Below are 51,250 nucleotides of genomic sequence, written 5' to 3'. Positions count from 1 at the left end.
CGGCGCCACAGCAGGACCAATCCGGCAGCTCAGCCAGCTCGATACCCATGGCTTCCATTACCGCCTTACTGGCCTCAATATACTCGATGGCGGTAGAGTGATTCGTGCAACCCGGATAGTAGGAATATTTCATAATACTTTTTATATTATTAGGTTATCTGCTACTTGATACCTGATCGTTCAAATATTTCTTTAATCTTACTGATATTCTTAGATTTTTTTGGCAAAATTGGAATTTTACCTTTTAGAAACAGCTTCAGACCAACGCCGACATCGCTGGTAAAATCTCTGGTTTTCAATTTATAGTTCATCAACATCGTGGCCTCATGGATACGCCCGAAAGTCCGAATACTGGAGGTAAAGGCCCGATGGAAATCCACCGTCACCTGATCAGCCGGTTCCACCCCCTCGGCCAGACAGGCAGCCCGCAGGGAGTCCATTACCGGGGCTATCTTAATTTCATTGGGGCAACGGGTACCACAGGTTTCACAGGAAACACACATCCAGATAGCCTTACTGCGCAACAGCTCAGCCTTCATTCCCAGCTGCACCATTCGCATAACCATATTGGGTGGAAAATCAAATTCATCCACCATCGGACAGCCGGCACTGCATTTGCGGCACTGGTAGCACAGGTTAACCGGCTGACCGCTTTCTTCCATTACCTGTTGCAAAAAATTATCGGCCATAATCACCTTGATCATCCTGGCATTGCATAAGTTTCTTCATCGGAACCTTTGCCTGACGGCAAAGAACCCGTGAAGCACTTAATAAAATTAAACCACCTGGGCCTTACGGGCAAAATCATCAATCACGCGGATAAACTGCCTCGAGGTTGAGTTGATCAGCTCACAGGCTTTATTGGGACAGGCAGCGATACAAGCGCCACAACCCTGGCAGACAGCCTGGTTCACCGTAGATATCCGCTTGAAATCATCCATGATCCGAGCCCCGTAAGGACAGATATCGACACAAATCCCGCAACCGCTGCAGACATCTTCTTTCACTTCGGCAACCAGGGGATCAGCAAGCAGAGTTTCATTGGAAAACATGGTCTGAATCTTCCCGGCGGTAGCCAATGCCTGGGAAACAGTATCGGTAATATCCTTGGGGGACTGTCCGCAACCGGCCAGGTACACTCCCTTAGTTGAGCTTTCGACCGGATACAGTTTAATATGAGTTTCCGAAAGAAAACCATCACCATCAATAGTTACATTCATTTTTTTGGCCAGTTCACGAACACCTTCTTTCGGTTCCATAGCCATGGCCAGCACCACCAGATCGGCCTCTATTTCCAGTTGCCGACCACTCAAGGTATCAGCGGTATAAACCTTGAGAACACTACCTTCAGCAAAAACCTTGGCTACCCGGCCACGGATATAAACCAGGTTTTCTTCTTCCATTCCCTGCTGGACAAACTCTTCAAAATCACGGCTGTCCGAACGGATATCCATATAGGAGACATAAGCCGTTCCACCATCAACCTGCTGTTTGTACAGCCTGGCCTGCTTGGCCGTATACATGCAGCAGGCCCGGGAACAATAAGCCTTATGCCGTTCAGGATCACGGGAGCCGGCACATTGGATAAAGACAACACTTTTCGGCACCCGGCCGTCAGAAGGCCGGAGAATCTTCCCACTGGTAGGTCCTTTTGGATCAAGCAGCCGCTCAAAGGCCAGGCCATCGATAACATCGGCAAGCTGACCGCCACCATATTCCGGCAGCTTGGCAGGACTATACAGATCATAACCGGTCGCCATGACAATGGCACCGACCAATTCTTCCTGCAAAGATGGAGTCACCCCCAGATCAATGGCATTTTCCGGGCAACTCTCAACACAAAACCGGCATTTTTCTCCAGTTTCCGGCTCTTCCTGGCTGAAATGGAGACAATCCGCCTGATTGATAACTGGCAACTGACTCTCATCACCCTGATTATAGCGAAAAATCGCTGCCCGCTGAGTCAAGCCACGATTAAACTCATCAGAAATGGATACCGGACAGGCTTCCAGACATTTTCCACAGTTGTTGCAGGACTGGTGGTCAACAAAAGCCGGCCGGGTTCGAATAGTAACCTTAAAATTACCCACATATCCTTCCAGCTCGTCAACTTCCGCATTAAGATATAAAGTTATGCGGGGATGGGCTTCAACCTCGGCAATCTTTTTTTGCAGCAATTCGGGAACATTCTGAAAATAGGGAAAGGTTGTAGTTATCTGGGAAACATGGCCACCGATGGCAGGTTCCTTTTCAATAATCACTACCTCATAACCGGCATCAGCCAGGTCCAGCGCCGACATAATCCCGGCAATCCCACCGCCAACCACACAAACACGTTTGGTTAAATCAATGGTAATAGTTTCCAGGGGCAGATTCTGTTTGACCTTGTCGAGGGCTCCCTCAATAATGCTGATGGCCTTGGCGGTAGCCACCGGTTTATTGTTGGCATGCACCCAGCTGCATTGTTCACGAATGTTGGCAATTTCCAGCAGATATGAATTCAAGCCTACGGTACCTGCCGCCTTACGAAAAGTATTTTCATGCATGCGCGGAGAACAACAGGCGACCACCACTCCATCCAGATTTTTCTCCTGAATGGCATCCTTTACTATCTGTTGTCCCGGATCGGAACACATGTACATGTAATTTTCAGCGTGAACCACCCCGTCAAGCTTTGCAGCTCCGGCAACCGCCTGGTCAACATCAACACTGCTGGCGATATTGGAACCACACCAGCAGACAAACACACCTAACTTTTTCATGGATTACCCTGGGAAATTAAACCACATTCTGTTTCTGCCGCCTGATTGACGAAAGAAAAACTTGAACCTTGCTGGAAGCCGCACTGCCCTGGGCAGCAGTATCCGCAATATCTTTAATGCCCTGACAACAGCCGGCAATATAGATCCCCTGTTGACCTGTATCTATCGATGAAAGTTTATAATCTTCCTCGACAAAAAAACCATCTTTATTACAAGTCAAGCCAAATATTTCGGCCAGTTCCAAAGCCTCTTCATTGGGAACCAAAGCCGCTGCCACCACTACCAGATCCGCGGCAATCTCTATTTTTCTGCCAGTAAGAGTATCTGCCCCCTGAACCATTATCTTGCCGTTTTCTTCATAGAGCTTTGCTGCCCGACCACGGATATAGATGATTTCTTCTTCGGAAACCGACTGTTGAATAAACTGCTCATACCCTTTACCGGTGGAACGAATATCAATATAAAATATATAAACCTGACCATCATGAACCTTATGCTTATACAACCGGGCATGCTTGGCTGTATACATGCAGCAGACCCGGGAGCAGTAAGATTTATGGAACTCCGGGTTGCGTGAACCAACACATTGGATAAAAACGATCTCTTTCGGTTCTTCTCCATCCGAAGGACGAACCATAGCCCCGGCACTTGGCCCGGAAGCTGAAAGATAGCGCTCAAAAGTCAGACCATCAATAACATCCGGGATTTTTCCACCTCCCAGTTCCGGCATTTTATTTTTCCAGTCATAAACATCAAAACCGGTTGCCACGATGATTGCGCCAACGTTAACCTCAAAGAAACTTTCCTTTTGTTCATAGTCAATGGCCTCTACCGGACAGACTTTGGCGCAAACACCACACTTGCCTTTGGTCAGATAGCGGCAACGATCCGCGTCAATAACCGGTTTATTGGGAACTGCCTGGGGTGACAGGGTATAAATGGCCGGCATGACCCCGGCATCACGCTCAAACATGGCCACACTCTTTGTCGGACATTTCTGGATGCAGGTACCGCAGCCGGTACATTTATTCCAGTCCACATAGGTAATTTTCTGCCGTACCAGGACTTTAAAATCACCCGGCTCGCCATCAAGTTTTTCAATTTCACAATTAGTTTTCAAAGTTACTTTTGGATGCTGACCAGTTTCTACCGTCCTCGGGGTCAGAGTGCACTGGGCACAGTCAAGGGTCGGAAAGGTTTCGGACAACTGCAGCATCCGGCCACCTATTGAAGGCAGACGTTCCACCATAACCACCTGGTAGCCGCCATTGCCAAGGTCAATAGCAGCAGTAATCCCGCAGATGCCACCGCCGATTACCATGACTCTCCGGTCAAGGGGAACACTTTCAAATTCATCCAGATTGCCGAAGACACAAGGGCCGATTACCGGCTCACCGGCAATCGCTATATCAGCACTTTCATTATCATTCAAATTCACGACATCGCCCATTATGGTTCCCTCAAATATCAATCACTGATGACGCCTTTAGCTCGTAGAACCGGCAAGGGATCAATCAGATTACGCTCAAAACCTAAGTCAGCGGCGGACATTTCCAACGCCAGAGCCAACAGCTGGGTAAAATAAACCACTGGAATTGTGGCAAAATCAGATTCACTTTTCTGAATTTCCGGCTGGCGGTCATCCAGGTTGAACTGACACAAGGGACAGGTTGTGGTCACCAGATCAGCACCATTATTCCTGGCACTGTTCAAGATATCCCGGGAACAACGGGTGGCTACATCCATGGAATGAACAGTCTGAAAAGCGCCACAACATTCAATTTTGAAGGGAAATTCAACCGGTTCAGCCCCCAGAGCGCGGATAAAATCCTCAAAAATGCTCGGATTTTCCATGTTATCCAAGCCGATTTCCTTCACCGGCCGCAGGAGCAGGCAACCATAATAACAGGCAACTTTCAGCCCTTCCAGGGGTTTACCCACCTTTTCCTTTAAGGTATCGAAGCCAATTTCATCACGCAGGACCTGGAGATAATGCAGGACTTCCGTCTCACCATGGTAGTCACGCTCAATAAAATCGGTAATTTTGTCCCGGCGTTCCTCATCCGTACGCATAACATGGTTGGTACGTTTGAGGACGTTAAAGCACACCGAGCAGAGAGTCACCAGCTTATCGCCTCCCTGGTCTTTGGTATCAGCCAGAATACGGGTAGGCCCGGACATGGCTATATGATAATCGTTGACCAGCGGAAAGGTGGCACCACAACAGGTCCAGTCCGGCAGTTCATCAAGCTCAAAACCCAGACGGAGGCTACATTCCCGACCGGCATCATCCAGTTTTTTCGCCTTGGTATAAAGGGTACATCCGGGGAAATAAGGATATTTCATTTCCATTTCCTTCTAGTTCTAAAGAGGGAGAAATTTTCGATAACCACTGATCATGGCAATCTGAGGTGCCCGCTCCAGGTAATCATCAGAGAAATCGGTCACATCAATGTAAGCTTCGGCATCGACTTCCCGTAACCGTAAAACCCGGAGGGCTTCCATGATCTTTGAAATATCAACACCTTTAGGACAACGGGCATGGCACATCAAACAGGCGGCACAAACCCACATGGATTTACAGTTTTTCACTTCATCGGCCAATCCCAGCTGCAGGTAACGAACCACCTGGCTGGGTAGCAGATCCATTTCGTTCACCGAGGGACAGCCGGCGGAGCAATTGCCACACTGGTAGCAGTTGAAAAAGTTCTCACCACTGATCTCAGCCACTTTTTTGACAAAATCTCCCTGCACCTGGTCGCGTGAAACAACAGTTTTCATAACAATCAATCTCTCCTGTAGGCAGCCACACCCTGTTCATACAGATCATTTCCATCGATATCATTAACCACCACCACTGGAAAATCTTCTACTTCCAGCCGGCGAATAGCTTCGGGCCCCAGATCTTCATAAGCAACAATCTCAGCCTTTTTGATCCGTTGAGCCAATAGCGCCCCGGCACCACCAACGGCGGCAAAATAGATGCCATGATATTTTTTTATGGCCGCTTTCACTTCAGAACTGCGACCACCCTTGCCTATCATCCCTTTCAAGCCCTCAGCCAGCAGACGGGGAGAATAAGGATCCATCCGGTAGCTGGTAGTAGGACCGGCTGAACCAATGGCATGTCCTGGTTTGGCCGGTGCCGGGCCAACAAAATAAATCACCTGCCCGGCAATGGGAATCGGCAGCTTTTCCCCCTTATCAAGAAGATCGACAAGACGTTTATGGGCGGCGTCGCGGCCGGTATAAATAGTGCCGCTGATCAAAACCCGATCGCCGGCTTTCAGAGATTTCACCTGCTCATCATCCAATGGCGGTTGCAAACGAATAACTTTTTCCATAATCACAGCACCGCTTCCTTATGCCTGGCGGCATGACATTGAATATTGATCGCCAAAGGCAGACTGGCAATATGACAAGGCAACATTTTAACGTGAACAGCAAAACTGGTCACCCGTCCGCCAAGACCCTGGGGACCAACCCCAAGATTATTAATTTCCTCCAGCAATTCTTTCTCCAGCTGGTTAAGTTCAGGATCAGGGTTACTGCTCCCCACCTCACGCAGCAATGATTCTTTTGCCAGCAGGGCAGCACGTTCAAAAGTACCGCCAATCCCGACGCCGACAATGGTCGGCGGACAGGGGTTGCCACCAGCCTGTTCGACCCACTCAACCATCTGTTTTTTGATCCCGGCAATGCCATCGGCAGGTTTCAGCATCACCACCTTGGACATATTTTCACTGCCGCCGCCTTTAGGAGCTATGGTTATTTTCAGCTGTTCGCCCGGAACTACCCGGCAATGGACAATTGCCGGAGTATTATCGCCGATATTTTTCCGGGTAAATGGATGACATGATGATTTACGCAGATAACCTTCCTCATATCCCCGGCGGACCCCTTCATTAATGGCTGCTTCGAGATCACCACCGATGACATGCAGATCCTGCCCCAATTCCAGAAAAACTACCGCCAATCCGGTATCCTGACAAATAGGCACCTGATCGTCAGCCGCAATGGTAGCATTTTCCTGCAACTGCTCTAAAATAGTCCGCCCGGTTGGCGATTCCTCAACCAAAACAGCCTTTTCCAAAATTGCCAACATATCATCACCGAGATAATAATTGGCTTCCATACAAAGGTCAGCAACGGTCCTGGTAATTTGTTCAACATTTACTTCACGCATGGGAAATCCCTACCTGAATAATTCAACTTGCAAATCAGCTCACAACAGATTGAATAGATTGTATACTGTATACTAATATCTCTTTAAGCTGTCAAGTAATTTATAGAAAAATTTCTCCCCTGAAAATTGATATAATCATACTTTCAAAGTTTACATTATTCACCCCATCAATTGGCGACTGTATACAAGCCAACAATGGTTGTCAAGAATTTTATCTTTAAGGAAATATCTGGTTTAGCCAAGTAATCTAAAAAGTATTTTAGCAAATAAAAGGGGGCAGCCCGGTTGATTGAACTAGACCATATTCTCCCCTTTTTGCGAGGGAGTTTTGCGGTAAAAAAGGGCTGTCAGCAGAGGTGAAAAACGCAGGATCGACCCCCGGCTGTTGTTGCAAAGAAAAAAAAGCAAAAACAACAGCCGGGGAGAAGATAAAACTTATTACTCATACCGCTATGAGCCAAGCCCGAACATCCTGTTAATATGTCATTGGCAATCAAGTCAGAAAGTTGAGACTTATTATTTAAGACCGGAAATTTCCGGTGGCACAACAGCCTCTGCCGGCCAGCCCTCGGGGATCAGCTGTCCTGGTTTTTCACCGTTCTTTTCTTTCGTAATCGGCAGTTTCGGCCGCTTGAAATCTGTACGTACTTCCTTGGGAATCCGACCGTTGAGGATAGCTTCGGAACGCAGGCGGCGACCGATAGTTTTCTCCATCATGGTGCCCAGTTCAAGTATACGGTCGATATTGATGCCGGTATCAATACCCATTTCATCCATCATCACCAGCATATCTTCCAGAACTGACAGTCCCACCACATTGGGGTCTTTATAGTAGTATTGCCCGGTACCCAGACCCGGCACGCCATCGACAAAATTAGCCGGCTGACCGCCGGTGCCGCCGATAGTCGCTTCAAAATTGGTAATTCCAGCCTGCAGAGCCGCCAGAACATTGGCGTTACCCCAGCCCCGGGTAACATGAAAATGAGCCACATGAAGATCAGTGTTGGGCAGAGCATCGAGAATCATGGAAAAATAGCGATACACTTTATCCGGCGGCGCCGAACCGTCGTGATCAGCATGCTCAATATCATCAGCACCGATGCTCAGCCACCTTTTGGTAAACTCCACCGCGTCCTCAAACCTGGTGGGGCCGGAGATGGGACTGCCCCAGATGGTGCTGACGGTACCACACATCTTTATACCGGCATCATGGCATTTTTTGATGCAGCGCTCCGCTTCCTTCCAATAAGCCGGCAATGTGCTGCCGGAGTTGGCAAAATGGTGCTGTTCATCGGTGGAAACCATCATCAGAATCCGGTCGGGGCCATAGCCCTTTTCTTTGAGTTCAATGGCCCGATCCACGGCGCTCTCACGAATGGTAATACAGGTCCATTCGATTTCACTGTGATCAATGCCCCGTTTCGCCAATCGTTTCTTGAAAATATCACTGTGCACACTTTTCAGCAGTTCTTCAGCGTCGTTGAACTGGGGCATATTCCGGGGATTGCCAAGGTTGGTAACCTCCATCTTCTTCACCCCGGCAAAAGCCAGTTCGTGCAGGTAGAAGGCTTTGGCTCGCGTGGGGATAAAATGCTCCTCATGCTGAAAACCATCACGAATGGTAATATCGCCAATATTAACTCTTTTGGGCATTCTTTCAAAGATTTCAAACAGATCATGTTTTGCCATGGTCGTTATTCTCCTGTTTTTAAGTTTTTGTGTTTATCCTGCGTATTTTCACTTATTTTACTCTGGTGGAGCGATCAACCTGGATGTACGGGTCTGGCTCATAGCGGTATTGGCCGCCGAACGAATCACACGAGGTGATTCGCTCGGCGGACGCCTTGGAGCCTGCCATGGACGGCCGGCGAGAATGAGCGAGAGCCATGCCGGTACATCCTCAAGAACAATTATTTATTTCAAACATCTCATTCTCCGGTATAGACCGGTTTTCTCTTTTCCCGGAAAGCCAGCAATCCTTCCTGACGATCTTTGGTGGGAATAGTTACCGCATAACAGTTTGATTCCAACGCCAAGCCGGAACCAAGGTCAATTTCACTACCATAATTAATCGCATACTTAGCCATTTCCAAGGCAACAGGAGCATTCTGCTTGATCCTGGCCGCCATTTCCATGGCTTCATCAAGCAGCTTGCCTTCGGCTGCCACCCGGTTTACCAGACCGATCTCCATGGCCTCCGTTGCTTTCAGCCGCTGGGCAAGGAAAACCAGTTCCTTGGCCTTTCCCTTGCCCACCAGACGGGCCAATCTCTGGGTCCCTCCAGCTCCGGGAATAATTCCCAGGCTGGTTTCAGTAAGCCCCATTATTGCTGTCGGGGAGACAATCCTGATGTCTGATGCCATCGCCAGTTCCGTTCCCCCGCCAAAAGCAAAACCATTGACAGCAGCAATAACCGGTTTAGGCAGATTTTCAACCATGGTAAAGGTGTTTCTGATGTTAAAAATATACTGCTTCACCTCAACCGGGGTCATGGTGGCCCGCTCTCTCAAATCAGCGCCGGAACAAAATGCCTTTTCTCCGGCGCCGGTAATAACCACCACCCGCACGGCAGGATCAAAAGCAATCGCCTTCACCTCTTCAGCCAGGGAAGCCAACAACTCCCGATTCAGCGAGTTCATGCTTTGGGGTCGATTTAAAGTTAACAACAACACACCGTCTCGATTTTCAGTCAAAATCAACTCTGACATAAGCTCATCCTTCCATGTTGATAATTTTATCCTGTTATCACAATATCTTACATCTACTAATTAAACCGTTTGATGATTAAAAAATGCTACAGGCTACATCATTCAAGCCGTCAGGATGATTGACAACCCCGAAAAAAAGGTATCATGTGACTGGCCAGATGATGGACGTTTTTCTCTAACATATTAGCAGCCCGAAGCAATAAATCCTGAGATATCCCGGTTTTCACACCCATTTCCTCCAGGCAGAAAACCAAGTCTTCCGTAGCCAGATTACCGGCTGCACCCGGGGCAAAAGGACAACCGCCCAATCCACCTAAGGCAGTGTCAAAACGGGTTATCCCCCACTGCAACCCGGCAATCACCCCAGCCAGAGCTCGGCCACTGCTGTCATGCAGATGGAGACCAAAATCACTTTTGATATCCTGATCATCAAGGTATTTCAATAAGGAAAAAATCTCCCCGGGGGTTGCCACCCCCCAAGTATCACATAAGGTTATTTCTTCAACTCCCCAGGCAATGATTTTTTTGAGCAGATCGGCTACCTGGTTAACGGGAACATTGCCCTCATAGGGACAGCCAAAAACATTGGAAATCGAAACCCTGACCCCCAGTGAGGCCGGAACCTTCTGCAACATCGCTTCAATATCTGCCGTTGTTTCAGCGATACTCTGGCCGATATTCTCCCGATTATGGGTTTCACTGGCCGAGATAAAAAACGCCACTTTATCAACCCCGGCAGTGAGTGCCTGTTTCAAGCCCCGCTGGTTGGGAACCAGGGCCGAGTAGACCGTTCCCGGTACCCGGTCGATAGCGGCAAAAACCTGATCGGCATCCCGCAGTTGAGGGATGGCCCGCGGACTGACAAAAGAGCTTACTTCAATTTCGGCAAAACCACAGGCAGACAGTGCATTAATCAGGACAATTTTCTGCTCAGTGGGAATAAATTCCGACAAATTCTGCCAACCATCCCGGGGACCGACTTCAACGATGGTAACCGCCTCCGGCAGGCCTTCATAGGGATTTACCATTATTGCAATAATCGTGAAATAACAATTCGCTGGACCTCGGATGTTCCCTCACCAATATCCAGCAGTTTCTGATCCCGATAGAATCTTTCAACATCATATTCTTTCATCAAGCCGTAACCACCATGAATCTGAACCGCGTGATTAACCACCCTACCCATGGTTTCCGAGCAATAAAGCTTGCCCATGGCGGCCTCCTTGGAAAACGGCCGATCATGATCCCGCAACCAGCAGGCTTTATAAAGCAGATTCCTAGCCAGCTCAATTTCCATCGCCATATCCGCCAGCTTAAACTGGGTTATCTGAAAATCTATCAGCGGCCGGCCAAACTGCTGCCGTTCATTGGCATAACGCAAAGCTTTTTCAAACGCCCCCTGAGCACCACCCAGGCCCATGGCGCCAATACTGAGACGCCCACCATCCAGAGTCGACAGCATCATATGAAAACCAGCACCCTGCTTACCGAGAAGGTTTTCTTTTGGCACCCGGCAGTCATCAAAATATATCTCCGTGGTATTGGATGACCGCCACATCATTTTTTTGTGCATAACCCGGCAATCCAACCCGGAAGCATCGGCAGGAACCAGGATACAACTCATCTCCGGCCGACCATCAGGCCTGGTACCGGTAACAGCCTGAACCACAATAACCCCGGTAATCGGGGTGGAAGCATTGGTAATAAAGATTTTCGAACCGTTAATAACCCATTCATTGCCATCCAATACGGCATTGGTCTTTGAATTCCCGGCATCGGAACCGGCATTGGCCTCGGTTAAACCAAAAGCTGCCAGCATCTTCCCGGAACATAAAGGCGGCAGCCATTTTTTCTTCTGCTCTTCGGAACCAAAGTAATTGATCGGCCCAATCCCCAGAGAGTTTCCCGCGGCTACAGTAGCAGCCTGCGAACCATCAACCCGGGCAATTTCCTCAACGGCGATAATATAAGATACATAATCAAGACCGGAACCGCCGTACTCAGGCGATACAAACATGCCAAACAAGCCGAGATCCGCCATTTTCCCGGTCAATTCCAGGGAAAACTCTTCCGCTTCATCTAATTCCTGCGCTACCGGCGCAATCTCCTTTTCCGCAAAAGAGCGCACACTTTTACGCAGAATTTCCTGTTCTTCCGCCAAATCAAAACACAAAGCCATCTTCCAGCCCCTTTCCTAATTAACACTTTACGTTAACTGTTAAGATGTGGATAAAAAAATGTAAGTAGAACTGGGTTTCGATATATTATTTCAGCTACCATGTCAATCAAAAAGGTGGATTTCAGCTCAAATTGCAGCTTGATTATTGGTAAAGCAGTATGTTAGATTTACTTAAGAATTCACAAATTTCACGGAGGTTATCATGTGTCAATCGAATGCTTTTCTGGTAAAAGAAAATGGAACTGAAGAAATGGTGATGGAGGATGTTTCTCTCATCACCCCCATGGAAGATGGCTCCCTGGAACTAACCGGCCTTTTTGGAGACAGTTTAACCCTCAATGCCTCCATCAAAGAGATGGATTTATTGAAGCATAAAATCCTCATCCAGGGAAACTGATCACGCTGATGGTACTGGCCGTTCTATTTCTGCCAGCCATTTTTTGCGCATCCGGTTAACATACTGGTGAGCCTGGCGGGTAACTTCCGGCAAGCGATAGCGGGTAGAAAGTTTCAGCACCATCATGGCTGCCCGCTTTACACTTATAAGGTGACCCGGCGAAACAAAAACCGGCTTAACCCGCTCCCGAGTCCGGACTACCATGCCGAAAAGCTCCCCGGTCGTTTTCCGCAATGGACTCATTGCTCCCTTTTCCAACCCTGGCAGTTTATATTCTCCCACCAGTTTGGTTTTGGCACAACCGATGGTTGGCAGGTCAAAAAGAACGCCCAGATGTGCAGCCAGCCCTAAACCACGAGGGTGAGCTATACCCTGGCCATCACAGACCAGCAGATCCGGCAGGCGGGGACAGCGATGCAGAATTTCAGCCAGCAATGGCCCCTCACGAAAGGTCAACAGTCCGGGAATATAAGGAAAAGAAGCCACGGCTGATTGCTGTTCCACCGCCATCAGGGTTAAATCCGGATAAGAAAATATCAGAACCGCAGCGAAGAGCATATTGTGGCGCCGGTCATAAGAGATATCGGCCCCAGCCACAGTTTCCGGCGGCCAGTTATCCTGGTCGGCGACAATGACCCGTTCCCGCAGCTGCCGCTGCAGCACCACCGCTTCCCCGTAAAACAGCTGCCATGGATGATTTATAACTTGTTTGCCCATACTCCCACCTTGAAGTTTTTGTAAAAACTCACAACCATTAAATAAAAAGAAATGCCGTTCAGCACTTACCTGTCATGCATTTTGCGCCTTGTCAAGAAAAGTGAAACCTGCTATAGCCCGTCATGAAATGACTATTTTTATCAAGGAGTAAATACATCATGGAAAAATTAAGTATATCCCGCAACTCAACGAAAAAACCGATTCCAACTGCTGACAAACTGGGTTTCGGCCAGCTTTTTTCCGACCACATGCTGGTCATGGATTACAACCAGGAACAAGGATGGCACCATCCACGCATTGAACCCTATGCTCCTTTCTGTGTTGAACCGGCAATGATGGTTTTTCATTATGGCCAGGCTATTTTTGAAGGCATGAAGGCCTTTAGCCTGGAAGACGGCAATATCGGCATTTTCCGCCCCCAGACCCATTTTGCCCGGCTTAACCGATCCGCCGGGCGATTGTGTATCCCCCAGATCGATCCGGATTTTATCCTTGAAATACTAAAACAATTGCTTAAAATTGATCATCAGTGGGTTCCCAATGAGAAAGGAACTGCTCTTTATATCAGGCCGTTTATCATCGCCACCGATAATTTTCTTGGCGTCCGGCCTTCCCATACCTACAAGTTTTTCATCATCTTATCACCGGTGGGGGCCTATTATGCTGAAGGATTCAACCCGGTAAAGATCCTGGTGGAAGATGAATTTGTGCGGGCGTCACAAGGAGGCATTGGCCACATTAAAACACCGGGAAATTATGCTGCCAGCCTGTTGGCGGCTTTAAAAGCGCAGGAAAAGGGCTATACTCAGGTTCTCTGGCTTGATGCCAAGGAGTTGAAACTCCTGGAAGAAGTGGGGACTATGAATATCATGCTGAAGATTGACGGAGAAGTTATCACTCCTCCTTTAGGCGGCAGCATTTTACCGGGAACTACCCGCGATTCTGTCCTGGCGATTCTCAAAGAATGGGGAATCCCCTGCGCTGAACGCCCCATCAGCATCGATGAGGTCATGACGGCAGCAAGTAACGGAAAACTGGAAGAAATGTTTGGAACCGGCACGGCAGCGGTTATCTCACCAGTGGGTGAGCTGAGATATCAACAGCAGGCATTCAAGATCAATGACGGCAAAGTCGGCGCCTTATCCCAACGTCTTTTCGACCATATTGCCGGGATTCAATATGGCCTCTTGCCTGACACCTATGGATGGCTGGAAAAAGTAACCGTTAGCGGATGATTCAACTGCCGAAGACCGCGGTTATCACCCTGGGCTGTCCGAAAAATCAGGTGGATGCCGAGCAGTTGCTGTCCCTGCTGGCCGGCGATGGATTTCCCCTTGTGGGCCAGATAGATGAAGCTGAAACAATCATTGTTAATACCTGTGCCTTTATCCAGCCGGCGGTGGAAGAATCACTGGATACTATCCTGGAGATTGCCGGGCGTAAGCAGGATGGATATTGCCGCTACCTGGTAGTCATGGGCTGCCTGCCCCAACGTTATGGGCAGGAATTGCTCAAACAGATTCCCGAAATTGATCTGGCCCTCGGCACCTCAGCCTTTTTGAAACTTCCAGCACTTTTACTAAAACTTTTCCAGGGCAAATCACCGGCCAAACTTCATGTATCGCCGCCAGACTACCAGAATACCTGTGGTCTGCCGCAAATCACCAGCCAACCACATACCGCCTATCTCAAAATTGCTGAAGGATGTGACAATCACTGCAGCTACTGTATAATTCCCCAACTCAAGGGGAAACAGGCCAGTTTCCCCCCGGCCGAACTGACTCGCAAAGCGATTGAACTTGCCGCCGCCGGCGTCAAAGAACTGAATGTAATCGCCCAGGATATAACCGCTTACGGGCAGAAACTTCCGGGCCGGCCTGACCTTGTTCAGTTGCTGAAAAAACTGAATAAGATTGATGGGCTGGAGTGGATTCGCCTCTTATACGCCTACCCGGAAAAGGTCAGTGATGAGCTTATAAATTTGCTGGGAGAGCAAACGAAAATCTGTCCCTATCTCGACCTGCCTGTTCAGCATATAAGCGATTCCGTCCTTAAACGCATGAACCGCCATGGCCGCTCTCAAACCATCAAAGAAACCATTTATAAATTGGGCGCACTGCAACGAACTATTCATCTGCGGAGCACGGTGATTGTCGGCTTCCCGGGTGAAACTGACCGTGACTTCCAACTCCTGTTGGATTTCATCGGCGAAGGGCATTTCACCTATCTTGGCTGTTTCTCTTACTGGCCGGAAACCGGTACCAAAGCCGCCATGATGGAAGCCCAAATTGAAGCGTCCGTTAAAGAAGAGCGATGCCGGGCCATAATGGATTGTCAGCGCCGGATTACCAGCCGACACCTGCAGGAATATATCGGCAAAAGTATACCTCTATTGATGGAAGGCGAAAGCCTCGAGTCCGAATTTCTGCTCCAGGCAAGAACAGCTTTTCAGGCCCCTGATATTGATGGAATTACCTATGTCACCGAGGGTTTTGCCCAGCCAGGTAAAATTGCTGCCAGCAGAATCAATCAGGTGCATGAATACGATCTCTTTGCGGCGCTGAATCTTTCATCTACACAAACCTCCACATAAACCATGTCGCCCATGGCCAATTTCAGCTATACCAGAGAGATTTCAACCACCACAGCCAGTTTTGGTCGGGATGAATACCGCCATTTCATCACCGTACTGCGAAAAAAAACAGGTGACCTGATTCATTTTCTTGACGGTCAAGGCGGCAAGTATACTGGCAGAATAGTTACCATTGATGCAACTGCCAATTCATTTCAGGCTGAAGTGGAAAGCCACCACCACTACCGACCAAACTTCCCCTCTATCACCCTGGCCCTGGCCCTCCCCAAGGGGAAAAAATTTACTTTCATCATCCAGAAGGCGGTCGAGCTGGGCATCAGGAAGATTATCCCGCTGGAAAGCCGCTATTCAGTCAAACAACTGCCGGCAAGCCGGGATAAAGAACGTAAGCTTATCCAATGGCAGAAAACAGCCCTTGAAGCAATCAAACAGTGTGGCAATCCATATCTGCCTGAGATCAAACATCCTATTCCCTTGACATCCTTGAACTTGCCAAGCGGAAAAAACTTTGTTAAGCTTCTCTTCCATGGACCGGCTGCAGAAGGAATTTCAACTCAGGCCACGGCCCTGGCCCGTACCCGGGAAGTACTCATGATTATTGGTCCGGAAGGCGGATTTTCCCCGGAAGAAACCGAATTTTTAAGCGGACACGGCTGCCGGACAATAAGCCTCGGCTCCACCACTTTACGCCTTGAAACCGCTACCATTGCCGCTATTGCCATTGTCCAATACCTTGCTCAAGTTTGACGACTTCGTATCGAATACACCTCCTTGCAACTCTGTGCCTATGTTAGAAAAAACAATCCGGCAGCCCAAACTGCAAAAAAGAGTACGTTTTTCTTGAATATTACATCACAGTTGGTTATTATTAAAGTTAGTCGAACATTTACCCAGACGGTTCACTAAACTATTAGAATTACTTGCTCAAACGCTGTCAAACATAAACAATGAAGGAGGATATCATGCCTAGAGGTGATGGAATGGGACCGCCGCAAGGCGGCCAACGAAGAAAAGGACAAATGGGCGGCTCCCAGGCTGCCGGTCCTGGAGGGCAGTGTGTTTGTCCGCAATGCGGTTATAAGCTTCCTCATGTCGTTGGGAAACCGTGCTATGAGAGAAATTGCCCTGAGTGCGGGGCCAAAATGACGCGGGAATAAGGATTTTATTCAGAGCCTGTTGAGTGATATGGGCTGGGGGAACCCGGAGAGTATCAGCTCTGTCCAGTTAACAATGTATACCGCATAGAAGATATGATTGAGTTTTTTTGCGAAATCCTCACCCATGCCCTCATGATCACTGGCTTCGTTTTTGTGATGATGCTGGTGATCGAATACTTAAATGTGCTTACTGCGGGAGTCTGGCAGCAGGGACTGCGTGGCAGTCGCTGGAAACAGTACTTGCTTGCCTCTTTTCTGGGGGCCACCCCTGGCTGTCTGGGAGCTTTTGCGGTTGTATCTCTCTATTCCCACCGGGTGGTTTCGTTGGGAGCGGTGGTCGCGGCCATGATCGCCACCAGCGGTGACGAATCATTCGTCATGCTCTCCATGATTCCCGGGACCGCCGTTTTTATTTTTCTTAGCTTATTGCTGGTTGGCATTGTGGCTGGGATTTTGACTGACGTGCTGTTCAGCAAAAAAGAAACTCAATGGGCCGCCTTCGACCACGAATTCAATCTTCACGAAGAAGAGCTCAACCACTGTTTTCACCGGCAGCAGATAATAGAAAACTGGCGACATTGCACCCTTGCCCGAGGCGTGCTATCTTTTACCTTGATACTGTTCACCTTCGGTCTGTTCAGTGGCCAACTGGGGCCACCAGCCTGGAACTGGATCAAAGCAACCCTGCTTTTGACTTCCGGGATAGGACTGTTCATTGTTGTCACCGTACCGGACCATTTCCTGGAAGAACACCTCTGGAAACACGTGGCGAAGATTCACGTGCCTCGCGTGTTTTTGTGGACCTTCGGAGCCCTGCTGCTCATGCACCTGCTGGTGGATCATTTTCACCTTGCAGGGTGGATGCAGGAAAACCGGTTGGTCATGCTGGTGATCGCCTGTCTCGTGGGATTGATTCCGGAATCAGGACCTCACTTAATTTTTCTTACCCTGTTTACAAAAGGGGCCATCCCCTTCAGTGTCCTCTTTGCCAGTTCGATCGTTCAAGACGGGCACGGCATGCTACCCCTACTGGCGGAATCCCGCCTGGACTTTTTGCGAATCAAGGGAATTAATTTCTCCGTTGGTTTGATGGTTGGACTGATCGGCTATTGGAGTGGTTGGTAAAAACCTTCATCCTTTGATAACCGCCAGGGGCTTTAGCTCGACCAGGATTTCAATCAGGTCGATCTGGTTGTCGATCACTTTATCGATATCTTTATAGGCTCCGGCCGCTTCGTCGAGATCCCTGCGGCTGTGAATAGAGTGGAGAATGTTCTGGTCGTCAAGGCTTTTCTGCTCCTGTTCGAGATCAAGCTGACGCTGGGCCTGCTTACGGCCCATCCGGCGTCCGGCCCCATGGGCACAGGAGGAAAAACTCTCAGGATTACCTTTACCCCGAACAATATAGCTCGGCGTCCCCTGGGAACCGGGAATAATGCCGATTTCGCCTTCCTGGGCCCGGGTGGCTCCCTTGCGATGGACCATGACATTCTGATGAAAATGGCTCTCCATAACGGCATAGTTATGGGCAATATTGATCAGCGGATCAAAAGATACCGGTGCCGCGTACATTCGCAGAGCAGCCTTAACACGCTCCATCATAAATTTACGGTTGGCATAAGCAAAATCAATACAGTAGCGCATTTCGCTGATATATTTCCGCCCGGGTTCGCTGTCAATGGGCAGAAAGGCGAGCTGCCACTGTTTGGGAATTTTTGAGCCCCAACGGCGGTTCAGATCGATTGCCAGGCGGTTGTAATAGTTGGCAACTTTGAAACCGATATTGCGGCTACCGGAATGGATCATAATCCAGATGAAACCGTCGTTACCTTTTTGAATTTCGATGAAATGGTTGCCACCTCCCAGGGTACCAAGCTGGGTCAAGGCATTTTCATATTCCCGCGAGATAACCGGCAGATCTTTCCGTGAATAGCCGACCGGCTTCGGCATCAGGGACGGGTCCTGTATCCTCTGGTGATGTTTGAAGCCGACCGGCACGGACCGGCGAATTTCGCCGATAACTTGACGCAAGCGGTCCGTGGCGATGGCAGTCAACGAAGTTTTAACGGCGCACATGCCGCAGCCGATATCAACTCCGACAGCATTGGGAACTACCATGTCAGGCGAGGCCATGACCCCACCGATCGGCATGCCATAACCGAGATGTGCATCAGGCATGACGGCAACATGCTTGAAGATAAAAGGCAGGTTAGCCAGGTTTTGAACCTGAGCAAAAGCCCCTGGCTCGATATCATCCAACCAGAGCATGATCGGTTTTTTTTCAGTGGTGATGATCTTTTTCATTTTTACTCGTAATAACTTTGATGGTAAGGATGTACCGGCATGGCTCTCGCTCATTCTCGCCGGCCGTCCATGGCCTGCCTGTGCGTGCCGCACGCAGACAGGCCGGCTTGTGAGGCGCGCTAAAGCAATGTCCCCGATTGTCCACCGCGAATCACAATGGGGGACACATAAACGCTTCGCCTGCTTATCGTGCTGGTTTGCACCTTTGCTTCGCCCTGCTTCGCACGGGGACAGAATTGAATTCTGTCCCCACATTGAGACAATTTGAAGAGTACCCGAATATTTACCACGGTTTCTGATACCTTACACCCTACAACCCTGTACCGTACACCATACACTATACACCGTTCATTTACCATAAAACATAATCGATCCGCGGAGAGACTGTCAACATGATTGATCATAAAAAACTGGCCGTCATCCATATCGTTAAACGGGAACTGGGTCTCTCCGATGAGGAGTACCGAGATATCCTGGAGATGGCGGCCGGCGTCAGTTCGGCCAAAGAGCTGGATAATGCCGGCTTTCGCCGCCTGATGCGATATTTTACCCGCAGCAGCCATTATCGTCTCAATCCCCATAGCCTCACACTGCGACAGAAACTCTTTATTCAGCATCTGTTTGAAGAATTGCACTGGAGTCCTCCCCACTGCCGTAATTTTCTGATGAAATATTACCATAAACCAGATATAGAGAGATTAAATAAAAAAGAAGCCAGCAAGGTCATTGAAGCTTTGAAACAAATCAAGAAACATCGACAGGAGAAATTCCATGAGCCATGTCCCTGACAAGATCATCTATTCGATGATGCGGGTCAGCAAACAGTACGATAATAAACCGGTCTTGAAAGATATCAGCCTCTCATATTTTTACGGCGCCAAGATCGGCGTTCTTGGCCTTAACGGCTCCGGCAAATCCACCCTCCTGCGCATTCTGGCCGGAGTCGAAAAAGATTTTAACGGTGAGACCTCGATCGCTCCCGGCCTGACGGTCGGTCTGCTGGAGCAGGAACCTGTGCTCGACGATGAACTCACGGTTCGCCAGATAGTTGAACAGGGAGTTCAGGAAACCGTTGACCTGCTGGCAGAGTTCAACCGGATTAATGAAAAATTTGCCGAGCCGATGTCGGATGACGAGATGGACAAACTGATTACCCGGCAAAGTGAAGTCCAGGAAAAGCTCGACAATCTCGATGCCTGGGATCTTGACGCCCGTCTTGAAATGGCCATGGATGCCCTGCGCTGTCCGCCGGCGGAAACGGTTGTCAAAATTTTTTCCGGCGGTGAAAAAAGGCGCGTCGCCCTTTGTCGCCTGCTGCTCAAAAAACCTGACATCCTCTTGCTTGACGAACCAACCAACCATCTCGATGCCGAAACCGTGGCCTGGCTCGAACAACATCTGCAGCGTTATGAAGGCACGGTTATCGCGGTTACTCACGACCGTTATTTTCTCGATAATGTGGCCGGCTGGATTCTGGAGCTCGACCGGGGCCATGGCATTCCCTGGAAAGGCAATTACTCCTCCTGGCTGGAACAAAAGGAAAAACGGCTGGCCCAGGAGGAAAAAGAAGAATCAAAACGGCGCCAGACTTTGCAGCACGAACTCGAGTGGATTCGCATGACCCCCAAAGGACGACATGCCAAGGCCAAGGCCCGGATCAAGTCATACGAAGACCTGCTCGGAAAGGGAGGAAAGGAACAAGTTCAGAATCTCGAAATTTACATTCCACCCGGCCCGCGGCTTGGCAAAGTAGTCATTGAAACCGAAAAATTGAGTAAAGGCTTTGGTGATCAACTGCTGTTTGAAAACCTAAGTTTTGCCTTGCCGCCGGGCGGTATTGTCGGGGTTATCGGGCCCAATGGGGCCGGAAAAACCACCCTTTTCAAGCTCATCACCGGCCAGGAAAAACCTGATACCGGAACCATCCACCTTGGCGAAAGCGTCAAACTGGCCTATGTCGACCAGAACCGCGATGACCTGAACCCGGAAGATACCATCTGGGAAGCAATCTCCGCCGGTCAGGACACGCTAAAACTCGGAGATCGCGAGGTCAATTCCCGTGCCTACGTTGGCCGTTTCAACTTTTCCGGCTCCGAACAGCAGAGAAAGGTCGGCCAGATGTCGGGCGGCCAGCGCAACCGGGTCCACCTGGCCCGAATGCTCAAGGAAGGAGCCAATGTCATTCTCCTTGATGAACCGACCAACGATCTCGATGTCAACACCCTGCGAGCCCTGGAAGAGGCTTTAGAAAATTTTGCCGGCTGCGCGGTCGTCATCAGCCATGATCGCTGGTTTCTGGACCGTATTGCCACTCATATTCTCGCCTTTGAAGGTGACAGTCAGGTAGTCTGGTTTGACGGCAATTATTCCGAATACGAAGCTGATCGCAAAAACCGTCTCGGCGCCAAAGCCAACCAGCCGCATCGGATCAAATATCGCCATTTGACCCGGAATTGATAAAACCAGGCAATTCATTCTGCGGGCCATAAAAAAAACCTTAAGAAATTCCGAGAAAATGACGAACACAGTGAGAACCGGAGGGCGGCAAAAGGAAATTATCGCCCTTTCTCACTGCATTTTTCTCAATTTTTGCCTGAATGAGGTCAACCATGAAATGTCCAAAATGCAACTATACCAGCTTTGATTATCTGACTGAATGCAAAAAATGCGGCCAACTTATGGATGAGGTTAAAAAACGTCTTAACTTGCAGTTAAGCAAACCATTCGTAAATATTAATGAAATAGCTGATCAAGAAGCAGAAAGCATAGTGGAGGATTCAACGATTTACGGAGAAAAAACCGACCCCTTCGCCGATCAAGAAGCATCCCTGGCAGATAGCGGGGAGCAGGAAGAAGATGAATTAATTGCCGTCAGCAGCACTACGGACAGTTTGCCGCCCCTGGAAGGCCTGGGCAGCATGGAAAACCTCCAGGATGAGGACTCGGTCGTTGAAGAAAAAGACGACATCAAATTCGAGTCGGTACAGACAGAAGAAGATCAGGAGATCACAACCGGTTTCAGTCCCAGCGATGAGCAGCTCGAAGAGCTGAATCTCCAGGAAAAAGCTGATATTTCAGCAGAGGAACTGCCCGAGCTTAACATGGAAATTGCCGAAGAAAAGGGTGAAAGTTCAGAAGACTATGACCATGAAAAGGTCATAACGCTGACAGAAGATGATCAGATTTTTGACCTGGAACTGGACTTGGAAGACAAGTAAAGCACTACCGGCTAAATAAAGGTTAATTTATAGGCTGCCCTGAAAAGCAGCCTATTTTTTTGTTGTGTTCCCCTTAGTATTTTGCGCGGCAGGCAGTCCAACATTTATCGCTTTATTAAAATTTTCAGCAATTGCGGTTATATTCATATTTTCAGGAATGATTTCCCAATTTGACATGCCGTCACCCAAGGCTTCAGCAATTTTAATCCGCATATAGCGCTCTCCACCATTACCACCATACGCATTCAGTTCCAGTGTTTTGGATTCAGCCTCAGCTTTCCCGATGGCCAGGATACCATTGGCCTGCATGTTGTCGGCTTCCATCTTGTTTTTTGCTTTCACCATCTGGGCTTCCGAAGCCAGAACGATACTGCGCTTCTCAGCTTCGGCTTTCTGAATATTGGCTAGTTTAATCCCCTTGGCTTCCTCTTCTATTTTTTTGGCCGTTTCAATGGCTGCCAGGGTTTTGTTCTTGTTAATTTCAATATCTTTTGCCGACAGGGTTTTCTCGGTCAATTTAGCAACAATTTCATCACTGAACACCAATTTTTTGAACTCAATGGAGACTACCTCCATACCCCGTTTATTCAGTTCTTCATTCATGCCTTTTTTTGACAAATCAATAATCTGTTCCTTCACCTGACCTCTGAAAATATCCTCAACTTCAAAATAACCGGATTTATTACGAATAATTGAACGGGCTGTATTACTTATCAGGCTAATGATATCGCCAGGTGCCACCGCTGCCACAAAAACATCAGCCTGCTTTGGCAAAACCCGGTACCAGATGCTGACATCGGCATGAATAATTTCGCTATCCTTGGTTTCAAGCGTGACACTACTCATTTCATCGTCTGTTTTCTCTTCAGCTGTCCCCATTTTAACCAGTTCTAGATTCGATTCAGCAATATCAACAATAAGTATCCTCTGGGTCAGAGGGTCATATCCCGATAAAAACCAGAGGTATTTTCCCGGCAATATTTCTTCAGCCTGAACCCCTTTATGCTTCCCATATAGGTTCACCAGCACTCCCCTTTGATGGGCTTTAACCTCAGGAGAAAAATAAACGGCAGCATTTATCCCCAGAAAAACCAGGACTCCGATAGCAACCAACATGACAATTTTCATCATATGTTTCATCAGCTTACACTCCCCCGCTGGGTATCGGTTTCAAAACCTTTATTGCCACAGGATTTCAACAGCATTCGGAAAAGCAATCCAAATTTTTAGCAAGTCTATCAAAATAATTTACATCCAGTCAAGAAAAACTCTCTAAAGAACCCATATTGCCCTCTCTAATTAATAGTCGATTTTACCTTTACCTTCTCTAATTACTTCCGGTGGGGAATGGGTCAGATCAATGATTGTCGATGATTCTGAATCAATGTCTCCGGCATCAAGAAAATAATCAACCAGGTTATGATATTGGCGGTTTAATCCATCAGGAGTTCCGATAATCTGCCCATGCTCATCCCGGGCACTAACCCCAAGCAATGCCGTACCCAACCGGGTAATTAATGCCTGGCAGGCTGGTCGGTCAGGCACCCGGACCCCAACAGTCCGGCGCTTGGCCATGACCATTTTAGGAACCTGTCTGGATGCCGAAAGAATGAAGGTATACGGCCCGGGAATGAGGCTTTTCATTAAACGGTACGCTTGATTGTCTACCACCGCATAACGACTGATATCGGTTAAATCAGCACAGAACAACGTAAATTGCTGCTGTTTTTTACCGGTTTTCAGGGAATAGAGACGTTGAATTCCCCGCTTGGCATCAATAGAACAGACAGCGGTATAATTGGTATCGGTGGGCACCACAGCCAAACCGCCGGCATTGAACTGTTCGACAACTTGCTGCAGCAGCCGTTCTTTTGGCAGATCATTATACAGTCTTACCAAAACTGCCATATTTGATTAGCCCCCAAATAATTTTGATCCCTGAATATATCGAACCGCAAGGTTAAAAATGCATTTGATCATTATTGATGAATCTATACACTTACAGGTTGTGCCGCTCCGGTTGAGTCTCCGGTTTTTCTGGAACCGTTTCCGGTTTTTCCGCCTGAAATTTTTGTTTGAATTCATCCAGCTGTTTTTGTAATTCAGGCAAAACTTCCTGCTGAAGCTTCTCTTTGTATCTCTCCCCTTCTTTCAGAAGTTCTACCAAAGATTCCTGCAGATTTTTCTTCATCTCCTGATACTGTTCCGAATGGGGAAGGTCCTTGAGTTCCTGGATAAATTGGTCGAATGTTTGACCAAGCTCCTCTGTTGTTTCCCTGATCGTCTCCCGATTCTTCTGCAGATAATAAGACAGGCTGGTAAAACCGGTTACCGTTTCCCCTTCATGGATGGGAACGGTTGAAGGTTTTTCTCCCTTTTTAATCATAATGGCTTTCTTGCCGGGCAACTCGGGATCATCGCCAAGAATAAAAAGATGGTTTTTTAAAGCAGCCGCCCGCTGAGCATCCTGAATACATACCTTAATAATAAAAGAGCCATCTTTAGAAACACGTATGGATTCAATTTTTCCCACCGGATAATCTTTAAAGTATACCCGATCACCCTGTTTCAGGCCGTCAAGGGATTCTATTTGAATATTAAACCGCAAATCATCAGCGATAGACAAACAGGAACAGAGCATAGCCATGCTGCTGAAAAGCATGAACAACACACCATAGCGGAACCACCGTTTCATCATCTCGTTTTCTCCTTATCATCATCTTGATCAGCTGACTCACTCTCCGGCTTTTCGTCTGTTTGTTTTTTACCAAATATGCGGGCAATAATAATACTGATTTCATAAAGTATTAACAAGGGACCAGCCATCATCAGCTGGCTCATTATATCGGGAGGGGTTAAAACCGCTGAAACCATAAAAACAGCGAGAAAAGCATATTTACGCTGCCGGCTCAACATCTTGTGATTGACCAGGCCGATACGGGACAAAAACATGGTAAAAACAGGCAATTCAAAGACGACGCCAAAGGCAAAAAGCATTCTGGTGGCAAAAGAAAAATATTCCTTTACCGATGGCATGGGCCGAATAAAGTCGGTGGCAAAACCGACGAAAAAAGAAAAACCAAAAGGAAAAACAACGTAATAGCCAAAAAGTGCACCACCAACAAAAAAAATTGTCGAGAGAAACACGAAAGGAAATATATATTTTTTTTCTCTGGAAAAAAGTCCAGGAGCAATAAACCTCCAGATTTCATATAAAATAACCGGTGAAGAAGCAAAGATTGCCGCGACTAAAGCAACTTTCAAGTAAGTAAAGAAAGCTTCCGGCAACCCGGTGAAAATCAGACCCTGCTCAGGCGGCATAACCGCTAGCAGGGGAGCCATCAGGAGTCGAAAAAGTTCCTTAGAGAAGTAATAGGTCGCGCAAAAAGCAAGACCGACGGCCACGGCACAGACGATAAGTCGCCGACGAAGCTCCTCCAGATGCGCAGTCAGGGTCATCCCCTGATCATTCAGGGGTTTTTGCTGATCCGTGGTCATCCGGCTTCTCTTCAACCTTTACTGTTTCATCAATAGTGGGAGATGATGGCAACTTGGCTATTTGTCGCTGTTTGGCTGTTTCTTCCGTTTTCACCTCATCCGCAGGTTCCTGTTGATAGACCGTATCCTTCAAATCATCGGTTGCTTTTCTGAATTCCGCCAATCCTTTACCCAAAGTTTTTGCTAAATCCGGCAGTTTCTTGGGACCGATGACCAGCAAAGCAACCACCAAGATCATTAACAATTCCGGCAAGCCTATACCAAACATCTATCAACCTCCCCAAATATGATTTCCTGACTGGTAAAAATCAACCATTGCAGCACTTTAACCTACGTAACATCTATAATGATTACTGGCACTAATGTCAAACATAATCCATTTAATTTTCGTAAGATAAAACTTTAACTGTCCGCTATCATTGAATTTATTTCACATCCAGCTCATGGTCTGCCGATCACAACCGAAATCTGAAAACTGCCGTCTTTTAAACCTAACGCAGGCTACGCCCACAACCCAGATTTTATTTTACCAAGCTTCATGGTGAAATCATTCATATTGTCAAAAAAGATAAAAAACTCACGGCAGCACAAAGATGCAATCTTTTTTTCTTCGTGTTCTTCGTGTTCTCCAGTGAGCGTAGCGAATGGGTGGTTAAAAAGAATTTCTTGTTTTTTTTACCCCTCAAGGGGGTACTGAAAAGAGTGACAGGTTTTCAGGAGTAAGATACTAAAATGGCATAAAAAAGAAGATGGAGTTTTTTGCAGCCATCAATTCTATTTGACATGAATCACCCAATTCGGCTACTATAATGAATAAGTAACCCTAACATCTTTAGCTTATTTTTATTCATGCCGCAAAGCAATCAAAATCAAACCAAAAATACAGCAGAAGGGCAGCAGCCTGCCCCATCACCCACCGGTAAAGCTGATATTTCCATCTCCCTGTCAGCCGGAACTCTTTACCATTTAAAACTATCAGAGATCTTCAATATTGCCCGGGAATGTGATTTTGATGGGGTTGAGTTAATTATCAATCAGGTTTTTGAGAAGCGGGATCCCCGACCAATCATCGAAAAACTGATGAAAATCCATCCGATATCGTCCATTCATTCCCCATTTTTCAAAATTGCCGGCTGGGGAAACCAAATCAAGACTCTGATCAAAGTCATCGAACTAGCCGGCGAATTCAATATTCCTCTGGTCAACTTCCACCCCCCCCTGTGGTACCCCCCTGAGCTCACTTTCTGGCGCTGGTTCAGAAAAGTGGAAGATTTCCAGCGCTTGGCAAAAAACAACAATACTATCGTTACCATTGAAAATATGCCCTATGTCGGCAACAGGATCCGTTTCAACCCTAATATTCTCCGAAAGACAGAAGATATGACCAGTTTTATCGAAAAACATAATCTCTATATGACTTTCGATACAACTCATCTCGGATCCCATAATCCGAATTTTCTCGTTGGATTTAAGCAGTTCTACCAGACTGGTAGAATTCGTAATATTCACTTCAGCGATTACGGCCATGGCCGTGAGCATTTATTTCCCGGCCGTGGGCTTTTGCCACTCACCCGGTTTCTTTATTTACTGAAACACTTACAATACCAGGGGCCGCTTACGGTCGAATTAAGCCCCGTTGAGTTGCCCCCCACCCATGATAAAATCATCACCAGCCTTAGAAACCTGCTGGAATATTTGCGGGAGGAAACCAGCTGGAGACAACCTACAGCTGCCAATTGATCAATCCAGCCAGATAAGCAGCTCCATAACCATTATCAATATTTACCACCCCGATGCCACCAGCGCAGGAATTCAACATCCCCAATAAAGCGCTGATACCACCAAAAGCAGCCCCATAGCCAACGCTGGTAGGTAAGGCAATCACCGGTTTATCCACCAGACCGGCAACCACACTTGGTAATGCTCCTTCCATTCCGGCAATGACAATAATAACCGCAGCCGCATCCAACTTACCACGATAAGCCAGTAAACGATGCAAACCGGCGACCCCGACATCCACCAACAACTCAGGAGTCTGCCCCATAAATTCGAGCGTTATTGCCGCTTCTCGGGCAACCCGCAGGTCCGAAGTCCCGGCGGTAACGATCAAAACAGCCCCACGACCGGATGGTTCGATTTGATGCCTTTTGATCGTCAAGCATTCCCCTTCTTTATCATATTCAGATTGAGGAAAATGTTTCAACAATAAGTCTGCCTTCATCGCTGACAGACGGGTTATAAGAATATTTCCCGGTAGTTCCAACATATGCCGGACAATGGTAATCAGTTGCTCAATAGTCTTACCTTCGGCAAAAACAACCTCGCCGATTTTATCGCGTAAACTGCGATGGGTATCCAGATGGGCCACCCCCACATCCCGATAAGGAAGATCTTTCAAAGTATCCAGCACTTGGTCGGTATCCAAACTTCCCTGCTGATAACGCTCCAAGAGCTGGCGTAAATATTTTTCATCCATTTTCATTTCCTTTCAATACTGCTCTCAACTTTCTGAGGTACTCTAAAAACAGCTGAAATAAATCTCCAAGGATGTTTGGGCTTGGCTCATAGCCTGTCTGCCGACAGGCAGGCGGTATTGGCCACCTGGTTGGGGACAGTTTTTAAAACTGTCCCCCATTGTGATTCGCGGCGGACGCCTTTGGTACATTGCTTTAGCGCGCCCCACAACCGGCCATGGACGGCCGGCGAGAATGAGCGCGAGCCATGCCCGAACATCCGGCAATATATCCCTGGCAATAAAAATCAGAAAGTTGAGTACTGATGCTTTCGTACAAAGTCGCAAAACCAATTCAACGTGTTGCCCCACCAGAAAGCTGGTAAGTCTCCGCCAGTATCAGCCCTAAAGAATCCAGCAGTTGATGAAATGCAACAGTTAGCAGCAACCCCTCAATTTTTTCTCCATGACAAGCCAACGTTCCAATACTCAGGCGGCCTTCTTCAAGTCGAATCCGCACCGGAGCAACAGTCTGCTGCTGAAAAAACACCTCCACCCGGTTAATTTGTTCCAGTTTACGCCGGGTAACCAGCCCTTCAATACCGGTAGCCAGGCAAGCCCGGGCTGGCCAGTCCCAGGATTTTATCCCCATCAGCTTAGCCTGCTTTCGAATCAGCCGTTTATTCCACCCCGCTTCCCGCAGAGGACTTTTTATCCCAAGCTCATCAAGAACCCGCATTCCAGGACGACAACCAGGGTCATCCTCAGCATGACTTCCATCAATAACAACTGCCAATTTCGTTTTTTCAGCCAGGTTTAGAAGCTGTGAAAATATAAATTTTTTACAATAATAACATCGTCTATCCCGGTCTTCTTCCCACACAGGTTGCATTTCATCCAGGGATACCGATATTACCTGCCCCTGGACGGTATCGATTTCAGCTCTGGCAACATCCCGTTCATTGTCCGTTAATGCTGGATGTTCCACGAAAACCGCCTGGAACCGGATACCGGCCTGTACTTTCAAAAGCTCCAGGAGTAAGGTACTGTCAATTCCGCCCGAGTAGGCAAGTAATATGGAAGGATATCCGCGGAGGATGGAAAGCAAACGTTTTCGAGAATTCATCAGTATTTCAATGCACCATCAAGCCTTCAAGCCTGATGGTAGCCGGTGGCAGATGCCATTGCTTTAAAGTTGAAGCAATGGACTCTCGAAGAAATTCAATAAAAAAATCATCATATTCCCCCAATTCCTCCAGCATCCGACCAGCAACGGCTTGCCCCAGGGAATCGTGCATTGCCTTTTTCAGCTGCTCAATTTGCTCAGCACTCAGAGGTGAAGGATTATGTGGCGGAAAAACCAGCTGGACATCTACTCCAAGAATTTTTAAACCCGCCAAAGAATAGAGCGGATAATGAAAATCAAAGGTAATAATATCTGTTTGGGGAGGTTCCTCTTCAGCTGCTTTATCGATATTTTCAGCCAGATTATGAGTAATGACCTCGGCAATGACAACTCTTTTTGTCATCGAGCTGATGTGAGGTTTTGGGAAAAATATTTCCCTGGCGGCATATATCTGTAGAATCAGCAGCATAACAGCCAGAACAATGGAAACGGGAAATAATATTTTTTTCAGAAAAGGACGGACTGCTGAGGATTCGGCATCATCAACGGTTGTCGAATCACCAGGGGGAACCACTGATTCAACTGCCGGAGAAACAACGGTCCCGGAAGAACCACCCCCCGAGGGCATTTCTTCTCCAGTCTGGAGACCGGAATCAACCACAGGCTCTTCGAAATCAAAATCCTCAAGAAAATCTTCATCATCCAAGAGTTTATCAAGGTCAAGATCGTCAAGTTCTGTTTCCTGACTCATAGATACAACAATCTCCAAACTATCTCAATGTGGGGACAGAATTGGATTCTGTCCCCTTCGACCCAGCCTTATACCCGATCAAATAAAGCATTGACAAAATCAGCTGCCTTGAATGGCCTGAGATCATCAAGCTGTTCGCCGATACCAATATAGCGAACCGGCAATTTTAATTCATCGCATACTCCCACTATAACTCCACCCTTGGCAGTTCCATCCAACTTGGTCATTACCAACCCATTAATCCCCAGCGCTTCATGAAACATTCTGGCCTGATTGATAGCATTCTGGCCGTTATTTGCATCGAGCACCAATAAAATCTCATGGGGCGCACCGGGAAGTGCTTTTTCGATCACCCGTTTCATTTTCTTCAGTTCATCCATCAGGTTGACTTTAGTGTGTAAACGGCCAGCTGTATCAATAATCGCCACATCAGCCCCTTTGCTCACTGCTGACCGTACTGTATCAAAACAAACGGCGGCCGGATCCGCCCCCATTTTTTGCCGGATTATGGGAACCCTGGCCCGTTCAGCCCAGGCATCCAGCTGTTCAATCGCTGCAGCCCGAAAGGTATCCGCGGCTCCCAACAGCACATCTTTTCCCTGGGCCGTAAAAATTGCCGCCAGTTTACCAATGGTGGTGGTTTTACCAACTCCATTAACCCCCACAGCCATGATGACATAAGGCTTATGATTGATTTCCCAGGGCTGCTCCGCGGCCTGGAGAATCTTTTGAATTTCCTGCTGTAAAAAAAGTCGTAACTGCTTTGGGTCTTCCAACGCCTGATGACTGACTCGCTCCTCGACTTCGGCAAACAGGCGGTAACTGGTCTGCACTCCCAGATCAGAGGTCAGCAGAACCTCCTCCAACTGTTCCAGGAATTCTTCATCAATTTCTTTTTTACCATAGAACAGTCCATCCAGAGTACCGACAAACCGCTGACGGGTTTTGCTCAAACCTTTTTTCAGTCGGCTGAACAAACCAGCCGATTCACCAACCTGTTGACTTTCCTCATCCACAGCAGCAGTTTCTCTGTCAACATCCTTAACTGCCGTAGATTCCTGTTCAACAGTAGAAAAATCGGCTTTATCCGTTTCCTCCACATTTTCCTCAATGGCAAACGGTTTATCCCCAGACTCTAACATTTTTTCCGGCAATTCTTCCGGTTTCCCTTTTCGGGAAAAAAATCTGCCGACCAACCCTTTTTTATTCTTATCACTCATGCATTTCTTATCCTTCCACCTAACTTAAGCAATCAGCAGTTAGCTGGATAAAATTAAGGTTTTACATTAACTCAACTGTAAACATTCGACTACGTTTTCAGAAAAGATAAAAATACTCTCACAGAGGCACAAAGTCACAGAGAACCCGAGTCATTTGCCCTCTGTGACTCCGTGTCTCTGTGAGAAATAATAAAAATTTGTCAATCTATAGACAAAGTCGAATATTTACACTCAACTTTCTGAGTTACGCTAAAAACACCTGTTTGCCGGCGGCCAATACCGCTATGAGCCAAGCCAGAACATCCTGCTAATATGTCCCTGGCAATGCAACTTAAGAAAGTTGAGACATATAAGAATACACAGTACTCAACAGGTAACTGTATCCTAAGCTGAGCTATTAGCATTTAGCCATTAGCAATTAGCTTTTAAAAATCAGGGCTTTACGATGGTTAGTAACAACACCCAACGGGTGAAGGTTGATGATATTAAACATCTTGTAATTATTGAGCTAATCGCTAACGGCTAAAAGCTAATCGCTCATTTTAGGTTCCAGTAAACGCTTCCTGTTATTCTGCGATGGCGGCAACCCGCTGTTCTGGACGACCTGAAGAATCAGCCAGTTGCACGGATAAGGTTTTGGAAACCCCCTCTTCCTCCATGGTAATCCCATAAAGATAATCACCGATGGTCATGGTCCGGCGATTATGGGTAATAATCAGAAACTGGCTGTGGGCAGCAAACTTTTTAACCAGTTGGTTAAAACGGTCAATATTGGCATCATCCAGCGGCGCATCAACCTCATCCAGGACACAAAATGGCGCCGGATTAACCTTAAAAAAAGCGAAAATCAGCGAAACAGCAATCAGAGCTTTTTCACCGCCGGAAAACAAACGTAAATTCTGCAGCCGCTTCCCGGGGGGGGCTGCCGCAATTTCCACCCCTGATTCCCAAATATTGTCTTCGTCCGTCAATCGCAAAGAAGCCCTGCCTCCATCAAACAGTTCACTGAATAGCTGCGAAAAATGATCATTAACCTGGAAAAAAGTACTAAGGAATCTCGCTCGGGAAGTTTTTTCCATCTTTTCAATAGCCTCTTTTACGGACTGAATGGAAGACAGCAGATCCACCTCCTGCTCTTTCAGAAAATCATAGCGGTTTTGGACCTCATCTGCTTCTTCCAGGGCCAGCAGGTTTACCTGACCGAAATTAGCAATCCAATGGTGGATTTTCTCCAATTTTGCCACCATCTCTGACTCATTGAAAGATTCATCATCACGCAATGGGTTCTCATCCAGGTACTCTATCAAAGAGATACCATATTGCTTAGAAAAATTATCCAGTATATATTTACGGCTATTTTCAAGGCTTTGCAGTTCCAACTGTTCTTCCAACAGCCGAGGCCTCCACGTAGACAACTGTTTATCAGCGTCACGCACCGCTTCCTGACGTTCATGGCTAAATTTTTCAAGTTCTTCTTTCTCCCGCAGTAGTTCATTCAGCTGCTTTTCATGCTCCACTGCATCTTTTGTCAATTCCTCCATCCGAATTTCAAGTTCTTCTGAACGCTCAACTGATGCAGACAATGTCTGCTGGTTTTCGCCAAGCTGTTGTTCAATTCGCTCAACCTGCCGTTCAAGTCGTTCCTCATCATTGGTAATTCTCAGGATATCCCGTTTGAGCTGATCCCTTTTCGCGCCAATGGCGGCCAGGGAAATTTTCTTTTCTGACAAAAATTCCTGCGCTGCAACCATATCTTCTTCAGCCGCACCATAACGGGCAACCAGCTCTGCCAGTTCGTTTTCTTTTTCAGTTCTCGAAACAATAATAGCCGCAATTTTCTCTTCGGCATCTTTTATGGCTGCGGTCAAATCATCCTGCTCTTCAAGGAGATGTTTTCCATCATTGTCAGCGCGTTGCAGCACGGAGGATAAACGATCATATTCATGCTGGTTATCCTCCCGGCAGCGATTACTTTGACGAACAGCTTCCAAAACAGGTTCCAACCGCGAGGCACATTTTCCCTGCTCTTCTTTTGCCTCCAGCAGTTGAACCTGTAATGCTTCAAGTTTACGATCATTAACCGATAACTGCTCCCGGGCTTTGTCCCTTTCACTTGCCGCTGCAGCCAATTCCCGCCGCAATGACAAAAGTTCACTGCTATCCGCCCGATTAATGTTTCCAACCCAGAACCAGCCGGAACCGGCATAGATTTCGCCATTTCCCGTTAACAGATAAGAATCTTTCGGCAGCATATCCAGCAATGATGCCACCTGCTCCCCTTCAGCAACCACATAGGTACGATTCAATAAAGGCTGAACCACCTGTCTGAATTCAGCTTTTACCGACACCAACTCTGCCAGGGATTGAACTCCATCAGGAAGAGTCGCGAAAGATTCTTCTGCCGCTGATTTTTGCCGGGCATGCAGTACCGCTACCCTGTCCCGGTGCCGTTGACGGCTGATGAAATCAGGGACGACGGTATGATCCGCAAGTACCAGACCTTCACAAAGCTGGCGAATGAAAAGTTCCAGTGGCTGCTCCCACGCGGAAGGCACCTGTTCAAACACATCCCAGAATGAATGCAGCAAATTTCCAGACTCCTCCTGCAAGGCCTGCTTCATCCCGCTGGTAAAACCAAAACCTTCAGAAACCTTGGTATGCAGTTGATGCCACTCCCGCTCGCAGTCAGTCAGATGATTAAAAGCAGTTTGCCGACGCTGGTCTGCATCCTCCATTTTTTTCTGCAGCTGAGAAACTTTCGCCGACAAACTTTCTTTTTCCTCTTCCAGCTGCCGCTGCAAAGACAACTGTTCGGCCAGAACTACTTTCCCCTGAAGCATGGTATCTTCAAGCTCCTTGAGTTGATGACGCCATTGATGCCCGTCATTGCTCAGACCTTCCTGCTTCTGCCTAAGGCGTTCCAGCTTCTCGTTATAAAGATGCAACTCGTTTTTGACCTGGCTTTCTTCACTCATGAGTCGAAAAACTTCCTCACGAAATTCCGTCTGTTCCTTAAGCATCCGGGAAACTATTGCTTTTTTTTCAAAGTAGCTTTCTTCCAGGGATTGACATTCGCTATTTTGGGACTGCCAGCGTTGATTTTGGGTTTCCAGTTGTAGGTTTTGCTCCTGCCGGTTTTTTGCCAGAGCTTCCAGAGACTGCGCCAGACCCTGCTGACGGCTGCGCCCTTCCTGCAGTTGACGGGTAAAGGTTTCCTGCTCCTGATGCAGCAATTCAATCCTGGATTTGGTAGCCAAAGTGTTTTCCCGGTTCCCATTAACTTCATCCCGCCCCTTATCCACCATTTTCTGCAATGATTGTCCCCGGGCAATCAGTTGATCAAGTTCCGTTGCCAGAACAGCCCTTTGTTGCTCTTTATCATCCACTTGCTGCTGCCATGACCGTAAGGATTCTCGTTTGGGTACCAGCTCTTCTTCCACCTGCAGATAACGATAACCGTTCAGCTGCTGATCCAGTTCCTTTTCCTGGCCCTGCAGCCGGCGAAATTTCTTTGCCTGGCGAGCCTGTTTTTGCAGATTCTTCAGGTTTTTGGCCACCTCATTGATAATATCATGCAAACGATCCAGGTTTTCTTCACTCTCTCTAATCTTACGATAGCTTTCCAGACGCTGAGTCTGGAAGCCCGAAACTCCGGCAGCCTCTTCAAACATCGCCCTGATGTCGGTTGGTTTAGCAGTAATAATTTGAGAAATCTGCCCTTGTTCAATGAAGGCATATCCCTTAGCCCCGATACCCGTATCACGAAACAGGGCGGTAATATCTTTTAAACGGCAAGGAACTTTGCTCAAATAGTATTCTGTATCTCCCTGACGATACATGCGCCGGGAAATCATCACCTCACTATACTGCTGATATGGCTCCGGCAAAGGAGCCCCATCACCAATCATGGTAAGATTAACCTCTGCCATCCCGGCTGGTTTCAAACGTTGGGTTCCGTTAAAAATCATGTCCCCCATCGCCTTTCCCCGAAGCTGCAGTGGTCGCTGTTCTCCCATTGCCCAGCGAAGGGCATCAAGGATATTACTTTTGCCACAACCATTCGGCCCCACCACCACGGTGATCCCTTCATGCAATGGAATCCTGGTTCGATGCACGAAGGATTTGAATCCCTGAATCGTCAGCTCTTTGACTTTCATTTTTAATCAGCACCGGAAATAACATGATTTTCATCAATACAATTTGACATATGCATCTTGATTCCTCTATAAGTTATTAAATGGTGGACGGCACAAGGAACCTTAGCCTTTAGCCTTTAGCCTTTAGCCTTTAGCCTTTAGCCTTATACCTTTCATTTAATTATTTGCCAGTAAGATTTAAAAGATAATCTCAACTTTGTAAAGCGAATAATACTTTGATCATGGAACTCTGGACAGTCCTATTACTCTTAGCCATCTTTATCCTGCTGATTATCCTTTCCGCCTTTTTCTCCGGGACTGAAACCGCCTTATTGTCATTTCCACCCCACCGGCTGCGCTATTACAGTAAAAAATACCCTAATCAAGCACAGCGCTTAAAAAATATCTTGAGGCATCCCCATGATTTTATCGCTACCGTCCTGATCTGCAATAATTTTGTTAACGTTGCCGCATCAGCCATTGCCACCTATCTCTGTGTTTATTATTTTGGCAACAAAGGGGTTTTGATTTCCACCCTGCTCGTCACCGCCGTACTACTAATTTTTGCTGAAATAACCCCAAAAACCTATGCAGCCGCCAGCACGGATATCCTGGCATTGAAGGTTGCCAAACCCCTGCACATACTTATCCGGATACTCAAACCCGTCAGCCGGCTTACTTCACTAATAAGTCATTTAATGATCAGAACATTTTCATCTTCCCAACCCAAGAATCATGAACCTCATTTTGATGAAGAGATGGAATCCTTTATCCATACAGGCCGGGAAAAGGGACTCTTAAATCAAAGTGAGTCTCTGATGATAAATAATATCCTGGGACTTGAGAAAACCACGGTCAAAGAAATCATGGTTCCCAGGCAGGAAGTAGCAATGATCCAGCTTCATACCCCCTACAACAAAATCCTATCCCTTATCCGACAGGTCGGCTTTTCCCGCTATCCGGTCTATGGTAAAAACCGGGAAGACGTCATCGGCATCATGCATATAAATGACCTGTTTACCCACAAGTTCGGTAAAACTTTTTCCCTGAAACAGATTATCAGGCCGGCACATTTTATTCCTGAGATAATGCCTCTTGACAGTTTGCTGGAAACTTTTCGCCGGGGGAAAAAACACCTGGCAATCGTTGTTGATGAATATGGTGGCATGGAAGGACTGATAACCATGGAAGATGTGGTTGAAGAAATCATTGGGGAAATGAACGATGAAGTAGACGTCGGCTCCCAGGCGGAAATCATTTCTTTAAAAGATGGCTCTCACCTGGTCAGGGCGGACATCCCAATCCGACGGCTTAATCTGGATATTCCTTTCCTGGAAGTTCCTGAAGAAGAGGACTATCTTCATCTGGCTGGATTTGTTCTCTCCCGACTGGGTAAAATTCCAACCAGTGGCGATTTCATTGAAATCCCGTCAGCACGCCTGGAAGTCATCCGGGTTATGGCCAATAAAATCGTTTTGATAAGAATTATTCCCGCTTTGACTTCACCATCGCCCCTTGACAAATAGCATAAAATATACTACATACAATTCTGATAATATTCAATTATCTAAATCTTTTCATATTCATTCTGGAGGAGTTAGTGATGAAAGAAACTGATGTGGCAATTGTTGGCGGCTCAGCCGCCGGCCTGATGGCTGCGGTTACCCTGAAAAAACGTCATCCTGAAAAAGAGGTGGCAGTTATTCGCGATGTCACCAAAACCCCGGTTCCCTGTGGAATTCCCTATATTTATGGTACGCTTGGAGATGTTGAAAAAGACATTATTCCCGATGGCAAATTCCTTGAAATGGGGATTGAGATTATCCAGCAGAAGGTGGTGGATATCAATCGGGAGCAGAAAAGTATTATATTTTCCAACGACAATACCCTGACCTATGACAAACTGATCCTTGGTACCGGTTCAAAGCCCATGGTACCGCCGATGCCGGGGATTGATCTTGGCAATGTTTTTACGATCAGCAAAGATCCCGTTGCCCTGCAACAGTTATATACCGCCATGGAAACAGCGAAAAAAGTCATCGTCATTGGTGGAGGTTTCATCGGCGTTGAAATGGCCGAACAGATTGCCAAAATGGGAAACAATGCTGATAACTCAATCGATGTAACGGTCGTTGAAATGCTTCCCCATTGTCTTATGCTGGCCTGCGAAGAAGAATTCTGTCTCCAGGCGGAAAATGAGTTACGCCAAATGGGCATCAATCTACTGACTAACAGCCGGGTGGAAGCCCTGGAAGGCGACGGTAAAGTTACTTCGGTCAAGCTTGCCGACGGCAAATCACTGCCGGCTGATTTGGTTATCATCGGTATCGGTGCGATAGCCAACATTGACCTGGCCGTAAAGATGGGCCTGGATGCCGACCCCCGGGGCGGCGTTACGGTAAATGAATTCATGCAAACCAGTGACCCTGACATTTACGCGGCCGGAGACTGTGCCAGTAAATTCTCCCTGATTACCGGTAAACCCTCAGGAATCCGTTTAGCTTCGGTCGCCTGTACAGAAGCAATGATTGCGACCAGCAACCTCTATCAAACGACCAGGAAAACCATGGGTGCCCTGGGTGCCTTTGCCACTAAGATCGGCAACCGCAGCATTGCCGCGGCCGGCCTGACCACCAGTGCGGCCGCCAGGGAAGAGATCGAAGTAATTATCGGTGAAGCCACCACCCCGAACCGACATCCGGGTGGCCTGCCTGGTTGTGTAATGGACATGAAAATAAAACTTTTATTCCGGAAAGATACGGGCGTAATCATCGGCGGCCATGTGAGTGGCAGTGAATCCGCGGCTGATATGGTCAACATTATTGCCGTTGCCATCCAGGCCGGCCTGAACGCTGAACAGTTGGCAACCATGCAGTATGCCACCCATCCCCTGCTAACCGCTTCACCGCTGTCCTACCATGTAATGCTGGCAGCGGAAAATGCCGCGGCACAACTGGGTTAAAGCTGAATTTAAATCATAACTAAAAACAGCCACCGTCTGCTGGACGGTGGCTGTTTTTTTGTCAGAAAAAGGGGACCGATTTATTTTTTGATCCTCTTTTTTAACAAAATTGACAAATGACCTGTTTTTAGTCTATATTAAGTCATAAGTGTAATCCAAGCAGAGAGGATCATGAAATTATGAAATTATCAAGCCAAATAAAACCGATTAGTTATTTGAAATCTCATACTGCGGAAATCGTCCGCAATCTCTGGAAACAGGCAGAGCCGCTGATAATCACCCAAAACGGTGAAGCCAAAGTAGTCATGCTGGACATTGAAAGTTACGAGCAGACACAGGAGGCTTTAGCTCTGCTGAAAATTCTGGCCCTCGGCAATCTCCAAATCGAAAAAGGCGGATTTAAACCGGCAACTGAATGCATCCGGCAACTGCGCGAAGAACAAGAGCATAATTGATGCGCTATTCAGTATTGCTAAGTAATGACGCAAACCAGGATCTTCGCAAATTATACGGCTATATCGCCAAATACGATTCACCGGATAACGCGAACAAAGTCATCGACCAAATTGAGCACATATTCAACGAACTGGCTGAATACCCGAACCGCGGAGCCTGCCCTAAAGAACTGCTGGCTTTGGGAATCCATGAATATCGTGAAGTATTTTTCAAAGCGTATCGTATAATCTACCGGGTAAATAAAGATAGCGTTTACGTTCTTTTGATTGCCGACGGTCGCAGAGATATGCAAACATTACTACAACAACGCCTGCTTCAACCGTAGATCAAAAAATAAATCTGTCCCCTTTTTTCTTTTTTGATGAACATGATCAATCATCATAGTAGCCGACAATAAAACGCTCTGCCAGCATCCCAATAATAATCATGACGCCGCCCACCCCCATTATAATCGTTGCCAGGTTATATTCATCGTGCATTATCCACAGGGCCACCCCACAAATCAAGGCCAAAAAACCCAGAAGTTCGACGATAGGTATCCATAATCTTGGCATAACAGTCTCTCAACCTCCATGCTGGGGTAAAAACATATTCATATATTGTGACAGAACGGAAAAATAGTTAAAAAAGAGCATCACGCCGATCACAATTAAAAATATACCACTGATAATACTGATAAGGCGCAGATAGCGATTCAGCCTGGAAAAATAGGCCAGGAACGAATTAAAAGCAAGCGCGGAAACCAGGAAGGGTACCCCCAATCCCAGCGAATAAGAAAGCAGCAGAATAATGCCACTCATCATGTTTTTTTCGGTGCTGGCATAAAGCAGAATGCTGGCCAGGATAGGACCGATGCAGGGGGTCCAGCCGGCAGCAAAAGCTATCCCGACCAATACTGAGCCCAGATAACCAATTGGCTTATTTTTAAACTCAACCCGTTTTTCATGCTCCAGAAACTTCAGCTTAAGTACCCCGGTAATATGAATACCGAGAAGAATAACAATAATTCCGCCGACCTTTCTGATCAGCGCCTGGTTCTGCTGAAAAAAACTCCCAAGATAGGTTGCCGAGGCCCCCAGGGCAACAAATACCAGGCTGAACCCCAGAATAAACAAGAGGGAATGAATAATCGTTCGCCGACGGATTGAAATATCCCCTTCTTCAGCCAGATCATCAAATGAAATTCCGGTAATATAGGTCAGATATGATGGGATCAGGGGCAGGACACAGGGGGAAACAAAGGACAACAGTCCAGCGGTAAAAGCAATAAAAATTGAAATATTTGAGGTTCCAGCCATATTAAATCCTAGACAAATTGAGCAATTAGCTTTTAGCAGTTAGCTATCAGTCTTGTGATTACAAGAGGTAAAACATTACAAATTACACCCATTGTGTGTCATCTTTAATTAACGTAAAGCCTTGATTTTTTTAAAGCTAAACGCTGATCGCTAACAGCTGATCAACTGAACGTATATCCTAATTTTGATACAGGAAACAGGCAACCCGATGCTGATGACCACAGTCATGCAGATCCGGCATTGCCTCCGCGCATAGCGCGAATCGCTGCGGACAGCGGGAATAAAAAGGACAACCCTTATTCACCATGGTAAAGCCTGCATCATGAACCACATCAACCATCTTTTCTCGCTTCCTGGCTGGATCGGGTAAAGGGATGGACCTCAGCAACAACCGGGTATACGGATGTAAAGGCTCTTGATACAAGGATTTACTTGGTGCTTCTTCAATAATCTTTCCCAGATACATCACCAGAATTATATCACTGAGCAGCTTGACAACGCTGAGATCATGGGAAATAAAAAGCATCGTCAAGTTGAACTGTTCCCGCAGATCAAGGAGCAGATTGATAATCTGGGCCTGAATTGAAACATCAAGTGCCGATACCGGTTCATCAGCCACTACAAATTCAGGATTCAACGCCAGTGCCCGGGCAATACCAACCCGTTGCCGCTGCCCACCACTGAACTCGTGAGCATAGCGATCCCCCATTTCAACTTCCAGGCCGACAACACCCAGTAGCTCATCAACCCGTTGCCGACGCCAGACGCCATTTCCCAGCTGGTGAATAATCAGGGGTTCTTCAATAATTTTACGGACCCTCATCCGGGGGTTGAGGGATGAATAAGGGTCCTGAAAGATCATCTGGAGCTGGCGCCGGTAAGGACGCAATTCCCGCTCGCTTAATGACGACAAGCTGGTATGACGATAAGATATTTCCCCCTGGTCAAAGTTTTCAAGCCGGAGCAGTAATTTACCTAAAGTTGATTTTCCACAACCGGATTCACCAACCAAACCAACAATTTCGCCTGCGTTTATCTGAAAATCAACCCCATCAACAGCATGGATATAGCTTTTGGCCGCGAGAAAACCACTGCCCCGTTGAGGAAACCTTTTTTTCAGACCGGCAACCGAAATCAGGGTATTTTGTTCTACATTTTTCACCAGTGTTAACGGCCCTGCAATTCCAGCGGTTGTTTGCATTTTTCCAAAGCAGCCAACATCTGGTCCGGAGAAATTTCAGTACACAGAAATGGCCGACCGATATTACGCAGCAAAACCATCTTCAATGAATCAGCAGCAACCTTTTTATCTCGGGCCATGATCTCCAGAAGTTCTTCCCCCTGGACTTCAGCCGGAACTGAAAGCCCCATTTTAAAAAGCTGCAGCAACCCAAGGATACGCTGCAATTCATCATCTGACAATGATCCGGTTTCAACCGACAAATAGGCGGTAAAAACTAAACCCATTGCTACGGCAACACCATGCTTGATCCCGGTATAAGCATAGGCCTTTTCCAGGGCATGTCCAAGGGTATGTCCGAGATTAAGGATAGCCCGAACCCCCAGTTGTTCCAACTCATCACGGGCAACAAAATCAGCCTTGATGCGAGAGCATAGATGCAGCATACCGGCGAGAATTTTTGGATTATGCGCCAATATTTCCCGGTAATTCATTTCCAGGAAGGTAACGAAATCATCACCGGCGATCAAAGCATATTTAAGCACTTCCCCCATACCACTGAAAAACTCATCTTCCGGCAGGGTTTCAAGAAAATCAACATCGGAGATAACCGCCCTAGGTTGATAAAAGGAACCAACAAGATTTTTTCCAACCGGCAGGTTAATACCGTTTTTTCCACCTATGGCACTGTCAACCTGGGCCAGCAGCGTGGTTGGCACCTGCAATAGATCAATGCCACGCATATAAGTAGCCGCGGCAAAACCAGCCAGGTCACCGATCACCCCGCCGCCGAAAGCACAGACAAACCCATCCCTTTGCAAACCGGCATCATACATCTGCTGATAAAGGCTGAAAAGGGTTTCCTGGCTTTTATATTGTTCCCCGTCAGCGATAACTATCGGGGTTACTTTATATTCAGTCCCGGCAAAAAGGTCCTTAAGCCGATCAAGATGCAGGCCGGCTACCGTTTCATTGGTAATAATAACCCCTTGTCGCCCCTTGAAATGAGGCAGATATACCTTACCCTCATTTGTCCTGATCAAACCCGAGCCAATGATAACCGGATAGCTCTTTGTACCCAAAGAGACGGTCAGCTTATGAATATTCACTGATTTCACTTAATCTCCATCAACGGCACATACCCGCCGGCAAACTTCAAGATAGGCTTCCTCAACCTTACCCAAATCACGACGAAAACGGTCTTTATCCATTTTTTCCAGACTCTCCGCATCCCATAAACGGCAGGTATCAGGACAGATTTCATCAGCCAGCAGCACATCACCATTAAAAACACCAAACTCCAGCTTAAAATCAACCAGCAGAATCCCCCGATCAAGAAAATATTGCTGCAATATGCCGTTGATTTTCAATGCCAGCTCCCTGGCTTGATCAATCTGCTCAGCGGTAGCCAGGGAAAAGGCCAGAACATGATCCCGATTAATCATGGGATCATGCAAAGAATCATCTTTATAGTAATATTCAATAATCGGAAACGCCAGATTTTCTCCTTCAGGCCGGCCCATGCGTTTAGCCAGGCTGCCGGCAATGATATTTCGTGCCACCACTTCGACGGGAATGATACTTACATTCTTAACCAGTGCCTCCCGCTCCGAAAGGGTTTTAACCAGGTGGGTTGGGATTCCGTTTTCCGCCAGTAAGTTGAACAATGTCGTCGAAATCCGATTGTTAAGAATTCCTTTTTCGACAATGGTCCCTTTTTTTGTCCCGTCAAAGGCGGTGGCATCATCCTTAAAATAGAGAATTCGGTATTGTTCATCATCGGTAGCATAAACAATTTTCGCCTTACCCTCATAAACTTTATCCCCTCGCTTCATTTTATTCTCCTCTATTCTCCAAACACCCGGCGAAAGATAACCGGAATCTGGCGCAGGTGATGCTCCACCTTAAACAGGTTTTCAATTTCATCCGCGGATAAAACCTTCATTACTTCATGATCATTTAAAAGATTATCTTTAAAGGATGTCCCTTTTTTAAAGGAATCCATGGCATTTATCTGCACCCAGGCATAGGCTTGCTCACGGCTGATACCACGGCGGGCCAGGGCCAGCAATACCCCCTGTGAATATATAGTCCCCCCGGTCAACTGCAGATTTTCAAGCATGCGTTCAGGATAGACAACCAGTTTATCCATGACACCGATAAAGCGCTGGAGAATAAAATCTATTAAAATGGTTGAATCGGGCCCGATAACCCGTTCAACCGATGAATGGCTGATATCCCGTTCATGCCATAAAGACATATTTTCCATCGCCGCCAGGGAATTGGAGCGTACCAGGCGAGCCAGCCCACAGATATTTTCCGAGAGGATGGGGTTTCGTTTGTGGGGCATGGCGGATGAACCTTTCTGCCCGGCATGAAAATATTCCTCCACCTCGCCAACTTCGGTTCGCTGCAGGTGCCTGATCTCCATGGCAAACTTTTCAATCGATCCGGCCAGCAGGGCCAGAACCGTAAAAAAAGATGCTTGACGGTCACGCTGAACAATCTGGCTGGATGCCGGTGCCGGCGACAAACCCAATTTATGGCAGACACGTTCTTCAACTTCGGGAACTATATTGGCGAAGGTTCCCACCGCGCCGGAAATTTTTCCCACGGATACATCTTCCAAGGCCAGGACAAAACGCCGCCGCTGGCGCTTGATTTCATCAAACCAGATGGCCAGTTTCAAACCAAAAGTTATGGGTTCGGCATGGATTCCATGTGACCTGCCGATCATCACGCAATCCTGATATTGATGTGCTTTTTCCTCTAGAACTTCCATCAACCGTTCTATATCCGCCAGAATCAACTCACCGGCTTCTTTCAGCTGCAAACCAAGGGCCGTATCAAGCACATCGGAAGAGGTCATTCCCAGGTGGATATAGCGGGAATCAGGACCAACAAACTCGCCGACCGAAGTCAAAAAAGCAATGACATCGTGCCGGACTTTCCGTTCAATTTTCTGAATCCGGGAAAGAGAAAAATCCGCTTTTTCCCTGATTGTGGCATATGATTCCGGCGGAATCATCCCCATTTCAGCCAGAGCCTCACAAGCTGCCAGTTCAACCTTCAACCAGGCACGATACTTATTTTCTTCGCTCCAGATTTCTCCCATCTCGGGCCTGGTGTAGCGATCAATCATTCTTTAACTTCCTCTCGTTCCGGCCGGATTATCATTACCGAACACCTGGCATTTTTCAACACCTTGCTGGCCACACTGCCCATCAGAAACCTTTTAATTCCTGACCAACCATGGGAACCCACAAAAACAGCATCAATCTGCCGGTCATGGGCCTCATCCACAATGGTAGTCGCCGGATGACCTTCAACAATGGCACTGTTAATGGAGGACAAATCATACTTACGGGCAATTTTTTCCATTTCTTCCATTTTTTCACGGCCGGCAGTTTTACGGGCTTCCACCACCATCTGGATACTTTCAAGATCTTCAGCCGGTAATGCCATGCCGTCCAGGCCGAGAAGCAGAAATCCCTCTTCCACCACATGGAGAAAATCCACCTGGGCTCCATACTCCCGGGCAAAATGGCACCCAACCCCGACCACATCCCTGGTAATTTCGGAAAAGTCCACAGCAATCAAAACTTTTTTAAACTTTCTCATCTGCGTCTCCTTTCGTATTTTAACGGCTTTTCAGCCGGGAACATGATTGACGATGAAACCCAAGTTTAAAGCAGTCTCCAATCGTCAACTTACTACCATTGAACCCAACTCTCTGTCAATCTCATTACACTTCATCAAACAGCTTTTTCAGCGCTAGCTTTAAATCAAGGATAAGATGGGTTGATATTGCGCCGCAATTTTTTGTGACTGCGAGGCGCGTATTGAAAAGCCCCGGTAACTTCCAAGTAAATGGTTTCATTTGCTTTCAGATATGTGGCCGCGACAGCGGTCTGAAGGCGCTATTCAGCACATTGCATCGCTACTTAAGTAGTAAACTCGGGACTGTCCCCAGCTTCACCGGGGGCTGTCCCAGATGTTTACGGACGATGAAACAATGTCGGCATACGCCGCAAAAGCCTGGGACAGTCCCCTTTTAAACCAAAAGGCTCGGGGACAGTCCCGGTTTTGCTCACAGCAGTGCACTTCATAAAGATGTGCTGAATAGTTACAAGCCCCAAAAAATTTCACCTTAATTTCAATATGATAGAAAAATATTAGCAAATTCTTCATAGAATTATCCACAGCTTTTCCACAGGACCTGTGAAAATCGTTCAAAACCCCTTAAACTACTTACTATTTTACCGGTACGGTCGTAACTAACTGTAATTATTTATTATTTTTTTCAAACGGTTTTAGAATATTTATATTTCCTTAATAATTACCGTAGATTAATCCCTTTATGAACAGTTTATTCACAGGCAATAGTCTCAGTAAACAGATAGGACATCAAGAGGATTCCTGTGCTTGACGTTTTTTAGCCTTCTGCCAGAGAATCTCCTTTTCCTCAAGACTCAACTGCTCCAGGGAACTTCCCTGCACACCGGCAATCCGTTCCATCTCCCTGAACCGATACTCAAACTTCCGGTTAGCAGCCCGAACCAGGCCTTCAGGGTCAAAATCTAACAACCTTGTCAAGCTTGTCAAAACCAGGAAGAGATCACCCAATTCTTCAGCCATGGCTTTCCGGTCATTTCCCGCCATGGCCTCCTCCAGCTCCCGGAGCTCCTCATGTACTTTAGGCAGCACCTCGACGGCCGACTGCCAGTCAAAACCCACTTTGCGACCTTTCTTGCCATAAACATAGGCCTTTTGCAGCGGCGGCAGCGTCTGGGGAACATTGTCCAGCAGCGATTGATAATTTTTACCTTCAACCTGTTTTTTAATCTCGTCCCACTGGGTCAGAACCTGGGAGCTGGTTTCAATCGTTCCTGACTGGGCAAAGACATGGGGATGCCGGCGAATCAGTTTTTCAGCAATACCATCAAGGACATCATCCAGGTCCCAGTGATTCCCTTCTTCACCCAAAAGGACCATAAAAAGCAGATGAAAAAAAACATCGCCAAGCTCTTCCCGCATCCCGGCAAAATCATTTTGTTCCAGAGCATCGACCAGTTCATAGACTTCTTCCAGAAATCTCGGTTTCATGGAAACAAAATCCTGTTCACGATCCCAGGGACATCCCCCGGGAGAACGCAATCGGCGGATGACTTCCTGGAGCCGCAAAAACTTTTCCGCCGTCGTGTTCCCGGCTTTTACCGGGTCAGAGAGTATCCCCGGCTGTTGACTTTTCATCAATAAACTCCTATGCTAGATATAAGAAAAAACAGACCGCGAAAAGTAAATATTCGACTTTGTCTATAGATTGACAAATTTTTATTATTTCTCACAGAGACACTGAGTCACAGAGGGCAAGTGACTGGGGTTCTCTGTGGCTTTGTGCCTCTGTGAGAGTATTTTTATCTTTTCTGAAAACGTAGTCGAATGTTTACCGCGAAAAAAGATTATATTCTCAACTTTCTTAAGTTAATCTAAAGGCAGAATATCGCTATGAGCCAAGCCCGAACATCCTGCCAATATGTCCCTGGCGATGCAAGTCAGAAAGTTGAGTTAAATTTGACAACAATCTTCGTGTTCTCTGGGTCTTCGTGGTAAAAAGCAAATATAAAACGGATATTTTTCTGAATTTTCTGACAATTTTATCCCAGTATAGAATATATGCCAGCTATTGAAGGCAATCTCACCGGCCTGAAACCTAAACAGGTTAAAAATCTCGAAAAGATATTCCGTCGTCACCTCAATCAGGAACAGATTATCAGTGAAGAGCTATGCCGTTATCTGGCCGGCCTGGCACATGAAACAGGCCGTCAGATTGGCATCCTGATTAACCGCCGGGGATACATAACTCACGTTATCGTCGGCACCCACCAGAGAATCACTCTGCCCTCCCTGCATGAATACCGTCTGGGGCATGGCCGGTTGCGCGGCTTGCGCTGCATTCATGTCCACCTTGGCAGCCAGCCACTTGACACTGAAGACCTTACAGACCTGGCAATGCTCAGACTGGATCTGATGGGGGTCATCAATACCACCGCCAGCGGTCTCCCTGCCTCACTCCAGCTTGCCCACCTTAAAGCCGGCGAAAACCGGCAACAGCCGGCTTATGAAATCCTTGAACCTATATCCCCCTACAATATCAGTCTGCCATTTTCCCAATTAATTCAAACGATGGAAAATGAAATTGCCACCGGGTTCAGCCACCAGACGAAAGCGGCAGATAAACAGCGGGCGTTCATCATCAGTGTCGGACCGGAACCACGTCATGTTCATGAAGAATCCGTCCATGAGCTGGTGGAGCTGGCCCGGGGTGCCCAGGTGCAAATAGCTGAAACCTACATACAAAATCGCCGCATAAACCCACGGACGCTTACCGGAGCGGAAAAACTCCAGGAGATCACCATCTCGGCCATGGAACAGGGTATCGATCTCTTGATCTTCAACCAGGAATTATCGCCAATGCAGGCCCGCAGGATTTCTGAAATAACAGACCTGAAAGTCATTGACCGAACCCTGCTCATCCTGGATATTTTTGCCCGCCGGGCCCAAAGCCGCGAAGGAAAACTGAAAGTTGAACTGGCACAGCTTAAATACCGTTTATCATGGATTTCTGAAAAGACCACCGCCTTATCCCGTTTAACCGGGGGAATCGGCGGCCGGGGACCGGGGGAGACAACCCTGGAAATTGACCGGCGTCGCACCAGGGAACGTATCGGCACCCTGGAAAAAAGGCTTAAGAAAATGGCAAAAAGCCGGGCTAACGCCCGCAAGAAAAGAAAAAAAAACCAGCTGCCGCTGGTTTCCATTATCGGTTACACCAATGCCGGAAAATCAACCCTGTTAAATACGTTGACTAAAAGCTCGGTATTTACAGAAGACCTTCCCTTTGCTACCCTTGATCCCACCACCCGCCGTCTGCGCCTGCCCCGAGAGCAGGAAATCATCATCACCGACACGGTTGGTTTCATTAAACGATTGCCTAAAGATTTGCTGGATGCTTTCCGCACCACCCTGGAAGAACTTAACGAGGCTGACCTGTTAATTCACCTGGTCGATGCCGCCGATGAACATCTACAGGAACACATCCAGGTAGTTGAAAATATCCTGAGTTCTTTGAACCTCCAGGATATCCCCAAAATGCTGGTTTTCAACAAGGCTGATCTGATTTCTGAGGCTGAAAATCAACTTTTGAGCAAACGTTACCAGGGCATAAGCATTGTGGCTAAAGACCCGAAATCCGCCAAAATCCTCACCAACAAACTGACCGACAGGTTAGGACACCGAATACAGCATTCGAGAGCATCCAGTATCAAGGATTGACTGAAAGCTCATTTCCATTTATACGGGCACTGGCTTCTTCCATCAGGCCGCCGATAATTTCCTTTACCGACAAAATCTTTTTAATCGCCGGGAAGTTGCTTCCGGTAAAGAACAGCCCCCGTTCATAGTCACCGTTGCGGGCCCGTTTCAGGGCCTCCAGGATGCAAAAACTGCCGCTGCAATGTTTTAAGCAGCCGTTGCATTTATCCGGCCTGATCGACTGATCACCAGCCAGCAGCTTTTCCACCAGCGGTGTCTTGATGGCATTAGCCGGCAATCCCACCGGGCTTAGTATCCGCACCAGATCACTGATTTTGGATTTCAGCAGCAACTCTTTAAAATTATCATGAACCGTACACTCGGAACTTAATAGAAACCTGGTTCCCATCTGGACCCCGGCCGCCCCCTTTTCCATAACCCGGCTGATCGCCTTGCCATCGACAAATCCACCGGCAGCAATGGCGGGGATTGAAATTGCCTTGCAGATAGCCGGCAATAAATCTTCCGTTTTATCTTCGGTTCCCAGGTGACCGCCAGCATCCCTGCCTTCGACAATCACCGCTGCCGCCCCTAATCTTTCCGCTAATTTTGCCGCTTTAACGGAGGAGACCATGGTGATCAGGGGAGTTTTCCACTCCTTGCAGATACCAAAAACATCTTTGGAAAAGCCGGCCCCGGCAATAATCACATCAACCTTCTGCCGCACCGATTCATAAATCACTTCTTTGAAGCTTCGAGCCGCAACCATAATATTCAAGCCTAGAATACCTTTGGTCATCGCCCTGGCTTCCTGCAACTGGCGTTTCACTTCTTCCATGCTGAGCCCGGTAGCCCCTATTACTCCAATTCCACCTTCATCAGCAACCGCGCATGCAAGTTCAGCCGTCGACACACTCACCGCCATTCCACCCTGAATGATGGGAAGGTCAACAAAACGGTCGCCCATTTTCCATCCTGGTAAATTCATTCTCCTCCACTCTGTTTAAACTAAATTAAATCCCCAACTATGATGAGTATATCTTATTTGTTATCTTAGTGTAAAGCAAAAAGACGGATTGATCAAACCCAAAATACAATATCATAGATATCAATAATTACAAGCGGTTGATTACCACTATAACCTGTTCAGCAACTTTCATTATCCCGAGAAATTTATTGACAAGAGAAAAATAGAGATAGTATATATACCCTTCATTTTTTAACCGGCACGTTGATACCTTATCGGGACGATAACATGCTTGAGCTCAAATTCATTCGTAATAACATAGATGACGTCGAACAGATGTTACGGGACAGAAATACAGATCTGGATTTGAGCGAATTTCGTTCTATCGATACCCGGCGACGGCAATTGTTAACTAAAACCGAAGGATTGAAAAATAAACGAAATACCTGCTCGGACAGCATTGCCCTCCTGAAAAAGCAAAAGCAGGATGCCGGCGATCAGATTGCTGAAATGCGCGAGGTATCCAGGGAAATCAAACAGCTCGATGCCCAGATCAGCAAACTTGACGATCAGCTGGATTCCCTGATATACATGATCCCCAACATGCCCCATGAAAGCGTGCCGGTCGGCAGCGGTGAAGAGGATAATCCGGTAGTCCACACCTGGGGGAAACGACCTTCCATGGGTTTTGAACCCCTGGCCCACTGGACCCTGGGAGAACAGTTGGGAATCCTTGACTTTGAGCGGGGAGCAAAAATAACCGGGGCCCGATTCACTTTATATCGGGGTGCCGGGGCTCGACTGGAACGGGCACTGATTAATTTCATGCTCGATGAGCACACCACTCACCAGGGATACACCGAAATTCTGCCGCCGTTCATTGTCAATAAAACAAGCATGACCGGAACCGGTCAGCTGCCTAAATTTGCTGACGACCTGTTTAAGCTGGAAGGAATGGATTATTATCTGATTCCCACGGCGGAAGTGCCGGTTACAAATATATACCAGAATGAGATTCTTGAAGTCCATGAACTGCCGGTTTATTTTACCGCCTACACCCCTTGTTTTCGCAGGGAAGCCGGTTCCTATGGCAAGGATACCCGCGGGCTGATTCGCCAGCATCAGTTCAACAAGGTGGAGCTGGTCAAATTTGCCGCGCCGGATAATTCCTATGATGAGCTGGAAAAATTACTGGCTAACGCTGAGAACATCCTGCAGAAATTGAATATTCATTACCAGGTAGTCAATTTATGTACCGGAGATTTAGGCTTTTCAGCCAGCAAAACTTATGATATTGAAGTCTGGCTACCGGGCCAGGGGGTTTTCCGGGAAATTTCCTCCTGCAGCAACTTTGAGGATTTTCAGGCCCGGCGGGCCAATATCCGCTACCGACCCAAGGAAGGTGGTAAAACCCGTTTCGTTCACACGCTGAACGGTTCGGCCCTGGCCGTGGGCAGAACCCTGGTGGCCATCCTGGAAAATTATCAACAGGAAGACGGCAGCGTGGTAGTCCCAGAAGTTTTGCGGCCCTACATGGGCGGTATGGAGGTCATCAGGTAGAAAACAATTCACGGAGGGATGGCCGAGTGGCTTAAGGCGGCGGTCTTGAAAACCGTTGAGCGAAAGCTCCGTGGGTTCGAATCCTACTCCCTCCGCCATTTGACATTTT

At 47.4% G+C, this 51,250-nt stretch carries 51 protein-coding genes and 1 tRNA gene; 17 read left to right on the top strand and 35 right to left on the bottom strand.

Annotated elements, in window-relative coordinates; genetic code table 11:
- From U9P07_12625 to U9P07_12565, 13 genes are all read right to left on the bottom strand, one after another.
- A partial coding sequence (locus U9P07_12625) for a heterodisulfide reductase-related iron-sulfur binding cluster (GenBank protein MEA2110249.1) occupies nt 1–133 on the bottom strand: 133 nt, incomplete at its 3' end.
- 28 nt (nt 134–161) lie between these two features.
- Complete coding sequence (locus tag U9P07_12620) at nt 162–689, bottom strand: 4Fe-4S dicluster domain-containing protein (GenBank protein ID MEA2110248.1); 528 nt, start codon at nt 687–689, stop codon at nt 162–164.
- Between the two features lie 87 nt (nt 690–776).
- On the bottom strand, nt 777–2,762 hold the full coding sequence (locus tag U9P07_12615; GenBank protein MEA2110247.1) for a CoB--CoM heterodisulfide reductase iron-sulfur subunit A family protein: 1,986 nt from the start codon (nt 2,760–2,762) through the stop codon (nt 777–779).
- A gap of 16 nt (nt 2,763–2,778) precedes the next feature.
- A complete protein-coding gene (locus U9P07_12610; GenBank protein ID MEA2110246.1) occupies nt 2,779–4,212 on the bottom strand; it encodes a CoB--CoM heterodisulfide reductase iron-sulfur subunit A family protein in 1,434 nt (477 codons plus the stop codon).
- Nucleotides 4,213–4,229: 17 nt separating this feature from the next.
- On the bottom strand, nt 4,230–5,108 hold the full coding sequence (locus tag U9P07_12605) for a CoB--CoM heterodisulfide reductase iron-sulfur subunit B family protein (GenBank protein ID MEA2110245.1): 879 nt from the start codon (nt 5,106–5,108) through the stop codon (nt 4,230–4,232).
- An 18-nt stretch (nt 5,109–5,126) separates the two neighbouring features.
- Nucleotides 5,127–5,543, bottom strand: a complete 417-nt coding sequence (locus U9P07_12600) for a 4Fe-4S dicluster domain-containing protein (protein ID MEA2110244.1) — start codon at nt 5,541–5,543, stop codon at nt 5,127–5,129.
- 5 nt (nt 5,544–5,548) lie between these two features.
- Nucleotides 5,549–6,106 (bottom strand): Fe-S-containing hydro-lyase, encoded by a 558-nt coding sequence (locus tag U9P07_12595; protein MEA2110243.1) that lies wholly within the window; start codon nt 6,104–6,106, stop codon nt 5,549–5,551.
- A gap of 2 nt (nt 6,107–6,108) precedes the next feature.
- Nucleotides 6,109–6,948 carry a fumarate hydratase gene (locus tag U9P07_12590; protein ID MEA2110242.1) on the bottom strand — a complete coding sequence of 280 codons (840 nt, stop codon included), beginning with the start codon at nt 6,946–6,948 and terminating at the stop codon, nt 6,109–6,111.
- A 516-nt stretch (nt 6,949–7,464) separates the two neighbouring features.
- Nucleotides 7,465–8,637, bottom strand: coding sequence for a pyruvate carboxyltransferase (locus U9P07_12585; GenBank protein MEA2110241.1), 1,173 nt, complete (start codon nt 8,635–8,637; stop codon nt 7,465–7,467).
- A 52-nt stretch (nt 8,638–8,689) separates the two neighbouring features.
- Nucleotides 8,690–8,836 (bottom strand): hypothetical protein, encoded by a 147-nt coding sequence (locus tag U9P07_12580; protein ID MEA2110240.1) that lies wholly within the window; start codon nt 8,834–8,836, stop codon nt 8,690–8,692.
- 40 nt (nt 8,837–8,876) lie between these two features.
- The gene (locus tag U9P07_12575) at nt 8,877–9,656 is read right to left on the bottom strand and encodes an enoyl-CoA hydratase-related protein (protein MEA2110239.1); all 780 of its coding nucleotides are present in this window, start codon (nt 9,654–9,656) and stop codon (nt 8,877–8,879) included.
- A 110-nt stretch (nt 9,657–9,766) separates the two neighbouring features.
- Complete coding sequence (locus U9P07_12570) at nt 9,767–10,684, bottom strand: hydroxymethylglutaryl-CoA lyase (protein MEA2110238.1); 918 nt, start codon at nt 10,682–10,684, stop codon at nt 9,767–9,769.
- Complete coding sequence (locus tag U9P07_12565) at nt 10,684–11,829, bottom strand: acyl-CoA dehydrogenase family protein (GenBank protein ID MEA2110237.1); 1,146 nt, start codon at nt 11,827–11,829, stop codon at nt 10,684–10,686. Before U9P07_12565 ends, U9P07_12570 begins: the two co-directional genes overlap by 1 nt.
- Before the next feature lie 208 nt (nt 11,830–12,037).
- Between U9P07_12565 and U9P07_12560 the strand changes: the two genes are divergently transcribed.
- The gene (locus U9P07_12560; GenBank protein ID MEA2110236.1) at nt 12,038–12,232 is read left to right on the top strand and encodes a CooT family nickel-binding protein; all 195 of its coding nucleotides are present in this window, start codon (nt 12,038–12,040) and stop codon (nt 12,230–12,232) included.
- Here U9P07_12560 and U9P07_12555 read toward each other — a convergent pair whose 3' ends face one another.
- Nucleotides 12,233–12,949, bottom strand: coding sequence for an endonuclease V (locus tag U9P07_12555; protein ID MEA2110235.1), 717 nt, complete (start codon nt 12,947–12,949; stop codon nt 12,233–12,235).
- Between the two features lie 158 nt (nt 12,950–13,107).
- Between U9P07_12555 and U9P07_12550 the strand changes: the two genes are divergently transcribed.
- The 5 genes from U9P07_12550 (at nt 13,108) to U9P07_12530 (ending at nt 17,824) form a co-directional block, all read left to right on the top strand.
- Complete coding sequence (locus tag U9P07_12550) at nt 13,108–14,184, top strand: branched-chain amino acid aminotransferase (protein MEA2110234.1); 1,077 nt, start codon at nt 13,108–13,110, stop codon at nt 14,182–14,184.
- Complete coding sequence (rimO, locus tag U9P07_12545; GenBank protein ID MEA2110233.1) at nt 14,181–15,542, top strand: 30S ribosomal protein S12 methylthiotransferase RimO; 1,362 nt, start codon at nt 14,181–14,183, stop codon at nt 15,540–15,542. The genes U9P07_12550 and rimO overlap by 4 nt, the downstream gene beginning before the upstream one ends.
- Before the next feature lie 12 nt (nt 15,543–15,554).
- Nucleotides 15,555–16,289, top strand: coding sequence for an RsmE family RNA methyltransferase (locus U9P07_12540; GenBank protein ID MEA2110232.1), 735 nt, complete (start codon nt 15,555–15,557; stop codon nt 16,287–16,289).
- Between the two features lie 225 nt (nt 16,290–16,514).
- Nucleotides 16,515–16,688 carry a hypothetical protein gene (locus U9P07_12535; GenBank protein MEA2110231.1) on the top strand — a complete coding sequence of 58 codons (174 nt, stop codon included), beginning with the start codon at nt 16,515–16,517 and terminating at the stop codon, nt 16,686–16,688.
- Nucleotides 16,689–16,792: 104 nt separating this feature from the next.
- Nucleotides 16,793–17,824 carry a putative manganese transporter gene (locus tag U9P07_12530; protein ID MEA2110230.1) on the top strand — a complete coding sequence of 344 codons (1,032 nt, stop codon included), beginning with the start codon at nt 16,793–16,795 and terminating at the stop codon, nt 17,822–17,824.
- Nucleotides 17,825–17,830: 6 nt separating this feature from the next.
- On the opposite strand, the gene U9P07_12525 is transcribed toward U9P07_12530, so the two are convergent.
- Nucleotides 17,831–19,003: an RtcB family protein gene (locus U9P07_12525; protein ID MEA2110229.1), complete on the bottom strand. Its 1,173-nt coding sequence runs from the start codon at nt 19,001–19,003 to the stop codon at nt 17,831–17,833.
- Between the two features lie 392 nt (nt 19,004–19,395).
- Here U9P07_12525 and U9P07_12520 point away from each other — a divergent pair, with 392 nt between their 5' ends.
- The 3 genes from U9P07_12520 to U9P07_12510 all read left to right on the top strand — a co-directional run bounded on the left by U9P07_12520 (nt 19,396) and on the right by U9P07_12510 (nt 22,221).
- The gene (locus tag U9P07_12520) at nt 19,396–19,791 is read left to right on the top strand and encodes a phage protein GemA/Gp16 family protein (GenBank protein ID MEA2110228.1); all 396 of its coding nucleotides are present in this window, start codon (nt 19,396–19,398) and stop codon (nt 19,789–19,791) included.
- Entirely contained in the window at nt 19,775–21,460 is a 1,686-nt protein-coding gene (gene ettA, locus U9P07_12515) for an energy-dependent translational throttle protein EttA (GenBank protein ID MEA2110227.1), read from the top strand. The genes U9P07_12520 and ettA overlap by 17 nt, the downstream gene beginning before the upstream one ends.
- A 152-nt stretch (nt 21,461–21,612) precedes the next feature.
- Complete coding sequence (locus U9P07_12510) at nt 21,613–22,221, top strand: hypothetical protein (protein ID MEA2110226.1); 609 nt, start codon at nt 21,613–21,615, stop codon at nt 22,219–22,221.
- Between the two features lie 51 nt (nt 22,222–22,272).
- Here the strand turns inward: U9P07_12510 and U9P07_12505 are convergent, their stop codons facing one another.
- The 5 genes from U9P07_12505 to U9P07_12485 form a co-directional block, all read right to left on the bottom strand.
- Complete coding sequence (locus U9P07_12505; protein MEA2110225.1) at nt 22,273–23,361, bottom strand: SPFH domain-containing protein; 1,089 nt, start codon at nt 23,359–23,361, stop codon at nt 22,273–22,275.
- Nucleotides 23,362–23,520: 159 nt separating this feature from the next.
- Complete coding sequence (locus U9P07_12500; protein MEA2110224.1) at nt 23,521–24,129, bottom strand: L-threonylcarbamoyladenylate synthase; 609 nt, start codon at nt 24,127–24,129, stop codon at nt 23,521–23,523.
- Nucleotides 24,130–24,220: 91 nt separating this feature from the next.
- Nucleotides 24,221–24,919, bottom strand: coding sequence for a hypothetical protein (locus U9P07_12495; GenBank protein MEA2110223.1), 699 nt, complete (start codon nt 24,917–24,919; stop codon nt 24,221–24,223).
- Nucleotides 24,916–25,719, bottom strand: coding sequence for a twin-arginine translocase subunit TatC (gene tatC / locus U9P07_12490; GenBank protein MEA2110222.1), 804 nt, complete (start codon nt 25,717–25,719; stop codon nt 24,916–24,918). The genes U9P07_12495 and tatC overlap by 4 nt, the downstream gene beginning before the upstream one ends.
- A complete protein-coding gene (locus tag U9P07_12485; GenBank protein ID MEA2110221.1) occupies nt 25,688–25,987 on the bottom strand; it encodes a twin-arginine translocase TatA/TatE family subunit in 300 nt (99 codons plus the stop codon). The genes tatC and U9P07_12485 overlap by 32 nt, the downstream gene beginning before the upstream one ends.
- Before the next feature lie 581 nt (nt 25,988–26,568).
- On the opposite strand from U9P07_12485, the gene U9P07_12480 reads away from it, so the two are divergent.
- Entirely contained in the window at nt 26,569–27,459 is an 891-nt protein-coding gene (locus U9P07_12480) for a sugar phosphate isomerase/epimerase (protein MEA2110220.1), read from the top strand.
- On the opposite strand, the gene larB is transcribed toward U9P07_12480, so the two are convergent.
- The 6 genes from larB to smc all read right to left on the bottom strand — a co-directional run bounded on the left by larB (nt 27,443) and on the right by smc (nt 35,425).
- Entirely contained in the window at nt 27,443–28,195 is a 753-nt protein-coding gene (gene larB, locus U9P07_12475) for a nickel pincer cofactor biosynthesis protein LarB (GenBank protein MEA2110219.1), read from the bottom strand. The two genes, U9P07_12480 and larB, sit on opposite strands and share 17 nt — an antisense overlap.
- Nucleotides 28,196–28,281: 86 nt before the next feature.
- Nucleotides 28,282–28,452, bottom strand: a complete 171-nt coding sequence (locus U9P07_12470) for a hypothetical protein (GenBank protein MEA2110218.1) — start codon at nt 28,450–28,452, stop codon at nt 28,282–28,284.
- Nucleotides 28,453–28,526: 74 nt separating this feature from the next.
- A complete protein-coding gene (locus tag U9P07_12465) occupies nt 28,527–29,297 on the bottom strand; it encodes a hypothetical protein (protein ID MEA2110217.1) in 771 nt (256 codons plus the stop codon).
- A gap of 7 nt (nt 29,298–29,304) precedes the next feature.
- Nucleotides 29,305–30,048: a hypothetical protein gene (locus tag U9P07_12460; GenBank protein ID MEA2110216.1), complete on the bottom strand. Its 744-nt coding sequence runs from the start codon at nt 30,046–30,048 to the stop codon at nt 29,305–29,307.
- Nucleotides 30,049–30,116: 68 nt separating this feature from the next.
- Nucleotides 30,117–31,268, bottom strand: a complete 1,152-nt coding sequence (ftsY, locus tag U9P07_12455) for a signal recognition particle-docking protein FtsY (protein ID MEA2110215.1) — start codon at nt 31,266–31,268, stop codon at nt 30,117–30,119.
- Between the two features lie 566 nt (nt 31,269–31,834).
- Nucleotides 31,835–35,425, bottom strand: a complete 3,591-nt coding sequence (smc, locus tag U9P07_12450; GenBank protein ID MEA2110214.1) for a chromosome segregation protein SMC — start codon at nt 35,423–35,425, stop codon at nt 31,835–31,837.
- Between the two features lie 221 nt (nt 35,426–35,646).
- Here smc and U9P07_12445 point away from each other — a divergent pair, with 221 nt between their 5' ends.
- The 4 genes from U9P07_12445 to U9P07_12430 all read left to right on the top strand — a co-directional run bounded on the left by U9P07_12445 (nt 35,647) and on the right by U9P07_12430 (nt 39,147).
- Entirely contained in the window at nt 35,647–36,930 is a 1,284-nt protein-coding gene (locus U9P07_12445; GenBank protein MEA2110213.1) for a hemolysin family protein, read from the top strand.
- 77 nt (nt 36,931–37,007) lie between these two features.
- The gene (locus tag U9P07_12440; GenBank protein MEA2110212.1) at nt 37,008–38,366 is read left to right on the top strand and encodes an FAD-dependent oxidoreductase; all 1,359 of its coding nucleotides are present in this window, start codon (nt 37,008–37,010) and stop codon (nt 38,364–38,366) included.
- 179 nt (nt 38,367–38,545) lie between these two features.
- Nucleotides 38,546–38,821, top strand: coding sequence for a type II toxin-antitoxin system Phd/YefM family antitoxin (locus U9P07_12435; GenBank protein ID MEA2110211.1), 276 nt, complete (start codon nt 38,546–38,548; stop codon nt 38,819–38,821).
- The gene (locus U9P07_12430) at nt 38,821–39,147 is read left to right on the top strand and encodes a type II toxin-antitoxin system RelE/ParE family toxin (GenBank protein MEA2110210.1); all 327 of its coding nucleotides are present in this window, start codon (nt 38,821–38,823) and stop codon (nt 39,145–39,147) included. The genes U9P07_12435 and U9P07_12430 overlap by 1 nt, the downstream gene beginning before the upstream one ends.
- A 46-nt stretch (nt 39,148–39,193) precedes the next feature.
- Here U9P07_12430 and U9P07_12425 read toward each other — a convergent pair whose 3' ends face one another.
- The 8 genes from U9P07_12425 to mazG form a co-directional block, all read right to left on the bottom strand.
- Complete coding sequence (locus U9P07_12425) at nt 39,194–39,376, bottom strand: hypothetical protein (GenBank protein ID MEA2110209.1); 183 nt, start codon at nt 39,374–39,376, stop codon at nt 39,194–39,196.
- A 9-nt stretch (nt 39,377–39,385) separates the two neighbouring features.
- Nucleotides 39,386–40,120, bottom strand: coding sequence for a cytochrome c biogenesis protein CcdA (locus U9P07_12420; protein ID MEA2110208.1), 735 nt, complete (start codon nt 40,118–40,120; stop codon nt 39,386–39,388).
- A gap of 178 nt (nt 40,121–40,298) precedes the next feature.
- Nucleotides 40,299–41,282: an oligopeptide/dipeptide ABC transporter ATP-binding protein gene (locus U9P07_12415; protein ID MEA2110207.1), complete on the bottom strand. Its 984-nt coding sequence runs from the start codon at nt 41,280–41,282 to the stop codon at nt 40,299–40,301.
- Between the two features lie 5 nt (nt 41,283–41,287).
- On the bottom strand, nt 41,288–42,418 hold the full coding sequence (gene aroB, locus U9P07_12410) for a 3-dehydroquinate synthase (GenBank protein MEA2110206.1): 1,131 nt from the start codon (nt 42,416–42,418) through the stop codon (nt 41,288–41,290).
- Complete coding sequence (gene purC / locus U9P07_12405; GenBank protein ID MEA2110205.1) at nt 42,419–43,135, bottom strand: phosphoribosylaminoimidazolesuccinocarboxamide synthase; 717 nt, start codon at nt 43,133–43,135, stop codon at nt 42,419–42,421. It lies immediately after the preceding gene.
- An 11-nt stretch (nt 43,136–43,146) separates the two neighbouring features.
- Nucleotides 43,147–44,442, bottom strand: a complete 1,296-nt coding sequence (purB, locus tag U9P07_12400; protein ID MEA2110204.1) for an adenylosuccinate lyase — start codon at nt 44,440–44,442, stop codon at nt 43,147–43,149.
- Nucleotides 44,439–44,921, bottom strand: a complete 483-nt coding sequence (locus U9P07_12395; GenBank protein MEA2110203.1) for a universal stress protein — start codon at nt 44,919–44,921, stop codon at nt 44,439–44,441. Before U9P07_12395 ends, purB begins: the two co-directional genes overlap by 4 nt.
- Before the next feature lie 786 nt (nt 44,922–45,707).
- Nucleotides 45,708–46,553 carry a nucleoside triphosphate pyrophosphohydrolase gene (gene mazG, locus U9P07_12390; GenBank protein MEA2110202.1) on the bottom strand — a complete coding sequence of 282 codons (846 nt, stop codon included), beginning with the start codon at nt 46,551–46,553 and terminating at the stop codon, nt 45,708–45,710.
- A gap of 423 nt (nt 46,554–46,976) precedes the next feature.
- Here mazG and hflX point away from each other — a divergent pair, with 423 nt between their 5' ends.
- Complete coding sequence (hflX, locus tag U9P07_12385) at nt 46,977–48,635, top strand: GTPase HflX (GenBank protein MEA2110201.1); 1,659 nt, start codon at nt 46,977–46,979, stop codon at nt 48,633–48,635.
- On the opposite strand, the gene U9P07_12380 is transcribed toward hflX, so the two are convergent.
- Nucleotides 48,625–49,602, bottom strand: a complete 978-nt coding sequence (locus U9P07_12380) for a nitronate monooxygenase (GenBank protein MEA2110200.1) — start codon at nt 49,600–49,602, stop codon at nt 48,625–48,627. The genes hflX and U9P07_12380 overlap by 11 nt on opposite strands.
- 267 nt (nt 49,603–49,869) lie before the next feature.
- On the opposite strand from U9P07_12380, the gene serS reads away from it, so the two are divergent.
- Both serS and U9P07_12370 read left to right on the top strand, forming a co-directional pair.
- Nucleotides 49,870–51,141, top strand: a complete 1,272-nt coding sequence (gene serS, locus U9P07_12375; protein ID MEA2110199.1) for a serine--tRNA ligase — start codon at nt 49,870–49,872, stop codon at nt 51,139–51,141.
- A gap of 12 nt (nt 51,142–51,153) precedes the next feature.
- Nucleotides 51,154–51,239, top strand: a tRNA-Ser gene (locus U9P07_12370).
- The last annotated feature ends 11 nt before the right edge of the window (nt 51,240–51,250 follow it).

It is taken from the genome of Pseudomonadota bacterium, assembly GCA_034660915.1.
Classification (GTDB): Bacteria; Desulfobacterota; Anaeroferrophillalia; order Anaeroferrophillales; family Anaeroferrophillaceae; genus DQWO01.
The sequence above is the reverse complement of the archived record's forward strand: the minus strand, read 5'-3'. Positions and strand labels throughout refer to the sequence as shown.

What these genes read in the sequence shown, in the direction of transcription:
- U9P07_12440 (MEA2110212.1), top strand. Translation starts at nt 37,008, where the DNA reads ATGAAAGAAACTGATGTGGCAATTGTTGGCGGCTCAGCCGCCGGCCTG.
- serS (MEA2110199.1), top strand. Translation starts at nt 49,870, where the DNA reads ATGCTTGAGCTCAAATTCATTCGTAATAACATAGATGACGTCGAACAG.
- U9P07_12570 (MEA2110238.1), bottom strand. Translation starts at nt 10,684, where the DNA reads ATGGTAAATCCCTATGAAGGCCTGCCGGAGGCGGTTACCATCGTTGAA.
- smc (MEA2110214.1), bottom strand. Translation starts at nt 35,425, where the DNA reads ATGAAAGTCAAAGAGCTGACGATTCAGGGATTCAAATCCTTCGTGCAT.
- tatC (MEA2110222.1), bottom strand. Translation starts at nt 25,719, where the DNA reads ATGACCACGGATCAGCAAAAACCCCTGAATGATCAGGGGATGACCCTG.
- U9P07_12485 (MEA2110221.1), bottom strand. Translation starts at nt 25,987, where the DNA reads ATGTTTGGTATAGGCTTGCCGGAATTGTTAATGATCTTGGTGGTTGCT.
- U9P07_12620 (MEA2110248.1), bottom strand. Translation starts at nt 689, where the DNA reads ATGGCCGATAATTTTTTGCAACAGGTAATGGAAGAAAGCGGTCAGCCG.
- U9P07_12585 (MEA2110241.1), bottom strand. Translation starts at nt 8,637, where the DNA reads ATGGCAAAACATGATCTGTTTGAAATCTTTGAAAGAATGCCCAAAAGA.
- U9P07_12445 (MEA2110213.1), top strand. Translation starts at nt 35,647, where the DNA reads ATGGAACTCTGGACAGTCCTATTACTCTTAGCCATCTTTATCCTGCTG.
- U9P07_12435 (MEA2110211.1), top strand. Translation starts at nt 38,546, where the DNA reads ATGAAATTATCAAGCCAAATAAAACCGATTAGTTATTTGAAATCTCAT.
- U9P07_12380 (MEA2110200.1), bottom strand. Translation starts at nt 49,602, where the DNA reads ATGAATTTACCAGGATGGAAAATGGGCGACCGTTTTGTTGACCTTCCC.
- U9P07_12595 (MEA2110243.1), bottom strand. Translation starts at nt 6,106, where the DNA reads ATGGAAAAAGTTATTCGTTTGCAACCGCCATTGGATGATGAGCAGGTG.
- U9P07_12500 (MEA2110224.1), bottom strand. Translation starts at nt 24,129, where the DNA reads ATGGCAGTTTTGGTAAGACTGTATAATGATCTGCCAAAAGAACGGCTG.
- purB (MEA2110204.1), bottom strand. Translation starts at nt 44,442, where the DNA reads ATGATTGATCGCTACACCAGGCCCGAGATGGGAGAAATCTGGAGCGAA.
- U9P07_12495 (MEA2110223.1), bottom strand. Translation starts at nt 24,919, where the DNA reads ATGATGAAACGGTGGTTCCGCTATGGTGTGTTGTTCATGCTTTTCAGC.
- U9P07_12540 (MEA2110232.1), top strand. Translation starts at nt 15,555, where the DNA reads ATGGCCAATTTCAGCTATACCAGAGAGATTTCAACCACCACAGCCAGT.
- U9P07_12425 (MEA2110209.1), bottom strand. Translation starts at nt 39,376, where the DNA reads ATGCCAAGATTATGGATACCTATCGTCGAACTTCTGGGTTTTTTGGCC.
- hflX (MEA2110201.1), top strand. Translation starts at nt 46,977, where the DNA reads ATGCCAGCTATTGAAGGCAATCTCACCGGCCTGAAACCTAAACAGGTT.
- U9P07_12420 (MEA2110208.1), bottom strand. Translation starts at nt 40,120, where the DNA reads ATGGCTGGAACCTCAAATATTTCAATTTTTATTGCTTTTACCGCTGGA.
- U9P07_12615 (MEA2110247.1), bottom strand. Translation starts at nt 2,762, where the DNA reads ATGAAAAAGTTAGGTGTGTTTGTCTGCTGGTGTGGTTCCAATATCGCC.
- U9P07_12525 (MEA2110229.1), bottom strand. Translation starts at nt 19,003, where the DNA reads ATGAAAAAGATCATCACCACTGAAAAAAAACCGATCATGCTCTGGTTG.
- U9P07_12480 (MEA2110220.1), top strand. Translation starts at nt 26,569, where the DNA reads ATGCCGCAAAGCAATCAAAATCAAACCAAAAATACAGCAGAAGGGCAG.
- U9P07_12560 (MEA2110236.1), top strand. Translation starts at nt 12,038, where the DNA reads ATGTGTCAATCGAATGCTTTTCTGGTAAAAGAAAATGGAACTGAAGAA.
- U9P07_12580 (MEA2110240.1), bottom strand. Translation starts at nt 8,836, where the DNA reads ATGGCTCTCGCTCATTCTCGCCGGCCGTCCATGGCAGGCTCCAAGGCG.
- U9P07_12505 (MEA2110225.1), bottom strand. Translation starts at nt 23,361, where the DNA reads ATGAAACATATGATGAAAATTGTCATGTTGGTTGCTATCGGAGTCCTG.
- U9P07_12460 (MEA2110216.1), bottom strand. Translation starts at nt 30,048, where the DNA reads ATGAGTCAGGAAACAGAACTTGACGATCTTGACCTTGATAAACTCTTG.
- mazG (MEA2110202.1), bottom strand. Translation starts at nt 46,553, where the DNA reads ATGAAAAGTCAACAGCCGGGGATACTCTCTGACCCGGTAAAAGCCGGG.
- U9P07_12430 (MEA2110210.1), top strand. Translation starts at nt 38,821, where the DNA reads ATGCGCTATTCAGTATTGCTAAGTAATGACGCAAACCAGGATCTTCGC.
- U9P07_12530 (MEA2110230.1), top strand. Translation starts at nt 16,793, where the DNA reads ATGATTGAGTTTTTTTGCGAAATCCTCACCCATGCCCTCATGATCACT.
- U9P07_12575 (MEA2110239.1), bottom strand. Translation starts at nt 9,656, where the DNA reads ATGTCAGAGTTGATTTTGACTGAAAATCGAGACGGTGTGTTGTTGTTA.
- ettA (MEA2110227.1), top strand. Translation starts at nt 19,775, where the DNA reads ATGAGCCATGTCCCTGACAAGATCATCTATTCGATGATGCGGGTCAGC.
- U9P07_12555 (MEA2110235.1), bottom strand. Translation starts at nt 12,949, where the DNA reads ATGGGCAAACAAGTTATAAATCATCCATGGCAGCTGTTTTACGGGGAA.
- U9P07_12395 (MEA2110203.1), bottom strand. Translation starts at nt 44,921, where the DNA reads ATGAGAAAGTTTAAAAAAGTTTTGATTGCTGTGGACTTTTCCGAAATT.
- U9P07_12610 (MEA2110246.1), bottom strand. Translation starts at nt 4,212, where the DNA reads ATGGGCGATGTCGTGAATTTGAATGATAATGAAAGTGCTGATATAGCG.
- U9P07_12465 (MEA2110217.1), bottom strand. Translation starts at nt 29,297, where the DNA reads ATGAATTCTCGAAAACGTTTGCTTTCCATCCTCCGCGGATATCCTTCC.
- larB (MEA2110219.1), bottom strand. Translation starts at nt 28,195, where the DNA reads ATGGATGAAAAATATTTACGCCAGCTCTTGGAGCGTTATCAGCAGGGA.
- U9P07_12470 (MEA2110218.1), bottom strand. Translation starts at nt 28,452, where the DNA reads ATGTTCGGGCATGGCTCGCGCTCATTCTCGCCGGCCGTCCATGGCCGG.
- rimO (MEA2110233.1), top strand. Translation starts at nt 14,181, where the DNA reads ATGATTCAACTGCCGAAGACCGCGGTTATCACCCTGGGCTGTCCGAAA.
- U9P07_12520 (MEA2110228.1), top strand. Translation starts at nt 19,396, where the DNA reads ATGATTGATCATAAAAAACTGGCCGTCATCCATATCGTTAAACGGGAA.
- U9P07_12600 (MEA2110244.1), bottom strand. Translation starts at nt 5,543, where the DNA reads ATGAAAACTGTTGTTTCACGCGACCAGGTGCAGGGAGATTTTGTCAAA.
- U9P07_12590 (MEA2110242.1), bottom strand. Translation starts at nt 6,948, where the DNA reads ATGCGTGAAGTAAATGTTGAACAAATTACCAGGACCGTTGCTGACCTT.
- U9P07_12510 (MEA2110226.1), top strand. Translation starts at nt 21,613, where the DNA reads ATGAAATGTCCAAAATGCAACTATACCAGCTTTGATTATCTGACTGAA.
- U9P07_12550 (MEA2110234.1), top strand. Translation starts at nt 13,108, where the DNA reads ATGGAAAAATTAAGTATATCCCGCAACTCAACGAAAAAACCGATTCCA.
- purC (MEA2110205.1), bottom strand. Translation starts at nt 43,135, where the DNA reads ATGAAGCGAGGGGATAAAGTTTATGAGGGTAAGGCGAAAATTGTTTAT.
- U9P07_12605 (MEA2110245.1), bottom strand. Translation starts at nt 5,108, where the DNA reads ATGAAATATCCTTATTTCCCCGGATGTACCCTTTATACCAAGGCGAAA.
- ftsY (MEA2110215.1), bottom strand. Translation starts at nt 31,268, where the DNA reads ATGAGTGATAAGAATAAAAAAGGGTTGGTCGGCAGATTTTTTTCCCGA.